The organism is Arthrobacter sp. P2b, assembly GCF_900168295.1.
Classification (GTDB): Bacteria; Actinomycetota; Actinomycetes; order Actinomycetales; family Micrococcaceae; genus Arthrobacter.
This window is the reverse complement of sequence record NZ_FVZL01000015.1, coordinates 55,574-96,575: the sequence shown is the minus strand read 5'-3', so window position 1 is coordinate 96,575 and position 41,002 is coordinate 55,574. Positions and strand designations below refer to the sequence as shown.

The 41,002-nt window shown below is 65.9% G+C and carries 45 protein-coding genes and 3 tRNA genes; 15 read left to right on the top strand and 33 right to left on the bottom strand.

Translation table 11 applies throughout. The features are described from left to right. The 4 genes from B5520_RS17955 to B5520_RS17940 all read right to left on the bottom strand — a co-directional run. Window positions 1-281 (bottom strand): class II fructose-bisphosphate aldolase (locus B5520_RS17955; protein ID WP_176156906.1); only part of this gene is annotated, 281 nt, incomplete at its 3' end. Window positions 282-566: 285 nt separating this feature from the next. Next, window positions 567-986 (bottom strand): hypothetical protein, encoded by a 420-nt coding sequence (locus B5520_RS23085; protein ID WP_254865622.1) that lies wholly within the window; start codon window positions 984-986, stop codon window positions 567-569. 657 nt (window positions 987-1,643) lie between these two features. Further along, the gene (locus tag B5520_RS17945; RefSeq protein WP_079598441.1) at window positions 1,644-2,261 is read right to left on the bottom strand and encodes a TrmH family RNA methyltransferase; all 618 of its coding nucleotides are present in this window, start codon (window positions 2,259-2,261) and stop codon (window positions 1,644-1,646) included. A gap of 92 nt (window positions 2,262-2,353) precedes the next feature. Next, window positions 2,354-3,367, bottom strand: coding sequence for a hypothetical protein (locus tag B5520_RS17940; protein ID WP_079598434.1), 1,014 nt, complete (start codon window positions 3,365-3,367; stop codon window positions 2,354-2,356). Between the two features lie 273 nt (window positions 3,368-3,640). On the opposite strand from B5520_RS17940, the gene B5520_RS17935 reads away from it, so the two are divergent. Then, complete coding sequence (locus tag B5520_RS17935; protein ID WP_104443630.1) at window positions 3,641-4,471, top strand: HAD-IIA family hydrolase; 831 nt, start codon at window positions 3,641-3,643, stop codon at window positions 4,469-4,471. On the opposite strand, the gene B5520_RS17930 is transcribed toward B5520_RS17935, so the two are convergent. The 4 genes from B5520_RS17930 to pyrE all read right to left on the bottom strand — a co-directional run bounded on the left by B5520_RS17930 (window position 4,468) and on the right by pyrE (window position 7,770). Next, window positions 4,468-5,508 carry an alpha/beta fold hydrolase gene (locus B5520_RS17930; protein ID WP_079598432.1) on the bottom strand — a complete coding sequence of 347 codons (1,041 nt, stop codon included), beginning with the start codon at window positions 5,506-5,508 and terminating at the stop codon, window positions 4,468-4,470. The two genes, B5520_RS17935 and B5520_RS17930, sit on opposite strands and share 4 nt — an antisense overlap. Before the next feature lie 69 nt (window positions 5,509-5,577). Continuing rightward, entirely contained in the window at window positions 5,578-6,198 is a 621-nt protein-coding gene (locus B5520_RS17925) for a hypothetical protein (protein ID WP_079598431.1), read from the bottom strand. A gap of 84 nt (window positions 6,199-6,282) precedes the next feature. Then, a complete protein-coding gene (locus B5520_RS17920; RefSeq protein WP_079598430.1) occupies window positions 6,283-7,050 on the bottom strand; it encodes a GAF and ANTAR domain-containing protein in 768 nt (255 codons plus the stop codon). Window positions 7,051-7,185: 135 nt separating this feature from the next. Further along, on the bottom strand, window positions 7,186-7,770 hold the full coding sequence (pyrE, locus tag B5520_RS17915; RefSeq protein ID WP_079598429.1) for an orotate phosphoribosyltransferase: 585 nt from the start codon (window positions 7,768-7,770) through the stop codon (window positions 7,186-7,188). A gap of 74 nt (window positions 7,771-7,844) precedes the next feature. Between pyrE and nadE the strand changes: the two genes are divergently transcribed. Next, window positions 7,845-8,699, top strand: coding sequence for an ammonia-dependent NAD(+) synthetase (gene nadE, locus B5520_RS17910; protein WP_079598440.1), 855 nt, complete (start codon window positions 7,845-7,847; stop codon window positions 8,697-8,699). Between the two features lie 109 nt (window positions 8,700-8,808). On the opposite strand, the gene B5520_RS17905 is transcribed toward nadE, so the two are convergent. Continuing rightward, the gene (locus B5520_RS17905; RefSeq protein WP_079598428.1) at window positions 8,809-9,603 is read right to left on the bottom strand and encodes an IclR family transcriptional regulator; all 795 of its coding nucleotides are present in this window, start codon (window positions 9,601-9,603) and stop codon (window positions 8,809-8,811) included. Window positions 9,604-9,779: 176 nt separating this feature from the next. Here B5520_RS17905 and B5520_RS17900 point away from each other — a divergent pair, with 176 nt between their 5' ends. Genes B5520_RS17900 through B5520_RS17890 form a run of 3 tightly spaced genes read left to right on the top strand, consistent with a single transcriptional unit; the run spans window position 9,780 to window position 12,400 of the window. Beyond that, on the top strand, window positions 9,780-10,511 hold the full coding sequence (locus B5520_RS17900) for a CoA transferase subunit A (protein ID WP_079598427.1): 732 nt from the start codon (window positions 9,780-9,782) through the stop codon (window positions 10,509-10,511). Between the two features lie 27 nt (window positions 10,512-10,538). Then, a complete protein-coding gene (locus B5520_RS17895; RefSeq protein ID WP_079598426.1) occupies window positions 10,539-11,210 on the top strand; it encodes a CoA transferase subunit B in 672 nt (223 codons plus the stop codon). Next, complete coding sequence (locus B5520_RS17890) at window positions 11,207-12,400, top strand: acetyl-CoA acetyltransferase (RefSeq protein WP_079598425.1); 1,194 nt, start codon at window positions 11,207-11,209, stop codon at window positions 12,398-12,400. Before B5520_RS17895 ends, B5520_RS17890 begins: the two co-directional genes overlap by 4 nt. A gap of 81 nt (window positions 12,401-12,481) precedes the next feature. On the opposite strand, the gene B5520_RS17885 is transcribed toward B5520_RS17890, so the two are convergent. Both B5520_RS17885 and B5520_RS17880 read right to left on the bottom strand, forming a co-directional pair. Next, window positions 12,482-13,204 (bottom strand): ankyrin repeat domain-containing protein, encoded by a 723-nt coding sequence (locus B5520_RS17885; protein ID WP_079598424.1) that lies wholly within the window; start codon window positions 13,202-13,204, stop codon window positions 12,482-12,484. 9 nt (window positions 13,205-13,213) lie between these two features. Further along, window positions 13,214-13,783 carry a GlcG/HbpS family heme-binding protein gene (locus B5520_RS17880; RefSeq protein WP_079598423.1) on the bottom strand — a complete coding sequence of 190 codons (570 nt, stop codon included), beginning with the start codon at window positions 13,781-13,783 and terminating at the stop codon, window positions 13,214-13,216. Between the two features lie 198 nt (window positions 13,784-13,981). Here B5520_RS17880 and B5520_RS17875 point away from each other — a divergent pair, with 198 nt between their 5' ends. The 5 genes from B5520_RS17875 to B5520_RS17855 all read left to right on the top strand — a co-directional run bounded on the left by B5520_RS17875 (window position 13,982) and on the right by B5520_RS17855 (window position 17,512). Next, window positions 13,982-15,214, top strand: coding sequence for a sensor histidine kinase (locus B5520_RS17875; RefSeq protein WP_079598422.1), 1,233 nt, complete (start codon window positions 13,982-13,984; stop codon window positions 15,212-15,214). Then, entirely contained in the window at window positions 15,211-15,837 is a 627-nt protein-coding gene (locus B5520_RS17870; protein WP_079598421.1) for a response regulator, read from the top strand. The genes B5520_RS17875 and B5520_RS17870 overlap by 4 nt, the downstream gene beginning before the upstream one ends. A 132-nt stretch (window positions 15,838-15,969) precedes the next feature. After that, window positions 15,970-16,173 carry a cold-shock protein gene (locus B5520_RS17865; protein WP_013599688.1) on the top strand — a complete coding sequence of 68 codons (204 nt, stop codon included), beginning with the start codon at window positions 15,970-15,972 and terminating at the stop codon, window positions 16,171-16,173. Between the two features lie 133 nt (window positions 16,174-16,306). Continuing rightward, the gene (locus B5520_RS17860; RefSeq protein WP_079598420.1) at window positions 16,307-16,657 is read left to right on the top strand and encodes a hypothetical protein; all 351 of its coding nucleotides are present in this window, start codon (window positions 16,307-16,309) and stop codon (window positions 16,655-16,657) included. A gap of 69 nt (window positions 16,658-16,726) precedes the next feature. After that, on the top strand, window positions 16,727-17,512 hold the full coding sequence (locus B5520_RS17855; RefSeq protein WP_079598419.1) for a MerR family transcriptional regulator: 786 nt from the start codon (window positions 16,727-16,729) through the stop codon (window positions 17,510-17,512). A gap of 36 nt (window positions 17,513-17,548) precedes the next feature. Here the strand turns inward: B5520_RS17855 and B5520_RS17850 are convergent, their stop codons facing one another. Together B5520_RS17850 and B5520_RS17845 are read right to left on the bottom strand one after the other, a co-directional pair. Beyond that, the gene (locus B5520_RS17850; protein WP_254865621.1) at window positions 17,549-18,541 is read right to left on the bottom strand and encodes an SDR family oxidoreductase; all 993 of its coding nucleotides are present in this window, start codon (window positions 18,539-18,541) and stop codon (window positions 17,549-17,551) included. Window positions 18,542-18,692: 151 nt separating this feature from the next. Beyond that, window positions 18,693-19,826 (bottom strand): acyl-CoA dehydrogenase family protein, encoded by a 1,134-nt coding sequence (locus tag B5520_RS17845; protein WP_079598439.1) that lies wholly within the window; start codon window positions 19,824-19,826, stop codon window positions 18,693-18,695. A gap of 128 nt (window positions 19,827-19,954) precedes the next feature. Between B5520_RS17845 and B5520_RS17840 the strand changes: the two genes are divergently transcribed. Further along, on the top strand, window positions 19,955-20,461 hold the full coding sequence (locus B5520_RS17840) for a MarR family winged helix-turn-helix transcriptional regulator (protein ID WP_079598417.1): 507 nt from the start codon (window positions 19,955-19,957) through the stop codon (window positions 20,459-20,461). A 40-nt stretch (window positions 20,462-20,501) separates the two neighbouring features. On the opposite strand, the gene B5520_RS17835 is transcribed toward B5520_RS17840, so the two are convergent. Together B5520_RS17835 and B5520_RS17830 are read right to left on the bottom strand one after the other, a co-directional pair. After that, the gene (locus B5520_RS17835; protein WP_079598438.1) at window positions 20,502-21,155 is read right to left on the bottom strand and encodes a DedA family protein; all 654 of its coding nucleotides are present in this window, start codon (window positions 21,153-21,155) and stop codon (window positions 20,502-20,504) included. 97 nt (window positions 21,156-21,252) lie between these two features. After that, window positions 21,253-21,837: a helix-turn-helix domain-containing protein gene (locus tag B5520_RS17830; RefSeq protein WP_079598416.1), complete on the bottom strand. Its 585-nt coding sequence runs from the start codon at window positions 21,835-21,837 to the stop codon at window positions 21,253-21,255. Window positions 21,838-21,903: 66 nt separating this feature from the next. On the opposite strand from B5520_RS17830, the gene B5520_RS17825 reads away from it, so the two are divergent. After that, window positions 21,904-22,896 carry an NAD(P)/FAD-dependent oxidoreductase gene (locus B5520_RS17825; protein ID WP_079598415.1) on the top strand — a complete coding sequence of 331 codons (993 nt, stop codon included), beginning with the start codon at window positions 21,904-21,906 and terminating at the stop codon, window positions 22,894-22,896. On the opposite strand, the gene B5520_RS17820 is transcribed toward B5520_RS17825, so the two are convergent. From B5520_RS17820 to B5520_RS17805, 4 genes are read right to left on the bottom strand one after another with little or no spacing between them, the layout of a single operon-like run. Then, a complete protein-coding gene (locus tag B5520_RS17820; RefSeq protein ID WP_079598414.1) occupies window positions 22,883-23,659 on the bottom strand; it encodes an enoyl-CoA hydratase in 777 nt (258 codons plus the stop codon). The two genes, B5520_RS17825 and B5520_RS17820, sit on opposite strands and share 14 nt — an antisense overlap. Further along, a complete protein-coding gene (gene mmsB / locus B5520_RS17815; protein ID WP_079598413.1) occupies window positions 23,656-24,651 on the bottom strand; it encodes a 3-hydroxyisobutyrate dehydrogenase in 996 nt (331 codons plus the stop codon). The genes B5520_RS17820 and mmsB overlap by 4 nt, the downstream gene beginning before the upstream one ends. Then, on the bottom strand, window positions 24,644-25,768 hold the full coding sequence (locus tag B5520_RS17810) for an enoyl-CoA hydratase/isomerase family protein (RefSeq protein WP_079598412.1): 1,125 nt from the start codon (window positions 25,766-25,768) through the stop codon (window positions 24,644-24,646). Before B5520_RS17810 ends, mmsB begins: the two co-directional genes overlap by 8 nt. Further along, entirely contained in the window at window positions 25,768-27,267 is a 1,500-nt protein-coding gene (locus B5520_RS17805; protein WP_079598411.1) for a CoA-acylating methylmalonate-semialdehyde dehydrogenase, read from the bottom strand. The genes B5520_RS17810 and B5520_RS17805 overlap by 1 nt, the downstream gene beginning before the upstream one ends. 158 nt (window positions 27,268-27,425) lie before the next feature. Between B5520_RS17805 and B5520_RS17800 the strand changes: the two genes are divergently transcribed. Next, window positions 27,426-28,232, top strand: coding sequence for an exodeoxyribonuclease III (locus tag B5520_RS17800; protein WP_079598410.1), 807 nt, complete (start codon window positions 27,426-27,428; stop codon window positions 28,230-28,232). Window positions 28,233-28,266: 34 nt separating this feature from the next. Next, entirely contained in the window at window positions 28,267-29,151 is an 885-nt protein-coding gene (locus B5520_RS17795; protein WP_079598409.1) for a hypothetical protein, read from the top strand. Between the two features lie 31 nt (window positions 29,152-29,182). On the opposite strand, the gene B5520_RS17790 is transcribed toward B5520_RS17795, so the two are convergent. From B5520_RS17790 to B5520_RS17770, 5 genes are all read right to left on the bottom strand, one after another. Then, window positions 29,183-30,235, bottom strand: a complete 1,053-nt coding sequence (locus tag B5520_RS17790; RefSeq protein WP_079598408.1) for a LacI family DNA-binding transcriptional regulator — start codon at window positions 30,233-30,235, stop codon at window positions 29,183-29,185. Window positions 30,236-30,350: 115 nt separating this feature from the next. Then, on the bottom strand, window positions 30,351-30,599 hold the full coding sequence (locus B5520_RS17785) for a hypothetical protein (protein ID WP_079598407.1): 249 nt from the start codon (window positions 30,597-30,599) through the stop codon (window positions 30,351-30,353). Continuing rightward, a complete protein-coding gene (locus tag B5520_RS17780; RefSeq protein WP_079598406.1) occupies window positions 30,596-31,492 on the bottom strand; it encodes a carbohydrate ABC transporter permease in 897 nt (298 codons plus the stop codon). Before B5520_RS17780 ends, B5520_RS17785 begins: the two co-directional genes overlap by 4 nt. Continuing rightward, a complete protein-coding gene (locus B5520_RS17775; RefSeq protein ID WP_079598405.1) occupies window positions 31,489-32,523 on the bottom strand; it encodes a carbohydrate ABC transporter permease in 1,035 nt (344 codons plus the stop codon). Before B5520_RS17775 ends, B5520_RS17780 begins: the two co-directional genes overlap by 4 nt. Window positions 32,524-32,529: 6 nt before the next feature. Beyond that, on the bottom strand, window positions 32,530-33,819 hold the full coding sequence (locus B5520_RS17770; protein ID WP_079598404.1) for an ABC transporter substrate-binding protein: 1,290 nt from the start codon (window positions 33,817-33,819) through the stop codon (window positions 32,530-32,532). A 140-nt stretch (window positions 33,820-33,959) separates the two neighbouring features. On the opposite strand from B5520_RS17770, the gene B5520_RS17765 reads away from it, so the two are divergent. Continuing rightward, complete coding sequence (locus B5520_RS17765) at window positions 33,960-35,765, top strand: glycoside hydrolase family 13 protein (protein WP_079598403.1); 1,806 nt, start codon at window positions 33,960-33,962, stop codon at window positions 35,763-35,765. 4 nt (window positions 35,766-35,769) lie between these two features. Here B5520_RS17765 and B5520_RS17760 read toward each other — a convergent pair whose 3' ends face one another. The 9 genes from B5520_RS17760 to B5520_RS17720 all read right to left on the bottom strand — a co-directional run bounded on the left by B5520_RS17760 (window position 35,770) and on the right by B5520_RS17720 (window position 40,930). Beyond that, window positions 35,770-36,381 carry a hypothetical protein gene (locus B5520_RS17760; protein ID WP_079598402.1) on the bottom strand — a complete coding sequence of 204 codons (612 nt, stop codon included), beginning with the start codon at window positions 36,379-36,381 and terminating at the stop codon, window positions 35,770-35,772. Further along, on the bottom strand, window positions 36,378-37,025 hold the full coding sequence (locus B5520_RS17755) for a hypothetical protein (RefSeq protein WP_079598401.1): 648 nt from the start codon (window positions 37,023-37,025) through the stop codon (window positions 36,378-36,380). The genes B5520_RS17760 and B5520_RS17755 overlap by 4 nt, the downstream gene beginning before the upstream one ends. Then, the gene (locus tag B5520_RS17750; protein ID WP_079598400.1) at window positions 37,022-37,402 is read right to left on the bottom strand and encodes a hypothetical protein; all 381 of its coding nucleotides are present in this window, start codon (window positions 37,400-37,402) and stop codon (window positions 37,022-37,024) included. The genes B5520_RS17755 and B5520_RS17750 overlap by 4 nt, the downstream gene beginning before the upstream one ends. Then, window positions 37,399-37,590, bottom strand: coding sequence for a hypothetical protein (locus B5520_RS17745; protein ID WP_079598399.1), 192 nt, complete (start codon window positions 37,588-37,590; stop codon window positions 37,399-37,401). Before B5520_RS17745 ends, B5520_RS17750 begins: the two co-directional genes overlap by 4 nt. After that, window positions 37,587-38,048, bottom strand: coding sequence for an Asp23/Gls24 family envelope stress response protein (locus B5520_RS17740; protein WP_079598398.1), 462 nt, complete (start codon window positions 38,046-38,048; stop codon window positions 37,587-37,589). Before B5520_RS17740 ends, B5520_RS17745 begins: the two co-directional genes overlap by 4 nt. A gap of 214 nt (window positions 38,049-38,262) precedes the next feature. Continuing rightward, window positions 38,263-39,858 carry a glycoside hydrolase family 68 protein gene (locus B5520_RS17735; RefSeq protein ID WP_079598397.1) on the bottom strand — a complete coding sequence of 532 codons (1,596 nt, stop codon included), beginning with the start codon at window positions 39,856-39,858 and terminating at the stop codon, window positions 38,263-38,265. 710 nt (window positions 39,859-40,568) lie between these two features. Further along, window positions 40,569-40,644: transfer RNA gene (locus B5520_RS17730), tRNA-Phe, on the bottom strand. Between the two features lie 48 nt (window positions 40,645-40,692). Then, window positions 40,693-40,766, bottom strand: a tRNA-Asp gene (locus B5520_RS17725). A gap of 91 nt (window positions 40,767-40,857) precedes the next feature. Then, window positions 40,858-40,930, bottom strand: a tRNA-Glu gene (locus B5520_RS17720). Window positions 40,931-41,002: the final 72 nt, after the last annotated feature.

The window sequence follows — 41,002 nt, the reverse complement described above, 5'->3', positions numbered from 1 at the left end:
GTGTGCAGGGCGATGTTGACGTTGTAGTTCTTCGCCACCTCGCGGGCGAACGCGGCGAAGCCCAGCGAACCGGCCACCATGTCCTTGGTGGAAGCGCCGGACCAGTACGCGGCGCCGCCGGTGGAGACCTGGACGATGCCGTCGGACTCAGCCTCCGCGAAACCGCGCAGCGCGGCGTTCAGCGTCTGGGAGGACGTCACGTTCACGGCCGGGAACGCGAAGCCGCCTGCCTTCGCGCGGTCGATCATCTCGGAGTAGATCTCTGGGGTTGCAATGGGCATGCTGACTCCTATGCTGAGTTTTGTCTGTGGGGCTGGTAACCCGTAGACCGCTGTACGGCTAGGCACCATCCTAGTCATTACCGCACTGGGTGTGCTCCTGGTTACGCCCCGCCCGCACCCTCGCCTCGCAAGCTCGGCCAGGGAACCCTGCGGGCGTGGGCCCACCGCCCGCACCCTCGCCTCGCAAGGCCGTACCCGCACCCTCGCCTCGCAGGCTCGGGCCCGCGCCGGCCTGGGCTTACTCGAGATGGCAGTTCACGGCAATGACGGCGCCCGCCTCTGCCCTTATCTGTCATCTCGCCTCCAGCCCCGGCTTTGCAGTGCCCGCCGGACCCTGGGTACGACGGCGGGACGGTCACCTTCGAGATGATGTTTGCCGATCCTGACCTCCAGCCAGCCGTGGATCTCGGTCCGGTCCTGCCGATCGATATCCCTCAAATGCTGTTCCGTGCCGGCATGATGTCCGCCGTCGTACTGCAACGCGATACCCCAGCGCGGATAGGCCGCATCCGGCCACAGCACCGGGACGCCCCGGCTCTCAAACAACACATGGTTCAGGACGGGTTCGGGCAGGCCTGCATCAACGAGCGCGAGGCGCATCCTGGTCTCAGGGACCGAGTCGCTGCCCACGCGGACCAGCTCAACTGCCTCCCGTGCTGTCCGGACACCCCGCATGCCACGGTGCCGCCCGATAACGTCCCGCAAGTCATCGATACTGCATATAGCGGCCCTGGGCATCGGAAATGCAGGCCGTGGCAGCAGACCAGATAGTCGCCAACGGCTACCAACTCCTCCACGGTCAGCAAACCAGCAAGGTCCAGCCACGTCCGCGCAGGCGACGTGAGCCGGACGCCGTCGTACTCCAGCACCTCGTCCGGGAAGAATGTCAGCACGTGTCCAACCACGTTGGCGCGGCGCGGGAAGCTGAAGCCCCGCCGCCGGGCAAGGTGGATCCGCCAATCGCCTCTGTGCCTGGCGGGCAGCGGCGCGCCCCAGACCCGGGCGGCCGATAACGACGTGAGGATGGAGGTGTCGTCAAGGTCCGTGTAGGCACGCAAAGCTGCTGATCCCGTGGCGCCCGACTGCACCGGCACCCGGATACCCCGTGAAACCGTCACCAGGTCCTTTGCCGCCGTGCGGGTACGTGTGACTCCGGCCTTGTCCGAGGCCCGAAGGGAGAATGAACCATTGTTCAAATGGTCGGGAAGGATGGCCTTGCGCATCCCTCATTCTGGCTCGTTCACGGAGCCCGGATAGGGGTTATCCACAGCCTGGGTGCCCTCCCCCGCGCGAGATGGCACTTAACGGCAGTTCCGGGCGCTTGGACTGCCGTTAAGTGCCATCTCGCGGGAAGGGGCAGTACTAAGTGAGCTGGTTGAAGACGTGCCGCCGCACCCAGGCGTGCATGGCGATCGCGGCGGCGGACGCTGCATTGATGGACCGGGTGGAGCCGAACTGTTCGATCGACAGGGTGGCGACGGCCGCCTCGTGGACCTCCGGCGTGAGCCCGGGACCTTCCTGGCCGAACACCAGCACACAGTCCTTCGGCAGCTCGTACGTTTCCAGCGGGACGGAGTCCGGGAAGATGTCGATCCCGATGATGGCCAGCCCTTCCCCCTGCGCCCACTCGACAAAGTCGGCAACGGTGGGGTGGTGCCGGACGTGCTGGTAGCGGTCGGTGACCATGGCCCCGCGACGGTTCCACCGCCGTCGGCCGATGATGTGGACCTCCTTGGCGAGGAACGCGTTGGCGGTGCGCACCACCGTGCCGATATTGAGGTCGTGCTGCCAGTTCTCGATGGCCACGTGGAAGTTGTGGCGCCGGGAGTCCAGCTCCGCCACGATCGCCTCGTGCTTCCAGTACCGGTACTTGTCCAGGACGTTGCGCCGGTCGCCGTCGGCCAGGAGGTCGGGATCCCAGTGGTCGCCTTCCGGCAGTTTCCCTTCCCAGGGCCCGACGCCGACCTCCGCCTTGGGCACGGAGTCCTCCTCCGGCGCTGCCTCGCCGGACGGCGGATCGGACGGCGGCGGAGTCTGGGGCTGGTCAGTCACGCTTCAACTTTAGCCGCGGGTCAGCCGTCCAGTTTCCAGCGGTTGGCACGGTAGGAGTTGGAGATCTGCTCCAGCAGGTCCGGGTGTTCGTTCCAGTACGTCTCGTGGCCGCTGACGCCCACCATCTGCGGAGTTCCCCACGGGGTGACGCTGAACAGGTTCACGGCCCGGATGGTTTCGCCGCGGGCGTTGGTGCAGGTAAAACCGATGACGACGGCGGCCGTCCGGCGGAATTCGCGGGTCTCGGGAGTGGTGGTTTTGAAGTTGCCCGTGCATTTGTGGCCCACCAGGTGCTGCGGCAGGTCGGCTGCGGGCATGGCGGCGAACTTCGCCTGGATCTCCGCTATGGCCGCCTGCACCTTCCCGGGTTCCTTGCCGTATTTGCCTTCCTCGGCTTCGGCGAAGAACGCGTAGGCCAAGGCGATGCCGTCGCCGTCGCGCTCCTCCGTGCCCTGGGCTTTCTGCTGCATGGGCGTACCGGTGGTGGGATCCGCGGTAATTCCGAAGGTGTCATCGGCGGTCCAGGATGTGAGGTACTGGAAGGAGGACTCTCCTGTGACAAAGCGGCTGAACAGGGGATCGCCCTCGGCGGGGATGTTGGCCGGCCCCTGCAGGTCCGCCCAGCCCGGGGGAAGGGGAATGGCGCCGGCCGGCACATCGTCCGCAGCCTGGCCGGATGGTGCAGCCGATTCTTCACCCGCTGGGCTTTCCTCCGGCGCCGGGGACGATGCCCCCGCGGACGGGGAATCTGCGGCGCGCGGCGCGGTGAACACCGGGACCACCCACACAAAAACGGCGACGAGCGCGGCTATAACGGCTGCCGCAACTGCCCCCAGGACGATGAACAGCGTCTTGTTGTTACGGGGCGGCTCGTGCTGCGGCTGCTGCGGGGCACCAGGTTGCGGGTACTGCTGCCCGGGGTATTGCTGGCCGGAATACTGCTGGTTGGGGTGCTGGCCGGGAAGCGGCGGCGGCGCGTAGGCCCCGGCGGCATCCCTGGACGGTGGCGGGGCACTGTAGTTGCTGTTGCTCATGGCAGTCCCTTTCAGGTGCTGGTGGCAGCCTGCGGTTCCCGCACGGTGCCAGATGGTCTCTGTTCAAAGGGACGTGCTGGCGCGTGCCGGCGCAACAAACACTGCGGGCATCCCCGGATCCGCAGCCGCTGGCACCTTGGTGCCAGCTAAGAGCCTAGTGGACCGGGCAGCCAGGCTGGCCGCCGGGCCCTTCCCTCCAGGGGTCCAGGTTGTTCGGGCAGAAGGATGAAAGACTGGGAGCCGCAACCGGCAGATGAACCTGGAGGAGAAAACATGGCAGAAGCGGACACGGTCAAGGGAAACCCGGCGGTCTACCGCAGCGGCCAGGACATCGAGTGCTGGCTGACGGACATGGACGGTGTGCTGGTCCACGAGAACCAGGCGGTGCCCGGGGCCGCGGAGCTCATCCAGCGGTGGGTTGACACGTCCAAGCGGTTCCTGGTGCTGACCAACAACTCCATCTTCACTCCGCGTGACCTTGCCGCCCGGCTCCGCGCTTCCGGACTGGAAGTACCGGAGGAGAACATCTGGACCTCCGCCCTGGCCACCGCCCAGTTCCTGAAGGACCAGGTGCAGGGTTCAGGATCGGGCAACCGCGCCTACACAATCGGCGAGGCAGGACTGACGACGGCGCTGCATGAGGCAGGCTTCATCCTCACCGACCAGGACCCGGACTTCGTGGTGCTCGGCGAAACACGCACGTATTCCTTCGAGGCCATCACCACCGCCATCCGCCTCATCCTGGCCGGCGCCCGCTTCATTGCCACCAACCCGGATGCCACCGGCCCGTCGAAGGACGGCCCCCTGCCCGCCACCGGTGCCATCGCCGCGCTGATCACCAAGGCCACGGACCGGGAGCCCTATGTGGTGGGCAAGCCCAACCCCATGATGTTCCGCTCCGCCATGAACCAGATTGATGCGCATTCCGAGACCACCGCCATGATCGGTGACCGGATGGACACAGACATCATCGCCGGCATGGAGGCCGGGCTGCATACGGTCCTGGTCCTGACCGGCATCACTCGGCGCGAGGACATCGGTGCCTACCCGTTCCGGCCCAACCAGGTCTTGAATTCCGTGGCGGACCTGAAGAACCAGATCTAGAAAACGGTCACCCTGGAGCCGCCGCGGGGCAGGGGGAAGAACCCGTCCAGCAGTTCGTCCAGTATTGGCCGGTAGATGTTGGGGTTCCAGCCCGGGCTCGCATGCGCCGGGGCGGCACCTGTGGTCTGCAGGTCCGTCGACACGATGTTGTCCTTGAACGCCACGGCCCAGGCTTCGGCTGCCGTCTGGTAGCGGACGGTCCGGTCCCGGGGATTGCCGACGTAGGCCATCTTGGCCGTACCGATCTTGCCCGCGAACCGGGCACCTTCGAAGTGGTAGATGTACGCGGACTCCGTCTGGACGAGCACGCTGGACGGAGCGATCGGGGACAGCTGTTCCATCGTCTGGTCCAGGATCTGGCGCCAGCTGCGTTCATCCTTGTGGATGACCCGTTCGCCCAGCTCGTAGCCGCCGCGGAGGGTGGACGGGAACCGGAATCCGCGCTCGTAAAGGAACACGACGCCGTCGAACCAGCTCTGGTCCAGGACATCGTGCTTGCTGTAGGGGCTGGAGTCGAGCACGATGAACTTCACCTCCACACCGTGGATCTCCAGCAGCCGGGCGGCCACCTGGGTTGCGACCATCCCGCCGAAACTGTGCCCGTAGAAGAACAGCTTGGTGATCTTCTGGGCGCGGACGTGCTCGATCAGGGCGATCACTATGCTGTCGATGTCCAGGCCCTGGTTGGAGTAGCCGACGGCGGCCAGCCTGGCCCGCTTGTTCAGGGACCCGCGCAGTGAGTTGAGGATCCATTGCGCCTCTTCCCAGCTGGTCTTGTAGCCGGGGAACAGGAACCAGCTGGCGTCCGGGTAGTAGAGGTCCGCGAAACCGTCCGAAATGGTAAGGATCCTGTCCGTCCGGCGCTGCGACTGGACCTGCCGGGTGAGCAGCATGTCTGCGGCCAGCAGCCCGGAGGCGCCGGCTCCGGTGAGGAAACCGCGCCGCGAGAACTGTTTCAGGGCAGCAGCTTCCGCCAGCAGCCGGGCAGCGGAACTCCCGCGCCGGTTCTGCGGATTTACGTCCCCCTCATACGGCACACCTCTACCGTAGGCACAACTGAAGACACCGCCGCAAGAAGCGGGGTGTAACCATTCAGTGACGCCGCGTCAGCTGGCTGCCTGATCCTCCGCTGCCGGGAATGGTGTTTCCGGTTCCTGCCGGCGCCTCGAGAGTTCCTGGCCGATGTCGTTGTAGCGGCCCAGCAAATCGGCGCCGGCGAAGGCTTTCGGATTGTCCAGCATGGCAAACAGCGAGTCGCTGGCCGCCAGGAGTTCCTCGTCGGCGTACTCCGCCAGCGGCCGGCCGAAAATTTCCTCCAACGGTTCAGCCGGCGCGGCGGGGAACGCATCATGCCCGGCCCCCAGGAGGGCAACGTCGTCGTCAACGATGACAAGGGGCTGCACGCGGGATTCGCCCGTGTCTGAGGGGGACGTCCAGCTGTCAGTGGCGGGGGTGAGGTGAAGCGACACGCCGGCACCGTGCAGGGCCGGCAGCGTGGAATCCATGGCGTTGAGGTCTGTCCGGAGCCCGGCCAGGGCAGAGGACTCCACCAGCACGGCGTTGGAGAGGTCCACTCTGACATGGGAACGGATACCCATGCGCCTGACCCGCCGGATGATGTGCATGAGGTCGGGGCGCGATTCGTGGTTCAGGCTCCCCCGGACGTCGATCCAGACGGTATCGGCGGGGACATCGAGGTTAACGATGGCATTCAGTGCGCGGTCCATAGGTACTCCAAAAAAGGGTGTCTATGGCCGACGGCTCAACCTCGGCAAGCGTATCCTCCAGCGGGAGCGGGCACAACCCGTATGTCAGGCCGTCTGGTCCGATTGCCTCTGGCCGGGTTCCTGGTAGTGGGTCCGGGTGCCCGTGCCGCCCACGGAATCCACCAGCGATTTGGCGATGTCCCGCAGCTTGGTGTTGCTGTTGCTGGACGCCTCGGTGAGGATGTTCACCGCGGACTCCTGGCTGCACCGGTTCTGGGCCATCACGATGCCTACGGCAATATCGATGATGGTCCGGGACTCGAGGGTTGCGCGCAGGTTCGCGGCACTGTCCGTGTGCAGCGAGAACCGCACCGCCAGCCGCAGGGCCTGCGAAATTTCCCGGGTGTAGCCACGGGCCCTCGCGGTAGCACGCTCGTCGAATTTGCGCGGGACGTCCGAGTACAGGTTCAGTGCCGCTTTGGCGTCGCCCTGGAGGTTGAAGGGCAGGGAAAGCACCGACCGGAGGCCGTGCGAGGCCACCGCGTTCGCGTAATCCGGGCCCCAGCGGTTCTCCTCGAAAAGGTCCGGAACGTGGACTTCGCGTTCCTCCTTGGCCGCCGTCAGGCACGGCCCCTGGGACAGGGAGTACTGGATCTCGTCCACTTCCCGGGCGGAGTCGCTGCTCCAGCCGATGGTGGCGGCCTTGCGGTCGCGGAGCAGGGTGATGCCGCAGAGGGCGTCCTCTCCGTCGCCTGCCATCTGGTGTGCCGAGAAGCGCGCCAGCTCGTTGAGGAAGTCCTCGAAATCGGCGCTGTCCAGGATGAGGTTCTGGACCTGGTCCGTGGTGCTCAGAGGTTTTTCGGGGGTGAGCATGGGCAGGTTCTCCAACGGGTACTAAAGGGGGTTAACGCAAATAATAGGCCACCCTCAAGTTTGGATCCAACAAAGTCCGGCCCCTGGCCCCCGCAACCGGACCGGCAAGGATCCGGCTGCGGCGGAGAAATAAGACTACGAAAGGCCCAGTTCGTCCTTGCCAAAGGCGAACAGGTAGGGCACGCCGGTTTCAGCTTCGATCTTTTCCTTGGCTCCCGTATCGCGGTCCACGATCACGGCAACAGCCACCACATTGCCGCCGGCTTTGCGGACGCCTTCCACGGCGGTGAGGGCAGAGCCTCCGGTAGTGGAGGTGTCCTCCAGGACCAGTACCTTGCGGCCCTCCACGGAGGGGCCTTCCACCTGGCGCCCCATGCCATAGGACTTCTGGGCCTTCCGGACCACGAAGGCGTCAACGGCACGGCCCGAATCTGCGGCGGCGTTCATGACGGCAGTTCCAACGGGATCCGCGCCCATGGTAAGGCCTCCGGCGCACTCAAAATCGATCCCGGCCTTGTCCGCGAGCGCCAGCATTACCTGTCCCACCAGCTTTGATGCTTCGTGGTGCAGCGTGATCCTGCGGAGGTCGATGTAGTAGTCCGCCTCTGCTCCGCTGGAGAGGATCACCTTGCCGCGGACCACGGCGAGTTCCTTGATCAGTTCGAGCAGGCGGGCGCGGGCGGCTGCAAAGTCTACTGCAGTCTCACTGTGGGAAGTCATGCGCTCCAGTTTAGTAGCGGCCGGACAGTGTGGATGCTTGAGCCCCGTTGACACGGCTGGCTAGTGTGGACCTCATGCGCGAACTCCAGGCCACCATCATCGAAGAAATGGGCGTGCAGCCCCGGATCGATCCCGCAGGGGAGGTGCGCAAACGTGTCGGATTCCTCAAGGACTACCTCAAGGCCACACAGACCAAGGGCTTCGTCCTGGGCATCTCCGGCGGATTGGATTCGTCCCTCGCCGGAAAGCTTGCCCAGCTGGCGGTCGAGGAGCTTGAAGCCGAGGGCGTTGAGGCCAACTTCGTAGCCGTCCGCCTGCCGTACGGGGTGCAGCATGACGAGGAAGACGCCCAGGCCGCGCTCGACTTCATCCAGCCCAAGACCGAGTGGACGTTCAACATCTCCGCCGCCGTGGACGGTTTCGAGGATGAGTTCGAGAAAACCGTGGGAAGCGAAATTTCGGACTTCCACAAGGGCAACACCAAGGCCCGCACCCGGATGATTGCCCAGTATGCCCTTGCCGGCGAGCATAACTACCTGGTGATCGGCACGGACCATGGAGCGGAATCCGTCACCGGCTTCTTCACCAAGTACGGCGACGGCGGCGCGGACATCCTTCCGTTGTTCGGCCTCAACAAACGGCAGAACCGGGCACTGCTGGCAGAACTCGGCGCCCCTGCACGCGTCTGGGAAAAGGTGCCCACCGCGGACCTGCTCGATGACCGGCCCGGCCGGACGGACGAGGACGAGCTCGGGCTGACGTACGACCAGATCGACGACTACCTGGAGGGCCGCGAGGTTCCGGATGACGTTGCCGAACTGATCGAACAGAAGTACCTGCGCACCCGGCACAAGCGCACCGTTCCCGTCAGCATTTTCGACACCTGGTGGAAGCACGAGGGCCCGGAGGAACCGCGGGCCGGACTGTAGGAACCCAGCTGGAAAGTCGCTGAAATTCCCACCTTTGGGGACGAACGACGGCGCGCCCCGCCGGGAAGGTGGGCGCGCCGTCGTCGTTCCCTGGCAAAGGCGGGGAGACTCAACGGGGCCGCGTCCCCTTTCCCTCCCCACCCAGCTGCTGGGTAATCCGGTGGGCCTCCGCCATCAGGAGGCCGCCCAGTTCTTCCTGGCGGTCGGGCCGGAAGCGCGGCTCAATCCCGGTCAGGGACAGCGCCCACGCGGGCCGGCCGGACGGGTCGAACACCGCAGCGCCCATGCCCCAGCTTCCCTCCAGCACCAGCCCGGGATTCACCGAGTAGCCGTGCAGGCGTGTCCGCGCGAGGTTCTCCCGGACCAGCTCGCGCGGGTGGCCGGCAGCGAAGGCTCCGGCGTGGGCCGTCCACCCGTCCAGCAACTCCTCCTGCTCAGCCTCCGGCAGGAAAGCCATGATGGCCGTTCCGGCGGAGGCGACGCCCAGGGGGAACCGGACCCCCTCGTGCAGCACGAAGGAACGGACCGGGAAGCTTCCCTCCTCCCGCAGCAGGCAGACCGTTTCCCCGCCGCGGCGGATCGAGAAGAAGGCGCTCTCACCGGTGGCTTCGGCCAACCGGCGAAGGCTGGGGCGGGCGATGTCCTCCAGGGGAAACCGCGCGGACGCCACGGAACCCATCAGGAGGATTTCCGGTCCCAGCACCCAGTTGCCGCTCGACGCGTCATGGTCCAACAGCCCTTCCGATGCCAGGGAGGACAGCAGCCTGTGGACGGTGGGCCGGGTGAGGCCCGATTCCCGCACCAGGCCCGCCAGGGACATGCCCTCAGCGCTCCGTCCCACCAGCCGTAACAATCCGGCGATGCGGCTGACCACCTGCGCGCCCTGCACGGGAAGATTGCTCATTTCCCACCTCTCATGTCCACAATATGGATAGCTGTCAGCATATCGTCCACAGTGTAAAAAGCGGTAAAGAGCACGCGAGTTGCCCCCTTGACACCCATCAAGCGACGCCCGTAGCCTCAGTTTCCAGATCACCCATCCACAAAGTGGACAAACGAAATTCTCGATGAGGAGACGCCATGACCAAGCTCCAACCATCCGCCGCTGATGCCCTCCGGGACGCACTGCAGGACGGTATGACCCTCGCAGTGGGAGGCTTCGGATTGAGCGGCATTCCGGCCGACCTCATCGAAGCCGTCCGCGATTCCGGCGTCAAGGACCTGACCGTGGTGTCCAACAACATGGGGGTGGACGGGAAGGGCCTGGGCGTCCTGATCGAAGCCGGCCAGGTCCGGAAGGTCATTGCCTCGTACGTTGGGGAAAACAAGCTGTTCGCTGAGCAGTACATTGCCGGCCGCCTCGAAGTGGAGTTCACGCCGCAGGGCACCCTGGCGGAGCGCCTCCGCGCCGGCGGCGCCGGCATTCCCGCCTTCTACACCAAAACGGGCGTGGGCACCCTGGTTGCAGAGGGCAAGCCGCACGAGGTGTTCGACGGCGAAACGTACGTCCGGGAGCGCGCCATCACTGCCGACGTCGCACTGGTCCACGCCCACACTGCCGACACGGACGGCAACCTGATCTACCGCTACACCGCACGGAACTTCAACCCGGTGGTCGCCACGGCAGGCAGGCTCACCATCGCGGAGGCCGAGGTGATTGTGGAGCCCGGCGGACTGGACCCGAACCACGTGGTGACGCCGGGCGTCTTCGTCCAGCGCCTGGTGCAGGCCACAGCCCGGACCAAGGACATCGAGCAGCGCACCGTCCGGCAGCGCCCTGTTGCCGTTGAAACCGAAGCACTGTCCGTCTAAGCGCCCAACATACTGAAGGAGAAACCCATGGCCTGGACCAGGGATGAAATGGCTGCAATCGCAGCCGAGGAACTGAACGACGGCGACTACGTGAACCTGGGCATCGGCATCCCCACGCTCGTGGCCAACAATCTCCCCGAGGGCGTGCGCGTGGTCCTGCAAAGCGAAAACGGCCTGCTGGGCATGGGCCCGTTCCCGTACGAGGGCGAGGAGGACGCTGACCTCATCAACGCCGGCAAGCAGACCGTGACCGTGCTGCCCGGCGGGAGCATCTTCGACTCAGCCACCTCCTTCGGCATGATCCGCGGCGGGCACGTCAAGGTGGCCATCCTGGGGGCCATGCAGGTTTCCGGCAACGGGGACCTGGCCAACTGGACCATCCCCGGAAAGATGGTCAAGGGCATGGGCGGTGCCATGGACCTGGTGGCCGGGACGCCCCGGGTAGTGGTCCTCACCGAACACAACGCCAAGGACGGCACCGCGAAGATCGTGCGCGAATGCACGCTTCCGCTGACCGGGCTGAGCTGCGTGGACCGGATCATCAGCGACCTTGCCGTCTTCGACCTCGTCAAGAAGGACGACGGCGGGCGGCGGCTCACGCTCACCCGCCTGGCGCCGGGCGTAACGCTGGGCGAGATCCATGACAAAACCGACGCGGAATTCGACATCGCCCTTGAGCGCGAAGGAGCCATCGCATGAGCCTGCAGGAACAGTTCGGCAAGGACGTCCTGATCACCGGTTGGGGACACAGCCGATTCGGCAAGCTCACCGAGGAGACCCTCGAATCGCTGATTGTCCAGGTGGCAACTGACGCCATCACCACCGCAGGCGTTGAGCCCGGGCAGATCGACGAGATCTATATCGGCCAGTTCAACTCCGGCATGATGCCCCTGGCTTTCCCGTCTTCCCTGGCGCTGCAGGTTTCCCCGGAGCTGGCAAACGTGCCCGCCACCCGGGTGGAGAACGCCTGTGCCTCAGGATCTGCAGCGTTCCAGCAGGGCACCAAGTCCCTGCTGGCGGGCACCGCGAAGACGGTCCTGGTCATCGGGGCAGAGAAGATGACCCACGCCGGAGCAGACGTGGTGGGTGCCGGGCTGCTGGGCGCAGACTACGACATGGCCGGCAAGGCCTCCACCACCGGATTCACCGGCCTCTTTGCCGAGGTGGCCAAGCACTACGCAAAGCGCTACGACGCCGACGGGAAACTGGGGGACGTGCTGGGAACCATCGCCGCGAAAAACCACCGCAACGGCGTGGACAACCCCTACGCCCAACTCCGCAAGGACCTCGGCGAGGAGTTCTGCCGCACTGTCTCGGACAAGAACCCCATGGTGGCCGACCCGCTGCGCCGCACCGACTGCTCCCCCGTCTCCGACGGCGCCGCCGCCGTCGTGCTGTCCAGCTCACCCACGGGCGGAGCAACTGCGCCCGTGCGGCTTGCCGGATTCGGCCAGGCCAACGACTTCTTCCCCGCCGCGCGCAGGGACCCCACCGCGTTCCAAGCCACCCGCGTATCCTGGCAGCGCGCCCTGGCGATGGCCGGCGTCGGACTCGAGGACCTGGACTTCGCCGAAGTCCACGACTGCTTCACCATCGCCGAACTGCTCATGTATGAGGCCATGGGGCTCACCGAACCCGGCCAAGGCACCCGCGCCCTCGAGGAAGGCTGGGTGTACAAGGACGGAAAACTGCCCATCAACCTCTCCGGCGGCCTCAAGTCCAAGGGCCACCCGGTCGGCGCCACCGGCGTATCCCAGCATGTCCTGGCCGCGATGCAGCTGACAGGCACCGCCGGCGACATGCAACTGGGAAACCCGCGCCGCGCCGCCGTCCAGAACATGGGCGGCGTGGGCATCGCCAACTACGTCAGCATCCTCGAAGCCGTCTGAAAGCAACGCGGGGTCAGATCCGGCCCTTAAACCTCGGATTATCGGGCCATATCCGACACGCGTTGCTGTTACCGGCAGGAGCTACCGGCCGCGGATCAGCGCAGCGATCTCCCCAAAACCGAGACGCTCGGCGTTCTGCAGGGCCGTCCGCCCTTCGGGATCGCGGATGTCCGGGTTTGCGCCGGCCTTGAGGAGCAGGCCCACCACCTCCTGCTGCCGCGGGCCGCCGTCATTCAGGAGGATGGCCTCCTGCATGGCGGTCCAGCCGAGGTTGTTGACGTGGTTGACCGGGACTCCCGCGGCGATCAGGAAGCGGACTGTTTCCACATGGCCGTGTTCGCTGGCCGGAATCAGGGCAGTGCCGCCGTAACGGTTGATGCTGGCCACGTCCGCACCCGCGGCCAGGGTCAGCTGCAGCACCTCGTTGAATCCTTCAGCGCCGGCATAGAGGAACGCGGAATCCTGGATTGAGTCCTTCGCATTGACGTTGCCGCCGCGGCTGATCAGCTCCTTCACAAGAGGTGTGTTGTTGGCCTTCGCGGCGGAAATCAACTCCTGGTCCAGCTGTGCCTGTTCTGCTGCGGACAGGACCGGCGGGGACGCCGTGGCGGGAGCCGGCGCTGAAGATGGCGTGGGGTCCGGGGCGGGTGTCCGGCTGGGAGGGGCCTGGCTGGTGGATGTTGGGTTTGGTGCAACTGCAGTGGACGGCACATCCTGCGGACCGCCCTGCGGTGTCTGGCACGCGGCAAGGAACACCGCCAGCCCGCCGGCGACCACCACAGCCGGACCCCTCAAGCGCCTCATACGGGAAGCCTACTTGGCAGTCCCGGCGCCGGGGATCGCGTTCGCCCCGGCCGTGGCGCAGGCTTCGTCGAGGGCGCCGTCGGGAGCCCCGCCAACGCCGATGCCAGCCACGGACACGCCATTGACCTTCAGCGGAACGCCGCCGGCCAGGAAGAGGGTGCCCGGGAGGTCGGCGATGGAGGGGCCGGTTCCGTTGATCCGCTTGGCGAGTTCGCTGGTGGGGGCACCAAAGGCGGCGGCCGTGTACGCCTTCTGCTTGGCGGCCTCGATGGTGTGTTCTGCTGCGTTGTCACCCCGGAGCAGAGCCTGGACGGTTCCGAACCGGTCCACCAGGGCCACCGTGACAAAGGGAAGCTTGTCCGCCTGGCACTTGGCCAGTGCGGCACTCACGGCAGTGGCCGAGGCCCCCACGCTGATCCGATTCTGCTGGACGACGGTCTCCGGCGCAGGCGCGATGTCCACGGCAGGGACAGCCACGGGGGCAGAGCCGGTTCCGGCATTGGCAGCCGCCGTGGCCCCGGCGGTGAGGACGAGTGCGCCGGCGGCTGCTGCGGCAAATGCTTTATGGGACTTCTTCATGGTGTCTCCTCGGATCGGCAAACTTTCAGGGTGGATACGGATCCATCCTTCCGGCCGCGCCGGCGCCTGCCATCGGGCCTTCGTCTGGACACTGCTCCGACCAAAGGCCAGCCGTATCAGCCAAATGGCTGAGAGCCCTGCAACGGCGGGGGCAATAGCATGGGAGGGAGCGTTCCCCACCACAGAACGGGACATCCCATGCCTACCCGAGTTCACGGCGCTGCGCCGGCCGCTGCTGCCGCGTCTGCAGACCCGGTCCCCCGGAACCCAGGCCGCCCCGGGCTGGGCAGCATCGACACCGCGGTGCATCTCGGTTTCGCGGTGCTCCTGGTGGCATCCGTGGTCCGTTACGTCATGCGGCACAGCCCCGCGGACAATCTCCTGATCCTGGGCCTGGCTGCGGCAGCCTCCCTGTTGTACGCCGCGGTGGCCGTGCTCGCCGGCCGCGGCAGGCCCGGGATGGCGTGGATGTTCGCGCTGGTGGCTGTGTGGGCCGTCCTGGTGATCGCGGCGCCCAGCTTTGCCTGGTGCTCGTTCGCACTCTTTTTCCTTTGCCGCAGCGCGCTGTCCGGCACCGCTGCGTACGTCGCGGCAGGAACCACGGCGGCCGCCACTGCCGCCGGGCTGTTCAAGATGAGCAGCGGCACCGACCTTGCCATGCTTCTGGGGCCGCTGGCCGTTGGCCTCATGCTGACCCTGGTCTATGACCGCATCCAGCACGACGCCGAGGCACAGCGCCGCCTGCACGCGGAGGTTTCGCGCGCCCAGGGGCAGCTGGCCGCCAGCGAGCGCCGGGCCGGCACCATCGCCGAACGCGAACGGGTTTCCCGGGAAATCCACGACACCGTCACGCAGGGACTGGCGAGCAGCCTGCTCCTGCTCGAGGCTGCAGGACGGGCCTGGCCAAGCGCCGCCGCCCAGGCTGACCTCCGGCAGGCCACCACATTGTTGCGGGGGAACCTGTCCGAAACCCGCAGCCTGGTCCACGAGCTTGCCTCCCCCGGCCTGGACTCCTCACCCCTGCCGGAGGCGCTTCTCCTCGCCGCCAGGCAGTATGTTCCGGAGGCCCGGCTCCTGGTCACCGGCGAGCCGCGGCCCGTTTCTGCCGACGTCCGCCACGCGCTGCTGCGGGTGGTCCAAAGTGCGGCCTCCAATGTCAGGCTGCACGCCTCCGCCAGTGCCGCCACCGTGACCCTCGGCTTCCTCCCGGAGGCCGTCACGCTGGACATTTACGACGACGGCGCCGGCTTTGATCCGGCGGCGGCAGCACCGCCGTCGGACGCCGGAGGCTACGGCCTGCGGGCGATGCGGCAGCGGGTGGAGCAACTGGGCGGCGTCTTCTCGGTGGAAAGCGCCCCGGGCGAAGGCACCATCGTGGCGGCCCAGCTCCCCGCGCCGGCCGCCCGGCAGGATACGGAGGACAGCGCATGAACGCCATCACTGTACTGCTGGTGGATGACCACCTGGTGGTGCGCAGCGGCCTCCGTGCCCTGCTGGGGACCCAGCCGGACATCGACGTGGTGGCGGAGGCCTCCTCCGGGGAGGAAGCCCTCGAACGGGTCCAGGAGCATTCCCCGGCCGTTGTGGTCATGGACCTGGCTATGGGCCCGGGAATGGACGGCATCGAGGCGATCCGCCGCATCCGCGAACGCAACGGCCGGCAGGCGATCCTGGTCTTCACCACCTACGACTCGGACGCGGACATTGTGCGGGCAGTGGATGCCGGCGCCATGGGGTACCTGCTGAAGGATGCCGCTCCGGAAGAAATTTTCGCGGCCATCCGCGGCGCCGTCCAGGGCAAAAGCGTGATGAGCCCGCCTGTGGCGTCCCGGCTGTTCCAGCAGTTGCGCAACCCGGACGAGATCCTGACTCCCCGGGAAGCCGAACTGCTCAGCCTCCTCACCGAAGGCCTCAGCAACCGCGAACTGGGCCAGCGCCTTTTCATCTCCGAAGCCACCGTCAAAACCCATCTCGCGCACATCTACGCCAAGCTCGGAGTGGAGACCAGGGCGGCCGCAATTGCCACGGCAATACGCCGCGAAGGCATGCGCTGACCAGGTGAAACCGTGTTTACCCTTGCAAGCAGGCCGCCAGCCCCGTACGTTGGGGACAGCGGGGGACGTTCTCCGCACACTCCGGGGTGAAAACCCGGAGAGAGAATCAGAGTCACATGAAGGAATGCAGCCATGGCAACAGGCACAGTTAAATGGTTCAACGCCGAAAAGGGTTTTGGCTTCATTGCCCCCGATGACGGGTCCGCTGACGTTTTCGCCCACTACTCGGCAATCGCCAGCAGCGGCTACCGCTCACTGGACGAAAACCAGAAGGTCGAATTCGATGTGACCCAGGGCCCCAAGGGCCCGCAGGCAGAGAATATCCGCCCGCTCTAAGACTTGGAAAACTCCGGCGGCTGCCGGAGCTACCATCCAGCGGCTTCTCCAGCACTTGTTGGAGGGGCCGCTGTTTTGCGTCCCGGGCTTTCGTTGCCGCCCGCGCCGGACGCCTTTTTGGGATAATTGAGGCATGACCGGACAAGGCCAGGACAAGGATCCGTGGGAAGAATTCGATTCCCTTGGGCCCGCCGCGCCGGACCGGGTTCCCGGGCACCCCGGTGGTGAGCCCCTGGGTTTTGGCTTCCGCACGGGGGTACGCAGCGCCCGGGTTGCTGTGGGTTTCGCCACCTACACCCTTGCGCTGGGCACAGTCCTGGCGCTCACCGGCTGCATTGTCTTCATCTCCCAGGAACAGTGGCTGCTGGTGGGCCTGATGCTCCTGATCGAAGCGGTCTTCATCCTGGCGTTCAGCCGGCTCGTGGCCCAAGCCCGTAACCGCCGGCCCCGGAAGGGCACGCCGCGGAACCGCCCGGCCGGCTGACAGGGCCCATCGCCCCTCCCCGCCGGCACCCCTTGACCTTGACGCTGCGTCAACCCGTACGCTCGGATCATGGAAGAAACCGGGACCGGAACAGGGAAAGACTGGTCCATCCAGGACGTGGCCAGGATGGCCGGCACCACCAGCCGGACCCTCCGCCACTACCACGACATCGGGTTGCTGAAGCCGAGCCGGGTGGGCAGCAACGGCTACCGCTACTACGACGGCACTGCCCTTGTGCAGCTGCAGCGGATCCTGCTCCTCCGTGAGCTGGGCCTGGGGCTGCCCGCCATCGCGGAGGTCTTCCACCAGCAGACGGATGCCGTGAAGGCGCTGACCCGCCACCTGGAATGGTTGCGGCAGGAGCAGGACAGGCTGTCCCGGCAAATCCTGTCCGTTCGGCAAACGATCGAAACAGCAGAAGGAGGAGGCGAACTCATGGCCGAAAAAATGTTCGACGGCTTCGACCACACGCAGTACAAGGACGAGGTGGAGGAACGCTGGGGCAAGGAAGCCTATGCGAAGAGCGATTCCTGGTGGCGGGGAATGGGCGAGGCGGAGAAGCGGGAGTGGAAGGCCCGCTCCGAACAGCTGGGGAAGGACTGGCTGGCCGCCGCCGGTTCGGGCGCAGCCCCCGAGAGCCCTGAAGCGCAGGACCTCGCCCGGCGCCACGTCGCATGGTTGGAATCCATCCCCGGTACGCCTGCCGCGGAGAACGGCGGGGACACCAAGGGCTACGTCACCGGACTCGCGGACATGTACGTTGCCGACCCCCGTTTTGCCGCCAATTACGGAGGTGAGGAGGGTGCCGGCTTTGTGCGGGATGCCCTGCGCATCTTCGCTGAGAGGAACCTGTAGGAGCGGGCTGAAGGCTACGGTTCAGGCCAATGTTTCCTACCGCAACGGCCTGGCCAGCCGGTTGCCGGCAACCGCGACGGTGCCGGCAAGAGCTACCGCGACCATGGCCCTGCGCCCGGCAGTCCGCCATCCGCCGCCCCAGCCTCCACGGACGGTTCCCTTCCGAAGTGCCTCCGACGCCTGGTGCAGGTTTCCGGCAGTGACCGGGGTGGACCGCCGCCGGGAAAGCTGGCTCGTGTCCACCTGGCGGGCGGTGGCGGCCTCGACGGCACCGGGGGTAACACGATGCTGCAGGACGAGCAGCCGTCCGGTCAGTCCTCCCACGACGGTTTCGCGGCGCGGGTGGGCTACCACCTTGACCACGGCCTTCGCCACCCGCTCCGGGGTATACACGGGAGGCATCGCCACCGCCCGGCGGCCGGAGTAGTTTGCTGCATGCTGATAGAAGGGGGTGTCAATGGTGGCCGGAAGGACGCTGCACACTTTCACCCCGGACACTCCGTCGCGCGCCAGTTCCGAACGCAGGCTGACGCTGAGGGCACGGTTTGCGGCTTTGGAGATGGAATAGGCGGCGGAGTAAGGCAACGGAATTTCCCCCACGATCGAGGCGACATTGACCAGGACGCCCGAGTTCTGGGCTGCCTGGCGGGCCAGTGCCGCCCGTGCACCGTTGACATAGCCGGAAATATTGACGTCCAGGACGCGCTGAAACTCCTTTGGCGGCACCTCGGACAGCCGGCCAAAAGCACCCACGGCGGCGTTGTTGACCCAAACATCCAGCCGGCCGAACTCCCGGACGGCCCGCGCCGCCAGCTCCTCCACCGCGTCAGGATCAGTGACATCGGTGGGAACCGCAATGGCCTTGGCACCGCGCTTCCTGCACTCCCTGGCCACCGTTTCGAGGGCTTTCGCCCCGCGGGCAGCCAACACCAGCCGCGCACCCTTGCCCGCGAAGCGAAGCGCGGCGGCCCGGCCGATGCCGCTTGAAGCGCCGGTAATAACCACCACAGAATCCTTGACCCGCATCATGATTCCTTCCCGCACCCCCACCGAACGTGGAGCCAGAAAACTAAGTAGGCTTACCTCTTCGATGCTAGCGAGGCACGGCCCGCGGGACAACGTTCCGCCGGCGGCCAGGCGCTGTCAGGTCAGGCAGCGTTGCCACGGTAAGGCACCCCTGTCAGGTGAACGCAGAGATGCCGGTGACCGCCCGCCCTACCAGAAGCGAGTTGATCTCGTAGCTGCCTTCGTAGGTGTAGAGGATTTCGGCGTCTCCGAACAGCTTGGCCATTTCGTAGTCGCTGCTGATGCCGTTGCCACCCAGCAGCGAGCGGCCCATCGCCACCGAGGAACGGGCGAGGCGGGTGGTGGTGGCTTTTGCCATGGCGGCCTGCGCCATCTCCAGCGTGCCATCCGCCTGGATCCGCGCCAGCTGCACCATAAGCGAGAGCGACGCCGAGGCGTTGCCCAGGATGTCCGCGAGCTGTTGCTGGACCAGCTGGAATCCCGCCAGTGGCCTGCCGAACTGCCGGCGCTCCAGCGCATACCCCCGGGCAACATCGAAGGCCGCCAGCTGGATCCCCGCCGCCTGCCACCCCACCCAGGCACGCGAATCCCGCAGCAGCCCATTGGCTGAAGCAAAGTGGGCGGCCCCCGGGAGGATGTTGGCAGCCGGAATCCGGACGTCCTCCAGCACGATGTCGGCGTTTTGCATGATGCGCAGCCCGATTTTGTTGGAGATCTTGGTGGCCGAGTAGCCGGGACGGTCGGTCTCCACGATGAAGCCCTTGATGGCCTGGTCCGCCTCGTCCCGGGCCCACACCAGCGCGAAGTCGGCGATGGTTCCGGCACCGATCCAGCGTTTTTCCCCGTTCAGGATCCATTCGGAGCCTGCCCGCCGGGCGGAAGCCTCCAGCCCCCTGGAGATGTCCGAGCCGTGGCCGGGCTCCGTCAGGGCGAAGGCCCCCAGCTGGGCGAAGCTCCTGAGGCCGGGCAGCCAGCGGCGCCTCTGCTCGTCGGATCCCAGCTGGCCGACCATGCCGACAATCAGCTCGTTATGGATGCCGGCCAGGGCAGAGAGGGATACATCGGCGCGGGCCATCTCCACGTACATCAGCCCTTTGAACAGGGCCGAGCTGCCGTCCACCTGCAGGGCGCCCAGCCCATGCCTTCCCATGTCCGCCAGCAGGCCGAAGGGAAATTCCTCGCGGTTCCAGTATTCGACGGATGCCTGGCGGACGGACGCCTGGAGGAACTCCCGGATGCGGGCATACCGTTCCCGCTCCGGAGGCGGCAGGAGCTCCACGACGTGCATCAGGTCCGCGTCGGGAAACGGCGGCTCGCCGCCGCCACGTCTTTGGGGCTGCACGGGCTACGATCCCTTCCCTCGCCAAACCGTTGGATGTCCTAGTATATTCACAGGCTTTTCGGAAAGGGGCTGGCATGGGTACTCCGTTGTCCCGCGATCCCATTGCTGACGCCCGGCGCAACTGGGAAGAGCATGGCTGGCCGGACGTTGCCGCGCCCATGGCCGCCATAACTGCGGTGATGCGCACCCAGCAGATCCTCCTGGCCAGGATCGAAGCAACACTTAAACCTTTCGGCCTCACGTTTGCCCGCTACGAACTCCTGGCGCTGCTGAGCTTCGCGCGGAAGGGCTCGCTGCCCATGAAGAAGGCCAGCGCCCTGCTCCAGGTCCACCCCACCTCCATCACCAACGCCGTGGACCGGCTTGAACGGGCCGGCCTGGTGGCCCGCTCACCACATCCCACGGACGGCCGCACAACTCTCATCGAGCTCACCGGCGAGGGGCGCAGCCTGGCGAAGCGTTCGACGGCGGCCCTGAACAGTGAGGTGTTCAGCGATCCAGGGTTCAGTCCCGGCGACGTTGACCAGTTGATCCGGATCCTCGGGGATTTCCGGCGGAATGCCGGCGACTTCGCCGATTGACGGGAGCCTTCACAGGGTCAGCGCCATGGTCAAGCAGAGGTCAGCGCCGGGCCTTCGCCCGCTTGACCCGCCTGGCAACGAGCAGGACCACGGTGACCACCAGGGCGGCGTACACCGCGTAGTTGAGGAACCGGGAGTACTGCTCGATCAGCCGGTACTGGGTGCCCAGCAGGTACCCCAGGCCAATCAGGGCGCCGTTCCACAGCCCGCTGCCGGCCAGGGTGTACAGGCTGAAAGTTCCCAGCGGCATCGACGCGGCCCCGGCGGGGAGGGAGATCAGGCTGCGCACCCCCGGAAGGAGCCGGCCGAAGAAAATGGAGGACCTGCCGTGGCGGCGGAACCACCCGGCCGCATGCTCGAAGTCCTCACGGTCCACCAGGGGCAGTTTGGACAGGCCGCGGATGGACCGCTCCAGCCCCAGCTTCGCTCCGAGCCAGTAGAGCAAGAGCGCTCCCAGATAGGCGCCAAGGGTACTCGTGACAAAAACGAGGACCAGGTTCAGGGACCCCTGCTTGGCCAGGTACCCGGCGAGCGGCAGGATCACCTCGCTGGGGATGGGCGGCACCACGGTTTCAGCAAGGGTGAATGCGCCTACGCCCCATTCGCCAAGGCTGTCGATGGCCCGCGCCGCAACGCCCACCAGTCCGCCCAGCCCGTCAGTCGGGCTTGCGGCCCCCGTCGCTGTCACCAACATCAACTCTCCCCCGATTCCCGCTGCATCGCCTCTGCGGCTCCTGCCGGTCTTTTCTACCTTACGGTCCTGAGCGCAAGCTGGCAGCCGGGAAAACCCCCTACTGTTTCCCTGCCGGTTTGGCCCGCACGTGCATCCGCTCCCCCTGCGTCCCGAACAGGCTCAGGAACTCCACGGCCTTTCCGTCGGCCCTGCCGAACCAATGCGGTATCCGCGTGTCGAACTCGGCGGCTTCCCCCGAGCGGAGGACAAGATCCTGGGTTCCCAGCACCATGCGCAGCTTTCCATTGAGCACATACAGCCACTCGTAGCCCTCGTGCACCTGGGGGTTGGGCTCCTCCAGCGGGCCGGCCGGCAGGATGTGCTTGTAGGCCTGGATGCCGCCCGGCTTCCGGGTCAGCGGAACGATGGTCATGCCCCTCGCCACGATGGGCCGCAGGTGCACGCGGGGGTCGCCCGTGTCCGGCGCGCCCACCAGCTCGTCCAGGGGGACCTGGTGTGCCTTTGCCAGCGGCAGGAGCAATTCCAGGTTTGGCCGGCGCTGGCCGGCTTCGAGCCGGGACAGCGTGCTCACCGAAATTCCGGTTTCCTGTGCCAGCGCGGTCAGCGTGACATCGCGGCTGAGGCGGAGGGCCCGCAGTCGCGGGCCAACAGCCGCCAGCACGTCGTCGAGGTTTTCATCCATCCTCGAATTTTGCCATACCAGCAAATTACTTTGCCAACAGTTCCATAAGGGGCACACGATGAATCCATGACTGAAAAGGGAAATACTAAGAGTGCCGATTCCATGTATGACGTCGTGATAGTGGGCGGCGGTGCTGCCGGCTTGAGCGCAGCCCAGATGCTGGGCCGCACCCGGCGTTCAGTGGCGGTGGTGGACGGCGGCCAGCCACGGAACGCTCCGGCAGAGGGTGTGCATGGCTTTTTGTCCCGTGACGGCATCGACCCGGCAGAGCTGTTGGCCATCGGGCGTGCCGAGGCGGAGCACTACGGTGCCGTGGTTGTGCGGGGTGAGGTAATGGCCACCAGCGGCGACGTGCGCCGGGGCTTCGAGGTGACGCTCGACGACGGGAGGCAGCTTCGCGGCCGGCGACTCCTGGTCACCACCGGACTGGTGGATGAGCTGCCGGACATTCCGGGGCTTCAGGAGCGGTGGGGCAAGGACGTGCTGCACTGCCCCTTCTGCCATGGCTGGGAGGTGCAGGACCAGGCCATCGGCATCCTCGGCAACGGCCCGTGGTCGGTGCACCAGGCCCTGCTGTTCCGGCAGTGGAGCAGCAACATCACCCTGTTCCTCAATGACAGGACGGATCCCTCGGACGGGGAGCACGAACAGTTGGCCGCCCGCGGGGTCAAGGTGGTTGCAGGCGCCGTGGAAGCGCTGAGGGTGGAAAACGATGCCCTGCGCGGGGTGGCGTTGGCGGGCGGACCGGAGGTGGCGGTGGAGGCCGTGGTTGTGGGAGCACGGGTCCATTCCCGCCTCGCGGCGTTTTCCGGCCTCGGCCTGTCCGCCACGGCGCACCCGATGGGCATCGGTGACTACCTCGAAACCGACGCCGATGGCGCCACCGCCGTGCCCGGCGTCTGGGCAGCGGGCAACGTCACGGACCTGAGGGCGCAGGTGTTGGCGTCCGCCGCGGCCGCGGCGTGGACCGCCGTCATGATCAACAACCACATGATGGCTGAAGAACTGGACCGCGACGTCAATGCCTATCGGGAGTCCCTGGCGCTTACCGGTGCCTAAAGTCCGGCTGGCGCTTTTCGGTGAACGCCGCCATGCCTTCTTTCTGGTCCTCCGTGGCAAAGAGGGAATGGAAGAGCCGGCGCTCGAACAGGACCCCCTGGGCGAGCCCGGTTTCGAAGGCGGCGTTCACTGCTTCCTTGGCCGCCATGGCCACGGGCTTGGATTTTCCCGCAATGACTTCGGCGGCTTTGAGCGCCTCGGCTACAACGTCCTCGGCAGGAACAATCCGCGACACCAGGCCGCACCTGTCGGCCTCCTCCGCCCCGATGAATCGGCCGGTCAGGATCAGGTCCATCGCCTTGGCCTTGCCCACGGCCCGGGTCAGCCGCTGGGACCCGCCCATGCCGGGGAGGACGCCCAAGTTGATTTCCGGCTGCCCGAACTTGGCGTTGTCCCCGGCGATGATGAGGTCGCACATCATGGCCAGTTCGCACCCTCCGCCGAGGGCAAACCCGGACACCGCGGCGACAGTGGGGATGCGCAGCCGCGTGAAATCCTCCCACCCCCGGAACCAGTCAGCCGCGTACATGTCCATATAGCCCTGGGACGCCATCTCCTTGATGTCGGCGCCGGCGGCGAACGCCTTGCCTGATCCGGTGATCACCACCGCTCCCACCCCGGGATCAGCATCCATGGCGGTCACGGCCGAAACCAGCTCCTCCATGGTGGCCTTGTTCAGCGCATTCAGCGCCTGCGGCCGGTTGAGTGTCACAAGGCCCACCCGGCCCCGCTGCTCCACCAGGATGTTGGCGTACTCCGTCATTCAGGGCTCCCGTCGTCGTGTGCTGTCGTGGCCGGCGCTGCAGGCGTTGCCTGCGCCTTCCCCGGGGCATCCGCGCCCTGGTTTCCGGATTTCTCCCGGATATCGGTGATGATCGCGGAGAAGTCCCGGCCGGCGCCGCCTTCCGCGGCAAACGTATCGTAGATTTCGGCGGCGAGGGGGCCCATCCGACCCGCCACCCCGGTGCTGCGGAGTGCGTTGACCGCGAGGTTGAGGTCCTTGGCCATGAGCGCGCCGGCAAACCCCGGCTGGTAGTCCCGGTTGGCCGGACTGCCGGGAACAGGGCCGGGCACCGGGCAGTTGGTGGTCAGGGCCCAGCACTGCCCGGAAGCGGCCGAGGCAACATCGAAGAGGGCCTGGTGGGTCAGGCCCAGCTTTTCGCCGAGCACGAAGGCCTCGCTGACGGCGATCATGGACACACCCAGTATGAGGTTGTTGCAGACTTTGGCCGCCTGGCCTGCCCCGTGCGCCCCGCAGTGCACCACGCGTTTGCCCATCACCTCCAGCAGCGGGCGGACGGTCTCGAAGTCTTCCGCGTCCGCGCCCACCATGAAGGTGAGGGTTCCGGCTTCGGCGCCCACTACGCCGCCGGAGACCGGGGCGTCCACGGAGCGGTGGCCTGCCTCGATAGCCAGACGCGCCGCCTCGCGTGCCTCGTCAACGTTGATGGTGGAGCAGTCCAGGAACAGGGTCCCGGGAGCGGCTGTTGCCAGCAGGCCCGGCTCCCCGGAGGTTCCGCGGTAGGCGTCGAGCACCTGCTGGCCGCTCTGGAACATGGTCAGCACCACGTCAGCACCCCTCAGTGTCTCCGTGGCGCTGCCCGCAACCGGAATTCCCTGGGCCCTGGCCGCTTCGAGGGCAGCCGGGACCACGTCGAACCCGGACACCCCATAGCCTGCCCTGACCAGGTTCGCGGCCATGGGCCCGCCCATGTGCCCCAGGCCCAGGAAGGCCACGGTGTACTTTTCAGACATGGTCCGTCTCCTCTAGTTGCAGTCCCCCGCCTGCACGGAGGTCCAGTTCCCTGCCGTCCAGCGGTTCGAAAAAGCGGGCAACGTGTTCCGGACGCACCTCCCCGAGCGTTGGCGGCGTCCAGCGGGGCGTGCGGTCCTTGTCCACCACCTGCGCGCGGATGCCCTCGCGGAAGTCGGGGCCGGACAGGAACCGCAGGCCAACCCTGTACTCCTGGGCCAATGCCTCGTCCAGCGCCAGTGTCCTGGCCCGCCGCAGGGATTCCAGCGTGACCTTGACCGACGTGGGAGACTTCCCTTCGATGGTGTCAGCGGCGTGTGCCGCGTCCGCCGTGCCTTGTCCGTTCCAGCTGCGGAGCCGCCGGACGATGTCCTCGGCGTCGGCGAAGGCGTAACAGGCGTCGATCCACTCGCGCTGGCCGGCCAGCACCGAGGGCGGAGGTACGGCAGTAAAGCGTCCGACGGCGTCTTCCGCGCTTTCCTTCTCCAGCGCGGCCACGAGTCCGGGCAGCCGCTCAGACGGGACGTAGTGGTCCGCCAGTCCCAGGTGCAGCGCGTCCGGACCGGTCAGGTGCGCCCCGGTCAGGGCAGCGTGGGTTCCCGCTTCCCCCGGTGCGCGGGCCAGCAGGAATGTCCCGCCGACGTCGGGGGCGAAGCCGATGGTGGTTTCTGGCATGCCCGTCCGGGTGCGTTCGGTGACCACGCGGACGGACCCGTGGGCGGAAATTCCCACCCCGCCGCCCAGTACCAGCCCGTCCATGAGCGCTACGTACGGCTTGGGGTACCGCGCAATCAGGGAATTGACCCGGTACTCCGTCTGCCAGAAAGCTGCGGTCCGGGCGCCGCCCTGCGGGATGTCCTCGTAGATCGCCACGATGTCCCCGCCCGCGCAGAGGCCCCGCTCTCCGGCGCCCTGCACCAGGACGGTGGCTACGCCGTCGTCATCGGCCCAGGCGGTCAGCTGCTCCAGGAGCAAGCCCACCATGCCGGCGGTCAGTGCGTTGACTGCCCTGGGCCTGTTGAGGGTGGCCACCGCGAGCCGGCCGCGGCGCTCGAACAGCACTTGGGAACTGCCCGTATCCCCCTGCGCCGCGTCCGCACGGCCGGAGGTGCCGGCCATCAGCTTCCCTCCGGCATCACGAAGCTGGCCCCGTGGCGTATTCCGGACGGCCAGCGCGTGGTGACGGTCTTGGTCTTGGTGTAGAAGCGGAAGGCGTCCGCGCCGTGCTGATTCAGGTCGCCGAAGCCGGAGGCTTTCCAGCCGCCAAAGGTGTAATAGGCGAGGGGCACGGGGATGGGAACGTTGATCCCCACCATGCCCACGTCCACCCGGGTGGCGAAATCGCGGGCGGCATCGCCGTCGCGGGTAAAAATGGCTACGCCGTTGCCGTATGGGTTGTCGGTGCACAGCCGGAGGGCTTCATCGTAACCGGCTGCCCGGACAACACTGAGGACCGGGCCGAAGATCTCCTCGCGGTAGAGGGCCATGTCCGGGGTGACGTGGTCGAAGAGGGTGGGGCCCACCCAAAAGCCGTCATCATAGCCCGCTACGCGAAGCCCGCGGCCGTCAGCAAGGAGGGTGGCGCCGTCGTCCACACCTGCCCGGATGCAGCCTTCGATCCGTTCCCTGGCGGCGGCCGTCACCACGGGACCGAAGTCCGTGTCCGCCTCCAGGCTGTGGCCCACCTTGAGGGCCTTCACCCGTTCCTGGAGCCTGGCCACCAGCCGGTCAGCGGTGCCCTCGCCCACCGGCACGGCAACGGAGATCGCCATGCAGCGCTCACCCGCGGAGCCGTAGCCGGAACCAATCAGGGCGTCCGCGGCCTGGTCAAGATCCGCGTCCGGCATGACCACCATGTGGTTCTTGGCCCCGCCGAAACACTGGGCCCGTTTGCCGTGCGCGGCAGCTGTGGCGTAGATGTACTGGGCAATGGGTGTGGACCCCACAAAGCCCACCGCCTTGACCCGGGGGTCCTCAAGCAGCGCGTCCACGGCTTCCTTGTCGCCGTTGACCACGTTGAACACCCCGTCCGGCACGCCCGCCTCGCTGTAGAGTTCCGCCAGCCGGAGCGGCACCGAGGGGTCACGCTCCGAGGGTTTCAGGATGAACGCGTTGCCCGCGGCCAGGGCCGGACCCGACTTCCACAGCGGAATCATGGCGGGAAAGTTGAAGGGGGTTATGCCTGCCACCACGCCCAGCGGCTGGCGGAGCGAATGGATATCAATTCCCGCGCCTGCGTCGCTGGAGAACTCACCTTTGAGCAGGTGCGGTGCTCCGGCCGCGAACTCCACCACTTCCAGGCCCCGCTGGATGTCTCCCCTGGAATCGGCGAGGGTCTTTCCGTGTTCGGAGGACAAGAGCCGGGCCAGCTCGTCCATGTTGCGGTTGACCAGGTCCACGAAGGCGAGCAGGATCCTTGCCCGCCGTTGCGGGTTCATGGCTGCCCATTCCGCCTGCGCTTTTCCGGCGGTGGATACCGCATTCTGCACCTCATCCCGGTCCGCCAGCGGAACCCGGGCCTGGAGGCGTCCGGTGCAGGGATCGAAGACGTCGCCGAAGCGGCCTGAAGTTCCGGGGGTCTGCTGACCGCCGACGTAATGGGAGAGCTCGCGCACCATGGCTGATGCTCCTTCGCATGTGGTCCAGGTCATCTCTGGTTGCGAATATACTCGGACTTCCTACTAAGTTCCATCCGCCGTTTCCGGCCCTGGAAGCGCCCGCGCAGGCTTCAGCCACGCTTTACCAGCGGTGGTGCCGCCACGGTAAGTTAGGAACTGTGAAGATAGCTACCTGGAATGTGAACTCGCTCCGTGCCCGCGCCGACCGCGTTGAAGCCTGGCTTCAGCGCAGCGATTGCGACGTCCTGGCCATCCAGGAGACCAAGTGCAAGGACGACAACTTTCCGTGGGAACTCTTTGAACGGATGGGCTACGAAGTGGCCCACTTCGGCGTGAACCAGTGGAACGGCGTAGCCATCGCTTCCCGCGTGGGGCTCGAAGACGTGGAGCGGACGTTCCTTGACCAGCCCTCCTTCGGCAAGGCCGGCAAGGACCCCGTGCAGGAAGCCCGGGCCATGGCAGCAACGTGCGCAGGCATCCGGATCTGGAGCCTCTACGTTCCCAACGGACGCTCGCTGGACGACGAACACATGCCCTACAAGCTCAAGTGGCTGGAGAGCCTCAAGACGCACGCGCAGGGACTCGTCACCGAGAACCCCCAGGCCCAGGTTGCGCTGATGGGCGACTGGAACATTGCGCCCTTCGACGACGACGTCTGGGACATCGACCTGTTCGTGAACAACCGGTCCACCCACGTCAGCCCTCCGGAGCGTGCCGCATTCCACGCCTTCGAATCCGCCGGCTTCACGGACGTTGTCCGCCCCTACACCCCGGGCCCCGGCGTCTACACCTACTGGGACTACACCCAGCTGCGCTTCCCCAAGCGCGAAGGCATGCGGATCGACTTCGTCCTGGCGTCCCCCGCCCTGGCCGGCCGGGTCACCGGCGCCTCGATCGACCGCGAGGAACGCAAGGGCAAGGGCGCCTCGGACCACGCCCCCGTGCTGGTGGAACTGGCGGACTGATGGCAGCCCCCTGGACCCTTCCAAGGAGACCGTGATGACCGGAAACCTCTACCGGGGCCAGGCCGGCCTGCCATTCTCCTCGACCCTGCGCGTCTACGAACCCCTCGACGCGTTCCCGGAAGAGCAACGCCCGGCCATCCAGGCCGCCGGCGCACGCACCGCCTCGCGTGCCGCCGTCGAAAACGCTGAACTGCTGGCATCCCTGGGCCGCATCACGCGCTCCGGCGGTGATCCGTTCCCCACGGGCCGCACCGACCTGGTCCGCGTCACCACGGCGCCGGCTTCCCAGGGCGGAACGTCCGACGACGACGCCGACTCCGAACCGGTGCTCCTGTACTGTCCCAGCCAGCTGGTCCTGCGGGCGGGGCTGGCGGCCAACGCCCTGATGGAAGGGATTCACGGTCCGCTGGCCGAACTGTTGATCCCCGAGGAGCAGCGGGACCGGCACCAGGAACGGATCGACCTGGTCAAGGCCCGCGACGGTTCCATCCGGGTGCACACGCGGGCGTCCACGTGGGGAATCCCGTTCAGCTGGTTCTCGCTGTTCATGGAGTCGGACCACAAAGACGTGGTGGAGGCCGCCGGGCGGATCCTGACCGTGCGGGTGTGGGCGCCCATCACCGAAGCGCTGGAACGCGCCCGCTACGCAGTGGCGAATCTGGCGCTGGCGGCACCTGACCTGGACATGCTGGACGATCTGGCCCAGCTCACGGAGTGGCTGGAACAGTTCCACGTGGAGTCCATGGTGGAACTGGATTATGGCGCCGTGGCGGACAAGGTGTATCCGGACGATTCCCCCATGGACATCCGGCTGGGCATCGAGTGCCTTGCGGAGGGCGACATGACCGGAGCGGCCGCCGCGTACCGCCGGCTGGCGTCCCGGTGGATCCCCATCCGGCAACTGGCCCGCGCGTCCTGACGGCCGCGCGCCTTCGGACGTAGCAGGACTGTTAGCCCTGCGGCGGGGCCGTGGTGCGCCGCACGATAAGTTCGTGGGGCGCGACGGCGGACTGGACTGATCCCAGCTGGCCGTCCAGTTCGTCAAGGAGCATCTTGGTGGCCAGCTCCGCCTGCTCATCCGGCCGCTGCCCTACTGTGGTCAGGCCCATGGGATCGGCAAAATCGTGGTTATCGATGCCCACCACCGAGAGGTCCTCCGGCACCCGGACACCAAGCCTGGATGCTTCGAAGATGACCCCCATGGCCATTTCGTCCGAGGCGCAGAAAATAGCGGTTGGTTTGTCGCCCGGCCTGGACCACAGCCTGCGAAGGGCCTCCTGCCCGCTTCGTACAGTGAAGTCGCCCCATTCGTCCCACTCCGGCCGGGTGGGAAGTCCGGCCGCCGTCATCACGTCCTTGAACGCCAGGATACGCACGCGGGGAACATCGAAGTTGAGGTCAGTCTCGTCGTCGCCATGCAACAGGGCGATGTCCCGGTGGCCCAGGTCGATGAGGTGCCGGACGGCTGTTGAGGCGGCGGCGTAGTCATCGATGCCGATGTAGGCGCACTCTTCCACATGGCCGCCCACCACAACCAGCGGGATATCGATCTTCTGCAGGTGGTCCAGCTCTTCGTGCGTCAACGCCATACACAGGACCAGGAGGGCGTCAATCTGCTTGTAGACCATGGTCTTGCTGAACAGCCGTTCGCGGTTGCTGCCGTGCCCGCCCAGGTTGAAGAGGGAGAGGTTGTAGTGCCGGGCATGGAGTTCCCGGTCAGCCCCCTCAATGGCCTTGGAAAAGAACCACCGGCTGACGAACGGAGCCAGAACACCGATGGTCTTGGTGCGGCCGGTGGCAAGGCCGGAGGCGGACGACGACGCCACGTAGCCCAGGTTCGCGGCAACCTCGAGGATCTTTTCCCGGGTTGCCGGCGAAACCCGGGGCAGTCCCCGGACCGCCCGCGACACTGTGGCAGTTGAGACACCTGCCGCCGCAGCAACGTCCTCGATACTGACGCCGTTGTGGCCGCCCCGTTGGGACCTCTCAGTTGTGCGTGCCACGGTGTCCCCTCAATAACTCCTTGCAGCGTAAGGCGCTCCGCCCTGCGTTACCCCAAACCTTCGTATTTTTGCATCCCGTCCAGGCGCGGCGTTAAACGCAGCGGGATGTGACCTGTTACCTGCGTGCCGGGAGCTTGCGGCGCAGCCGCACCATGCCGTACAGCGCCAGGAGCGTTGCCAGCAGGCCAAGGGCCCAGCCGAGGGCGGGCTGGGCGGTCACCTCCATCCAGACGGTGACGACCAGCAGAACCAGGGCCCAAAAACCGAGGAATCCGATGATGATGTCGAAGTCCTCGCCGGACCTGGCACGCCGGCGGCTGCTTCCCGCCCCCGTGGAGCGGGAACGGGAAGCATCGCCCGTCACTTGACTGCACCTGCCGTCAGGCCGGCCACAATCTTGCGCTGGAAGACCAGCACCAGGATCACCAGCGGAATGGTGACGATGGTGCCCGCAGCCATGATGGCCGTGTACGGGATCTGGTTCGGCTGCGCGCCGGCAAAGCTGGCAATGGCAACCGTGACCGGTTTCGTGGCCTCATTCGACAGCTGGCTGGCGATCAGGAACTCGTTCCAGGAGGAGATGAACGCCAGGATCGCGGTGGTGAAGATGGCCGGTGCTGCCAGTGGCATGATCACCTTCCGGAACGCCTGGCCCTGCGTGCAGCCGTCAACACGGGCTGATTCCTCGAGCTCCCACGGCATCTCGCGGAAGAAGGAGGTCAGGGTGTAGACGGTGAGCGGCAGGACGAAGGAGATGTTCGGGATGATCAGGGCCTGGTAGCTGCCCATCCAGCCGATGTTGGTGAACAGCTGGAACAGCGGGGTGATCAGGGCAACGCCGGGGAACATGGAAGCGCCGAGGATGAAGCCCAGCACCAGGTACTTGAACCGGAAGTTCAGGCGTGCGAGTGCGTACGCGGCGAACACACCGATTACCAGCGAGATCACCGTGACAGTGACGCCAATAAAAATACTGTTCAGCAGGGCCTGGCCGAACCGGTTTCCGAACGAGGTATCGAAGGCCGTGATGAAGTTGTCCAGCGTCACATGGGTGGGCCAGGGCGTCGTGTCGTAGGTGAAGCCCACTTCACGGAAGGCCGTCACCACCATCCAGTACGCGGGTGCAAGGCACCAGACCAGGATGACGGCGGCGCTGATGTACGTCCTGGCGCTCGCCCACTTTTCACGGGTCTGCGAAGCCTTACGCCCCTTGTCCTGCTCCGCCCGCAATGCCGTTGAGGCAGCTGTGGTTGTCATTTCTTCCCCTTGCCGGTGGCTCCGCTTTGCTCCACAACATTCGCACCAAGGAACCGGACGAAGATAAAGGCGACCAGGAAGATGATGATGAACGTAATAGTGGACAACGCGGCTGCTGAATTAAACCCTTGCCTAATCTGGTTAATCACCAGGATGGACAGCGTAGTGGTGTTGTTGGCACCGCCGGTGAGGATGTACGGAAGGTCAAACATACGCAGCGCGTCCAGGGTACGGAACAGGATGGCGACCATCAGTGCAGGCTTCACAAGCGGCAGGGTGATCAGCCGGAAACGCTGCCAGGCGGTGGTGCCGTCAACCTTTGCGGCTTCATACACTTCGGCAGGGATCATCTGCAGGCCGGCAAGAATGAGCAGCGCCATAAACGGCGTGGTCTTCCAGGTGTCAGCAATGATCACCGCCCATTTTGCGGGCCACTCACTGCCGGTCCACAGGATGGAGACATTGAACAGCTTATTGATGATGCCGTTGAAATCGAACATAAAGAGCCACAGCTGGGCGGTAACGGCGGTGGGGATAGCCCATGGGACGAGCACAGCCGCGCGGACCAGCCCACGGCCCTTGAACGTCCGGGACATGATCATGGCCATCCAGAAACCGAGGACGGTTTCGAAGGCCACAGTAACCACCGTGAACAGGAACGTGGTGCCTGTCGCCGTCCAGAACTGGCCTCCGAGGGTGCCGGGCGGACAAGCGACCGTGCCGCCCCCTTGGGCCGCACACTGCTGCCCCAGCCAGTTCACATAGTTCTGGATGCCCGCCGGGCCGCCGGCCGTAAACAGACCTGTAACCGGATCGAGTCCCGCGTCCTTCTGGAAGGACATGACGATGGCACTGATGATCGGGTAAACGATCACAATACCCAGGGCAATGATGGTCGGGGCAAGAAGCCAGGTGGCCCACTTGCCCTGGCTGAGGATCTTGTTGTCTTCGCCTACACCCTTAGGTCCGTGGTGGACCGGGGCGGCGCCCGACGCCGGCTTGACCGGCGTCGGGCCCAATTCGGTAGCCATGGTTTGCTACGATCCCGCGCCGGCGGTCTCGATCGACTTCTGCATGTCGGACAGCGCATCCTTGGCAGGCTTTTCACCCTTCAGTGCCGCGTAGGCATTTTCCTGGATTGCCTGGGTGACAGCGGGGTAGAACGGCGTCACCGGACGGGGAACAGCGTTCTCGATGGAGGTCTTCAGGACCGGCAGGTACGGCAGCTTGGCAACCAGTTCCTGGTCCTCATAGAGGGCACCGAAGACCGGAGCCAGGGACCCCTGGGTTGCGAAGAACTTCTGCTGTTCCTCTTCGATCAGGAATTTGACGAAGTCCAGGGCGGTCGCCTTGTGGTCGGAGTAGACGCTGATGGCTGCGCTGTGGCCGCCGAGGGACGAGGCACCGGGGCCATCCGCGCCGGGCAGGGCAGCCATGCCCAGAACGTCCTTCACCTGCGAGGAACCTTCAGTGGTGGCCAGGTTGTACACGTAAGGCCAGTTGCGGAGGAACAGCAGCTTGCCTTCCTGGAAGGCACGGCGGCTTTCCTCTTCCTGGTAAGTGATCGCCTCAGCGGGAATGTTCCCGTTCTTGAAGGCTTCCACCAGGTTGTTCAGGCCTTCTTCAGCTTCCGGGGTGTTCAGGTTCGGCTTGCCCTCGTCATCCAGGACAGAACCGCCGGCAGAGTTGATGGCCTCGGAAGCATTAACGGTGAGGCCTTCATACTGCTTGAACTGGCCTGAGTAGCACCCGATGTTGTTGGCCTTGGCAATGGAGCACATCTCCATCATCTCGGCCCAGGTCTTGGGCGCTTCGGGCACCAGGTCCTTGCGGTAGTAGAGGATGCCGCCATCGGAGGAGACCGGAGCCGCGTAGAGGGTGCCCTTATAGGAACCGGCCTCAACGGTGGGTTCGAGCATGCCCTCGGTTTCCACAGCCATCTTGTCCTTGAGCGGCTGCAGCCACCCCTTGGCTGCGAATTCAGCAGTCCACACAACATCCACGCTGGCAACGTCGTAATCCGCGTTCTTGGCCTGGAAGTTCTGCACGAGGTCATCGTGCTGCTGGTCGGCCTGGTCGGTCTGTTCCTTGAACGTGACCTTCTCGTCAGGGTGGGCAGCGTTCCACTTTTCGATCAGCGGACGCACCACGTTGCTGTTGTCCTTGCCCTGTACGTAGGTGATGGGGCCCCGGCTGTCCAGGTTTGCTTCGGCGTCGGTCCCGCCGCCGCCCGTGGTCCCGCCGCCGCCTCCGCCGCCACAGGCAGACAAGGTCAGGGCAAGGACACCGGCAGTGGCAGCCGGAAGAAGGAATCTAGGGGTTTTCATTAGCTTGAAGCTCCTCGCTGAGTGACAAGTAAGTCGACAGTGCGCTTGTTTGGTGAGGTTGTTGTGGTGACCATCACACTAGTAATGTGACTGCGGGTAATGCAAGCGTTTACATCAAAAAGTTATCTGAGAGGAACCAAATGTCCAACCTGAGCGTTCCTGCCGCCGCCCCGGCCCGTTCCGAATGGTGGGCGGACGCTGTTGTCTACCAGATTTACCCCCGCTCCTTCGCCGATGGAAACGGCGACGGCATGGGCGATCTGCGCGGCATAGTGGCCCGCCTTCCCTACCTGGAGCGCCTGGGGGTAGACGCGATCTGGCTGTCCCCGTTCTACAAGTCGCCGCAGGCCGACGGCGGGTATGACGTCGCGGACTACCGCCAGGTGGACCCGCTGTTCGGCTCGCTGGCCGACTTCGACGCTATGTTGCAGGATGCTCACAGCAGGGGCATGAAAGTCATTGTGGACCTGGTTCCCAACCACACCTCAGACGAACACGTATGGTTCCAGGCCGCGCTGGCCTCGCCTCCGGGGTCACCGGAACGGGAGCGCTACATCTTCCGCCCCGGCAGGGACGAGATTCCCGGGTCAGGGGACGGCAACCGGGCACCGAACAACTGGCGGTCGATCTTCGGCGGGCCTGCCTGGAGCAGGATCCCCGCCGCTGACGGCTCCCCCGGCGACTGGTACCTGCACCTGTTTGATACCAAGCAGCCGGACCTGAACTGGGAAAACCCGGAGGTACAGGAAGAGATGCGGTCGGTTCTCCGTTTCTGGCTGGACCGGGGCGTTGACGGCTTCAGGGTGGATGTAGCCCATGGCATGGTCAAGGAAAAAGGCCTGCCCGACTGGGACGGCGTGGCTGCCATGGTGGAAGGCACCGCCGGCACGCGCCCTGGTCCAACACCACCCGGCGACGCGCCCGGCGCCCATACCGACGCCGAAGAACCGCACCGTGCTGTGTCTCCGGTGTACCCGCCGTCGCCGTTTTTCGACCAGGACGGCGTGCACGAAATCTACCGTGACTGGCACCGGGTCCTGGCAGAGTACGGCAGCGACCGGATGATGGTGGCGGAAGCCTGGGTGGAGCCGGCGGAACGGCTGGCACTCTACGTCCGACCCGACGAGATGCAGCAGGCATTCAATTTCGATTTCCTGCTGGCCGGCTGGGACGCTGAACGCCTGGCTGAGGCTGTGGAAGCCTCCCTTGCGGCCGCAGCGTCCGTTGGCGCGCCCTGCACCTGGGTCCTGAGCAACCATGACACCGTCCGCCATCCCACCCGTTTCGGGCTGTCCGATCCCACAGCCTTCCCCAAGGGCATCGCCGCGGATGACGAGCAGCCGGATGCCGCCCTGGGACTGGCCCGTGCCCGCGCTGCCACGCTGGTTTCGCTGGCCTTGCCCGGCTCCGCCTACCTGTACCAGGGCGAGGAACTGGGCCTGCCGGAACACACCACGCTGCCGGCCGCCGCCCGGCAGGACCCCACTTTTTTCCGGACACGCGGTGCTGAAACCGGGCGGGACGGCTGCCGGGTGCCGCTCCCCTGGTCCGGCGACCTGCCGGGCTACGGGTTCTCGGATCGGCTCAATGGCCAGGCGGCGCAGCCCTGGCTCCCCCAGCCGGAGAGCTTCGGGCCCCTGGCTGCCGACCGGCAGGACGGCGTGGAGGGCTCCACGCTTGAGCTTTACCGGGCCGCCCTTGCCTTCCGTTTCGCACACAAACTTGGCCGGGGCGCCGTGTCATGGGCTGACGTCCATGCGCCGGACAGCGGCCTGCTGGCCTTCCATAATGGGGACGTCCTGGTCCTCGCCAACATGGGATTCGCCTCCGCACCAGTTCCTGAGGGGTACGCCGTAGCCCTCTCCAGCGGGCCTGAACCCGCCGAAGAGTGGACAGCAATGCGGGAGGTCCCCGTGGACTACGCCGTCTACCTTCTCAGGAAGTGACCTGTCAGCGGACCCGCTCGGCCCGGCCGAAGCGGGTCCGCGCACCGGCGCCGATATGAATGAGCACGGGCGTTTCCCTGCCTACGACGGTTTCGAGTGCAGCCAGCAGCTCGGAGATTTCGGCGGCCAGCAGATGCGGCGCCACCCCCTGGCGCGGCAGGAGCCGTACCTTCAGGGCAGGGGTTCCTTTGACGTCATAGGTGGTTACGGTGGCCCCGGCCAGGTCCGGGCGTCCGGCAAGGGCGTGTTTGAGGGCCTGCTCGGCCACTCCCCCGCCAATCCGCACGTCACCGGGAACCTCACCGGGATCGTACTCGGAGGCCAGAACGTTGGACCGTCCCTTTCCCTGCTGGGCGATCCAGGCCACCATGAGCCCGATCAGCAGCAGCAGGACCAGCGCCACTATGATCCACAGCCAGCTTTGGGTCCGGCCCGGGAACCTGGTGGCGTTGAACATCTGGTTGATCCCGTTCCACACGCCCGGGGACCAGGAGTGCCACCACGCCGCGACTGCGGGCACGGTGGCCAGCAGCATCAGCAGGAGACCGATCGCCAGGAGCTTCAGGCCCAGGATGGTGAGCAGGATCCGGTTGAGGAGGGTTGGAGTGCTGTTCATGCGCCCACCACCCCTGACGGTGCCACGTTGACACGGGCTGCAGGTGACGGATCCAGCGCCATCTGGTCCAGCTCGTCCTGGATGGCGGCGAGGACTGTTCCCTCGTCGACGGGTACGCCGGACGTGGGCCTCACGTTCACCAGGACCTGGCGCTGCGAGACCACCACCATGACCTGTTCGGGGGTGACGTTTGCCGCCAGCCTGGCGCGGCGGGCCAGCGACGAGGCGATGACTTCGTCGTCAACCACGACGGCGGGCCTTCCGGGGGCGTGGCCGGAGAGAAGGTGCCGGGCACGCCGTCCGGGAAGTATCCCGTTGAGGAGAAAGACCAGGCCAACCATGGCAACCACGGCCCCGATGGCGCCAAGCAGAAGCGGGGTTATGCCGGCGGGCAACGCGACGATACGCTGCGCTGCCACCTGCGGTTCGATGAGCCAGGCCGGTTGGCCGATGGCGTGTACGGCGGCTTCCAGGAGGCCGTAGGCGGCAAACACCGTGACCAGGACTGCAGCGGCGATCGCAACAGCCGCCCGTGTTGAGTGGGTTTCGCGGTACACCACGCGGCGCATATCAGGACGCCGTCCGTTGTCACGGCCCTCCGGATTCCGGGACCTGCGGTCCCCGGCCTCCACCCTGCTGCTCACTGGACGCGCCCTCCTTCACTGATCCTGGCGCCGCTGATCCTGATATCCACCCGGCTCAGTCGTGCGCCGCTGAGGTCGGTGACAGTTTCCAGGATGCGGGCTTTGGCCCGGACGGTGCGGTCCCAGATGGAGCCGCCAATAACCTCCACCCGTGCCGGGTCCAGGGACACATCCTTTAAAGGCGGAATGCTGATGGGCGTGACGAGGGACAAAGCCAGCAGGCCGTCGTCGTCCGTCCAATCTGCCCGGACATCCTGGGCATCGACGCCCAGGGCATGGGCGGCCGTCGCTTTGGCGAGGCTTGTCAGTGCCTGCGTGCTGATCCGGTTGTGGCCGCTGCGCGCCTGCCCCCGCACAGCCGGCGCAGGCGTGCTCATGAGGATGAGCGCCGGCCGGTGATGGCGTCCAGGACGCCGCGCAGGTCCAGCTTCCCCTCGGCGGCGCGGCCCAGGAATGCCCCGATGGCCATAAAGAGCAGGGAGATCAGGAAGCCCCACAGCCCGAACTGGAGGGACATGAATGCAACAAAGGCCCCCATCGCGATTCCTGCAACAGTGAGATTCACAGCAGCGCCTCCCTGTCGGCAGTGCCCGGTGTTGTCGGTTTAACAGGAGGCGGAACGAAGACGTCGGTGACTTCGACGTTCACCTCGATGACCTGCAGTCCCACCAGTTCCTCGACGGCCCGGTAAACGGCCGCGCGCACCTGATTTGCGAGGGCGTGCAGGGGCGTGCCGTAGCTGGCCACCAGGCTGATATCCACAGCTACCTGCGTTTCGCCCACCTCTGCATGGACCCCCGCAGCATGGTCCGTGCTGCTGCCTACGGCATCGCGGATGGCCCCCAGCGCGCGGGACCCCGACCCCAGGGAGTGGACACCGGGGACGGCGCGGGCGGCGATTCCGGCAACCTTGGCCACCGCCGTTTCGGAAATCACTGTCCGGCCCAGTCCCGGGACCGGGACGGGAACCGGCGCGGCGGCACTGTGGCTACCCTGGCCGGGTTGTGGGTTCTGGTATTCCATCAGGCACTCCCCCTTCTGTTGTTCCAACCCTATCCCCAGCCGGCGCTGATGTGCTGTTATGCCTGTCAGCCGGCCTTTTTGCCGCGCTCCCTGGCCGGCTGCCAGAGCGCCAAGAGCCCACGTTAAAAGAACCCAGGCGGGGAGGCCCCCAAGGACATCCCCGCCTGAGCGGTGCCGCTGGCTCAGCAGCGGCGGTTGCGGCTGGCGCCGCAGTCTATTTGTAGTGTCCTTCGCCGCCGACGCGGACGTTGGTGGGCAGGTAGCCGAACGGCCCAAGGCCGTTCTGGCCAAAGCTGCGGTCCACCTGGGACACACCATTACGGAAGTTGATCTTCACCGTGGGCGAGAGCGAGCCGCCCCGGACGCCGTTGACGTTGTCGATGAAGGACTGCACCAGGCCGCCGGGCTGCACGTAGTGCGAGTAGGCCTGGAACTGGCGACCGTTCTGGTTGGGCGTGGGTGCCTCCGGTGATTCGGACGGCAGGTTCAGGTCCGTCGGCGAGCCGAGCGCCAGGCCGCTGTTGTTCATCGGCTGGTAATCGGAACGGACGCCGTCGCCCACGAAGCCGTAGACGCCGTCGGGGCCGCGCATGCCCGCTGCATAGGTGAACTGGTGGCTGATGGTGAACAGGTAGTACTTGTTCTTGCCGCCTTCGTTCTGGATGAAGATCTGGGGACGCTCAGTCTGGTCGTTGACGCAGTTCGCCGAAAGGATGGGCGGCAGGAAGGACCACTTGGTGAGGTCCTTGTTGTCCGCCACTGCCAGGCCGACGTTGGCGGTCTGGTAGTAGGCCCCGCTGCTGTTGACCTCATCCACGGACTCGGCATTGGCGTCGCCGGGACGGTACCCAAGGTCTTCGGGCTTGCACTCGTATTCCCCGCGGGTTCCGCCGGTGTTGCCTTCGAAGACCATGAAGGTCTTGCCGGGGTGGGCCGGGTCGGCGAACGTGTAGGGGTCGCGGAAGGCGAAGCCCGGGTTCTGTTCCTTGGTCTGGTACATCGTGCCGTCCGGTTCCAGCAGCTTGGTGTGCTGGAAGCCGTCGAACGTCACGCCGTTCTCGTCGGCGTGGATCTTTCCCAGGGCCTTGGCGATGGCAGCATCGGGGGCAATGCCGCCGCCACCCGCGTTCCGCTCGGCCACGTCGTAGAAGGTAGTGGCGGTGTAGAACACGTTGACCTGGTTGCCCTGCATGAGGCGGGTGGAACCGGACCATTCGGTGTTTCCAATGGACGCGCCGTCAGCGAAGACGTGTCCGCCGTAGTTCCACTTGTCCTTGGCCGGGTCGGCGTTGGTCTTGCGGAAGAAGTAGCCGATGCGGGCGTTCCAGTGCCGCTGGTCGAAGCCGTAGCCGGCGTGGCGGTCGGCGACCAGGGAGAAGACGACGTCCCAGCCCTTGTAGCTGATCTGGTTCGCGTTCTCGTCCGTCAGGGACCAGGTGTCCCACACCCAGACGTCGTCATTCATGGCGGGGAAGTCCTCGGGGATCTCCGGCATGGTGACGTCGGGGCTCATGGAGTTTTCGCCGGCAGCCACGGTGGAGTCGCTCTGGGCCATGATCTGCTTGGCATCCGCGCGGGTCCACTTGGAGGTGAAGTCCGACGCCGGGTCGTGGGCCTGCTGGGTGTGTTCCGTGGGGAGGGGGAAGCCAGGGGTGGGCGCGGGCATCTGCTCAACGGCCGGCGGATCTGCAGGCTCGTTCGCCTGCGCCGACGGCACGGCCAGGAAGGCCGAGGCCGCTACGGCCGTCGCCAGTGCTGCGGCGGCGGGACGCCACCGCAGCGGCCGGCGGGCTTGGGGGTGCTTGTGCATTGTTGCTCTTCTCGCGGAGTTGTAACTGTTCGTGGAAGACGGGCGGGTGCCCTGTTCCCCACACTCCGGAGTCCTCGATAACCCTGTTGGCGTCATCGAGGACGCCGTTGTATCGAGGGGAGGGACCTGGGTGCGGTCCCGATGCGGGCCCGGTATCTGGGGAGATCCCGGGCCGCTGTCCACGCTAGGCACGGTGCCGGGCCCGCTCCAAACCGTGTTGCAAGCCCCGGATTCCGCGCCTGCCGGGTCGGGTGCAAGCGCTTACGCATTCCAAGGCGCGCGCGTGCCACAACGGTTTTGCAGGAGTCAAATGTTTCAAAGGTCAGTCGAATCTTTTTTGGCTGGTCTGGACCGTGTGGTTCATGCCACGCGGGTTCTGTGGGGCACTTCACAGGAGTATGTCCCATGCGATTCCGGCTTAGGCAGCGAAATGCCCCCACATATGGACATCTCCCTTGGAAACGCCAGGGGGATTTGTCTGTGTAGGGGGGATTTAGCTGCTGTGCCTGGGCCAGGGGTCCGGTTGCCAGCACCGGAAGGATGCAGCACCAGGCTCCTGCCCCTGCTTCGTTAGGAAGGCCGCTACATGACACACCCGGGATTTACACACGTTTTGTCCTATAACCCTCGTTAGGAGGGCCGCTCATCCGATAAAGAGAGGTGTGTTAAATGAAGAAAAGCACCAGTTCCGAAGAACTGGTGCTTCCCAGTGGTGGCTCCGACCGGCGTCGATCCGGTGACCTTTCGATTTTCAGTCGAACGCTCTACCAACTGAGCTACAGAGCCTAGGTGACTAGTCACCATGACAGCCGGAATTACTTCCAACAATCAGAGCGACCCTGACGGGACTTGAACCCGCGACCTCCGCCGTGACAGGGCGGCGCGCTAACCAACTGCGCTACAGGGCCTTGCGTTTCTTGCATTTGCAGTATCTCTACCGCTTTTTTCAAGGCTTCCAGCCTACCAGACTTTTTTAGTCTGTTTGACCAGTTCCTTGCGTACCCCCAACGGGATTCGAACCCGTGCCGCCGCCGTGAAAGGGCGGTGTCCTAGGCCGCTAGACGATGGGGGCCAGAACCCGTTCGGAACAAAATAAAAGGCGTAAAGCGAGGCTTTCCGTCTTTGTCCTTTGCGTTTCTCCGAA

Excerpts from the sequence above, each read along its gene's own strand:
- B5520_RS17875 (WP_079598422.1), top strand. The coding sequence starts at position 13,982 with ATGCCTACCCGAGTTCACGGCGCTGCGCCGGCCGCTGCTGCCGCGTCT.
- B5520_RS17830 (WP_079598416.1), bottom strand. The coding sequence starts at position 21,837 with ATGGATGAAAACCTCGACGACGTGCTGGCGGCTGTTGGCCCGCGACTG.
- B5520_RS17900 (WP_079598427.1), top strand. The coding sequence starts at position 9,780 with ATGACCAAGCTCCAACCATCCGCCGCTGATGCCCTCCGGGACGCACTG.
- B5520_RS17870 (WP_079598421.1), top strand. The coding sequence starts at position 15,211 with ATGAACGCCATCACTGTACTGCTGGTGGATGACCACCTGGTGGTGCGC.
- B5520_RS17835 (WP_079598438.1), bottom strand. The coding sequence starts at position 21,155 with ATGTTGGTGACAGCGACGGGGGCCGCAAGCCCGACTGACGGGCTGGGC.
- B5520_RS17840 (WP_079598417.1), top strand. The coding sequence starts at position 19,955 with ATGGGTACTCCGTTGTCCCGCGATCCCATTGCTGACGCCCGGCGCAAC.
- B5520_RS17855 (WP_079598419.1), top strand. The coding sequence starts at position 16,727 with ATGGAAGAAACCGGGACCGGAACAGGGAAAGACTGGTCCATCCAGGAC.
- B5520_RS17845 (WP_079598439.1), bottom strand. The coding sequence starts at position 19,826 with ATGCACGTCGTGGAGCTCCTGCCGCCTCCGGAGCGGGAACGGTATGCC.
- B5520_RS17810 (WP_079598412.1), bottom strand. The coding sequence starts at position 25,768 with ATGGCCGGCACCTCCGGCCGTGCGGACGCGGCGCAGGGGGATACGGGC.
- B5520_RS17765 (WP_079598403.1), top strand. The coding sequence starts at position 33,960 with ATGTCCAACCTGAGCGTTCCTGCCGCCGCCCCGGCCCGTTCCGAATGG.
- B5520_RS17925 (WP_079598431.1), bottom strand. The coding sequence starts at position 6,198 with ATGGACCGCGCACTGAATGCCATCGTTAACCTCGATGTCCCCGCCGAT.
- B5520_RS17825 (WP_079598415.1), top strand. The coding sequence starts at position 21,904 with ATGACTGAAAAGGGAAATACTAAGAGTGCCGATTCCATGTATGACGTC.
- pyrE (WP_079598429.1), bottom strand. The coding sequence starts at position 7,770 with ATGACTTCCCACAGTGAGACTGCAGTAGACTTTGCAGCCGCCCGCGCC.
- B5520_RS17805 (WP_079598411.1), bottom strand. The coding sequence starts at position 27,267 with ATGGTGCGCGAGCTCTCCCATTACGTCGGCGGTCAGCAGACCCCCGGA.
- B5520_RS17940 (WP_079598434.1), bottom strand. The coding sequence starts at position 3,367 with ATGAGCAACAGCAACTACAGTGCCCCGCCACCGTCCAGGGATGCCGCC.
- B5520_RS17890 (WP_079598425.1), top strand. The coding sequence starts at position 11,207 with ATGAGCCTGCAGGAACAGTTCGGCAAGGACGTCCTGATCACCGGTTGG.
- B5520_RS17750 (WP_079598400.1), bottom strand. The coding sequence starts at position 37,402 with ATGAGCACGCCTGCGCCGGCTGTGCGGGGGCAGGCGCGCAGCGGCCAC.
- B5520_RS17880 (WP_079598423.1), bottom strand. The coding sequence starts at position 13,783 with ATGAAGAAGTCCCATAAAGCATTTGCCGCAGCAGCCGCCGGCGCACTC.
- B5520_RS17885 (WP_079598424.1), bottom strand. The coding sequence starts at position 13,204 with ATGAGGCGCTTGAGGGGTCCGGCTGTGGTGGTCGCCGGCGGGCTGGCG.
- B5520_RS17895 (WP_079598426.1), top strand. The coding sequence starts at position 10,539 with ATGGCCTGGACCAGGGATGAAATGGCTGCAATCGCAGCCGAGGAACTG.
- nadE (WP_079598440.1), top strand. The coding sequence starts at position 7,845 with ATGCGCGAACTCCAGGCCACCATCATCGAAGAAATGGGCGTGCAGCCC.
- B5520_RS17820 (WP_079598414.1), bottom strand. The coding sequence starts at position 23,659 with ATGACGGAGTACGCCAACATCCTGGTGGAGCAGCGGGGCCGGGTGGGC.
- B5520_RS17760 (WP_079598402.1), bottom strand. The coding sequence starts at position 36,381 with ATGAACAGCACTCCAACCCTCCTCAACCGGATCCTGCTCACCATCCTG.
- mmsB (WP_079598413.1), bottom strand. The coding sequence starts at position 24,651 with ATGTCTGAAAAGTACACCGTGGCCTTCCTGGGCCTGGGGCACATGGGC.
- B5520_RS17740 (WP_079598398.1), bottom strand. The coding sequence starts at position 38,048 with ATGGAATACCAGAACCCACAACCCGGCCAGGGTAGCCACAGTGCCGCC.
- B5520_RS17860 (WP_079598420.1), top strand. The coding sequence starts at position 16,307 with ATGACCGGACAAGGCCAGGACAAGGATCCGTGGGAAGAATTCGATTCC.
- B5520_RS17795 (WP_079598409.1), top strand. The coding sequence starts at position 28,267 with ATGACCGGAAACCTCTACCGGGGCCAGGCCGGCCTGCCATTCTCCTCG.
- B5520_RS17935 (WP_104443630.1), top strand. The coding sequence starts at position 3,641 with ATGGCAGAAGCGGACACGGTCAAGGGAAACCCGGCGGTCTACCGCAGC.
- B5520_RS17850 (WP_254865621.1), bottom strand. The coding sequence starts at position 18,541 with ATGATGCGGGTCAAGGATTCTGTGGTGGTTATTACCGGCGCTTCAAGC.
- B5520_RS17865 (WP_013599688.1), top strand. The coding sequence starts at position 15,970 with ATGGCAACAGGCACAGTTAAATGGTTCAACGCCGAAAAGGGTTTTGGC.
- B5520_RS17780 (WP_079598406.1), bottom strand. The coding sequence starts at position 31,492 with ATGACAACCACAGCTGCCTCAACGGCATTGCGGGCGGAGCAGGACAAG.
- B5520_RS17775 (WP_079598405.1), bottom strand. The coding sequence starts at position 32,523 with ATGGCTACCGAATTGGGCCCGACGCCGGTCAAGCCGGCGTCGGGCGCC.
- B5520_RS17770 (WP_079598404.1), bottom strand. The coding sequence starts at position 33,819 with ATGAAAACCCCTAGATTCCTTCTTCCGGCTGCCACTGCCGGTGTCCTT.
- B5520_RS17735 (WP_079598397.1), bottom strand. The coding sequence starts at position 39,858 with ATGCACAAGCACCCCCAAGCCCGCCGGCCGCTGCGGTGGCGTCCCGCC.
- B5520_RS17920 (WP_079598430.1), bottom strand. The coding sequence starts at position 7,050 with ATGCTCACCCCCGAAAAACCTCTGAGCACCACGGACCAGGTCCAGAAC.
- B5520_RS17905 (WP_079598428.1), bottom strand. The coding sequence starts at position 9,603 with ATGAGCAATCTTCCCGTGCAGGGCGCGCAGGTGGTCAGCCGCATCGCC.